We start from the raw sequence: 57,240 nt of genomic DNA, 5'->3' as shown, positions 1-57,240 counted from the left end.
CGCCGCAAGTTGTCCCCAAAAAGCCGCGAGACAATATTGGGCACAATCAGCCCGACAAAGGGGATGATCCCAACAGTCGTAACCGTCAAAGCGGAAATTGCAGAAATTGCGATCAGCCCGACAAGGACAATCTGTTTGTAATCAAGTCCGAGAGAGGTCGTGATTGTCTGGCCCATGCCCACGATCGCAAATTGATCCGCCGCAAAATAGGTCAGCACAGCGCCGCCAGCCGCAAGCCAAAGCAGTTCGTAGCGCCCGCGCAAAACGCCGGAAAATGCGCCATTCAGCCAGACCGAGATATATTGCAGCAGGTCCGCCTGATAGGCTACGAAAACCACTGCGGCGCCGATGATCCCGCCGTAGATCAACCCGACCAAAGGGACCAGCAGCGGCTGCGTCGGCGGCAGGCGGCGTACAATCACCAGAAAGCCAAGACTTGCGACAAGCGCGGTAACTGTCGCAATGGCCATTTTTACAAAAATCGAGGCCGCCGGAAAAAACAGGGTCACGATCAGAATGCCAAGCGCGGCACCCTGTCCCGTGCCAGCAGTCATGGGTTCGACAAAACGGTTGCGCACAAGCATTTGCATGACGCTGCCAGAAACCGCCATGGCCGCGCCCGCAATAATGGCGGCCATCGTGCGGGGGAACCGGCTGATGCCAAGCACGCGCAACGCCTCTTTGTCGTGCAACAGATCACTGGCAGACAGGTCAATCACGCCGACAAAAAGCGAACAAATCGAAATAAGGGCGAGCCCGATCAGGCCCGCCCAGTACCATGCAGTCACGCGCATCTAGTCATTCGCAAATGTCGTTGCGAATTGGTCCACAATTTGAGTCAGGGACTGGATCCCGCCGCTTGCGATATAGACGTTGGCAGAATTCAGATAGATGACCTTGTTATTCGACCAAGCCGCCGTCTGATGCACAAGCGCGTTGTCCAATGTGGCGGCCGCAGCGGCAGCATCCTGTCCGATTGCGGCAGCGCGGTCGATCACGATCAGGACATCGGGATTGGCGTCACGGATAAATTCAAAGCTGATCGCCTCGCCGTGGGTTGCATCTTCGACGGCTTCAACGGCTTCTGGTATTTCCAGCGCAGTATGCAGCCACCCGAAACGACCCGCCGCACCATAGGCCGAAACGCTTGGCCCGTTGGTCATCACGATCAGGGCGCTGCCTTCGTCGGCCACGGCTTCTTTTGCGGCTGCAAGTGCGGCTTCGAATTGCGTTTGTAGGGCGGTGGCTTCTGCTTGCTTGCCAAAAATAGCGCCATAGGCATTCAGGCGGGCAAGACCCTGCCCGATTGTGTCTTCCCAGATTGTCATGTCGATTGTCGGAGCGATTTTTGCAAGATCAGGTGCGACAGCCGATGACCGGCCACCCGCGATCAAAAGATCATAGCCGCCCGCTGCAATGGTTTCGTAATCCGGCTCGTGCAATGTCCCGATTACTTCGGCGCCAGCCGCGCTTTGCGCGAGGTAGTCAACGTAATAGGGCGCCACGACACCCGCAACAGAAACGCCAAGCGCGTCCAAAGTGTCTAGCGCGGCAATATCGAAAACCGCGATTTTGGTCGGCATCGTTTCAACGTCGGCAGCGCCGGTGTAGGTATCAATCGACACGGTTTCAGCAAAGGCAGGGCCCGCAAGCACACAGGCGGTAACCGCAACAGCACGTAACATCATCAGTATCCTTTCAAGTGAAAGCATGGCTGACCGTACTGGCTGGCTTTGCATAGTGAGGTCTGAATATGGCGCGAATACAGCGCTGTCCAGCATGCAACGCAGGGATAAAGCGCTTTTTTGACTATTTTTGTCGGATTAAGGGCATGTGGGCTGCCTGATCCATCAGGTGGCATCCCGGACAGGCCGGGATGCCGTTCAACTAAACGTCGGGTCGGGTGAGCGTTTAGAGAATTTGCAAAAGCAGCGCGCGGGTGTTTTCGGCTGTCATCTCGATGGGGTTGCCGCCGGTGCTTGGGTCGATCAGCGCGCCCGCAACGATGCGGTCCACGTCCGGGTTTTCGATGCCAAGCGCTGCCAGAGATTTCGGGATGCCCATCGACGCGTTCAATTCGTCGACATAGGCGCAAAACCCGTCGAACCCGCCTGCAATCCCCAGATAGGCTGCGGCATTGGCCATTCTGTCGGCGATTGCCGATTTGTTGAATTGCAGTACCGCAGGCATGCACACGGCGTTGGTTGTGCCGTGGTGCGTGTGATAGATCGCGCCGATCGGGTGTGAAAGCGCGTGAATTGCACCCAGCCCCTTTTGGAACGCGGTCGCGCCCATTGCTGCGGCGGACATCATGTTCGCGCGTGCTTCGATATCGGTGCCATCGGCATAGGCGCGCGGCAGATAGTCCTTGACCAGCCGCATCCCTTCAAGCGCGATACCTTGGGACATCGGATGGTAATGCGGCGAACAGAACGCTTCGACACAATGGGCAAACGCATCAAGCCCTGTACCTGCGGTGATGAACTTGGGCATGCCCACGGTCAGTTCAGGGTCGCAGATCACCACCGAAGGCAACATTTTAGGGTGGAAAATGATCTTTTTCTCGGCGGTGACCGAATTGGTGATCACGGATGCGCGGCCGACTTCGGAGCCTGTGCCGGCGGTAGTTGGGACCGCAACGATTGGCGCAATCGCGGCAGGGTCGGCGCGGGTCCACCAATCGCCAATATCCTCAAAGTCCCAAAGTGGGCGGGATTGGCCTGCATGGAACGCCACAACCTTGCCTAGATCAAGCCCCGACCCGCCGCCAAAGGCGATCACGCCGTCATGCCCGCCAGCGCGGTATGCGGCAACGCCTGCTTCGGCGTTTTTCTCGTTCGGGTTCGGATCGACATCGGCAAAAATCGCACGGCCAAGCCCCGCGGCTTCGAGCAGATCAAGCGTCGCGATGGTGATCGGAAGGCCGGCAAGACCCTTGTCCGTCACCAAAAGCGGATTTTTGATTCCGGCAGCGGCACAGGCGGCGGCGATTTCGGAAATACGCCCTGCCCCAAAGCGAATTGCTGTGGGGTAGGACCAGTTGGCAGTGATCGACATTAGCTTGTGACCTTTTTCATGTGGTAGGATTTCGGGCGGGTCAGATTGTGGAAGCCAATGACAGACAGACCGCCACCGCGACCGGTGTCTTTGCACCCAGTCCAGCACAGCGCCGGATCAAGGTAATCGGCGCGGTTCATGAACACGGTGCCGGATTCAAGCTGGTCGGCGATGGCTTCGGCGCGGTCGGTGTCGGGCGTCCAAAGCGATGCGGTCAGCCCGTAGTCGCAATCATTCATCAAGGCGATGGCTTCGGCGTCGGATTTGACCGGCATAATACCGACAACAGGGCCAAAGCTTTCTTCGCGCATGACCCGCATGTCATGGGTCACATTGGTCAGAATTTGCGGCATTAGATAGGCACCACCATCCTGCGGGAACAATGCAGGGTCGATGTGGGTTTTGGCACCTGCGGCCACGGCCTCGGCGATTTGGGCGCGCACGCCCTCAGCAAAACGCGCCTGCGCCATCGGCCCGATCGTTGTTTCGGCATCAAGCGGGTTGCCCAGTTTATAGGTGCTGACCAGCGCTACGGCTTTTTCAACAAAGGCGCCGAAAAGACTTTCGTGCACGTAAATCCGTTCAATCCCGCAGCAACATTGCCCCGAATTGAACATCGCGCCATCCATCAACGTCGCTACTGCCGCATCCAGATCGGCGTTTTCCATTACATAGCCCGGATCCTTGCCGCCCAGTTCCAGCCCCATGCCGGTAAACGTGCCTGCACCCGCCTGTTCCATCGCAGCACCGCCAGCGACAGAGCCGGTGAAGTTCACGAACCCGAAGGCGCGCGCGGCAATCAGATCGGATGTTGTGCTGTGATCAAGGAACACGTTCTGGAACACATCCGCAGGGATGCCGGCAGCGTGGAAAGCCTCGGCCAGACGTTCACCGACAACGGGGGTTTGTGATGCGTGTTTAAGAACGACAACGTTACCTGCGATCAGCGCAGGCGCAATCGTGTTGATCGCGGTCATGAAAGGATAGTTCCACGGGGCAACCACCAGCACGACGCCATGCGGCACATATTTGATCATCCGGCGGAACGTGTCGCTTTCTTCCACGACCATCGGAGAAAGCGCGTCATGGGCGATACCTGCCATATACTGCGCGCGTTCGTTAAAGCCGCCAAATTCGCCGCCGTAACGGACAGGACGACCCATTTGCCACGCCAGTTCCGGCACGATCTGGTCGTTCATTTCGCCGATCTTGGCGACGCCTGCCAGCACCAGTGCGATACGTTCATCCAAGGGGCGCGCAGCCCATGCGACCTGCGCTGATTTTGCCGCCGCAACGGCGGCATCCGCCTCGGCGCGGGTCAGGGTTGGACGTTCGGCATAGACCGATCCGTCAATGGGGGAGATACATTTGATGGTGTTAGTCATAGCTGCTGACCTCTATCAGGTTGCCGTCAGGATCGTTGAAATAGATGGAAGTGATGGGGCCGCGCGCGCCGGTTTTCGCAACGGGGCCTTCGGTTATCGATACGCCGCGAAGGGCCAGATGTTCAAGCAAATCTTGCGGCGTCATATCAGTTATCAGGCAAAGATCACCCGACCCGATACATGCGTGGTTGCGTGTCTCTTGGCCAAGGGTTTGCAAGTTGATTTTTTGCGTCCCGAAGTGCAGCGCCTTGCGGCCACCGGCAAAGGTTTCGACCTGCATCCCAAGAACCGCGCTGTAAAAACCCGCCGCGCGGTCGATGTCGCGCACGGTCAGGACAATATGATCAATCCGGCTGATCACGGCCTCACGCCCTTTCGAATCCGCGCGCGATTTCCCAATCGGTCACGACACGGTCAAATTCTTCTTGTTCCCATTCCGCAGCCCGAGAGTAATGGTCGATCACATCGTCACCCATGACCTCGCGCAGGAATGCCGAATTGCGCAGTGTTTCGGTCGCTTTGCGCAGGGTTTGTGGAATGTCGCCTGCTTTGGCGTCCTCGTAGACATCACCCGTTGTCGCAGGCGCCAGCGTCATTTTATCTTCGATCCCCTTGATCCCTGCGGCCAGCATCGCGGCCTGCGCCAGATAGGGGTTCAGATCCGACCCGCCGATGCGGCATTCAACCCGCACGCCTTTGCTGGCCTCGCCGCACAGCCGGAAACCCGCAGTGCGGTTATCGACAGACCAGACGGTTTTTGTGGGGGCAAACGTGCCTTTGGCAAAGCGTTTGTAGCTGTTCACATAGGGTGCCAGAAAATAGGTATAATCGGGCGCATAGGCGATCAATCCGGCCATGTAATGTGACATCAGCTCGGACATGCCATGTTTGGCGTCCGGATCAAAAAATGCAGGTTTTCCATCGACCCAAAGCGATTGATGCACATGCGACGATGACCCGACGCGGTCCTTGTTCCATTTGGGCAGGAAACTGGCGGCATGGCCCTGCTGCCACGATATTTCCTTGATCGCGTGTTTGGCAATCGTGTGGTAATCGGCGCAATCTAACGCGGCGGAATAGCGGATGTTCAGCTCTTCCTGACCTGCTTCGGCCTCGCCTTTGGAATTTTCAATCGGGATACCTGCCGCATAAAGATGGTTGCGGATCGGACGCATCACGCCTTCTTCTTTGGTGGTTTGGAAGATATTGTAATCTTCATTATAGCCGCTGACCGGTTCCAGATCGCGGTACCCCGATTTGCGGATATCGTCATAGCTTTTGGCGAAAAGGAAGAATTCAAGTTCTGTCGCCATCATCGCGTCAAAGCCGAGCGCCTTGAGCCGTGCAATCTGCTTTTTCAGCACCGCGCGGGGCGAATGTGGCACAGGTTCATGCGTGTGGTGATCGAGCACATCACACAGCACCATCGCCGTGCCTTCCAGCCAAGGCACCATGCGAATGGTGGTCAGGTCAGGTTTCATCACATAATCGCCATAACCCGCCTGCCAGCTTGTCGATGCGTAGCCTTCAGGCGTTGCCATCTCAAGATCGGTGGCCAGCAGGTAATTGCAGCAATGTGTTTCGTTATAGGACGTTTCCACGAAATTCGCAGCGTGGAACCGTTTGCCCATCAGGCGGCCTTGCATATCGACAAGGCAGGTCAGAACCGTATCAACCGTGCCGTCAACGACGCGGGATTTCAGGTCATCAAAACTTAATGTGCCGGGCATTTTTGGTATCCTTTAGGGCGTGTAGCCCCGGAAAAATCCGGGGCCATCGTTGTGGTATGTGGTTGCGGGCTGACCCCGCAACAAGCCTAGCCGTAGCGGTAGGGGCGGCCAGCTTTTTCCATGTCAGCGTTATACTGCTTGAAGATATCGACAACACGGCGTTTGACGTCGCTTTCCGCTGCGATTTCTTCCCAGAAGTCGCGTGCTTTGGCTTCGACTGTCGTCCATTCCTCGTCTGGGATGGATGTGAGCTCCATCTTTGGACCGTTGACGCGCAGATCGGCTTCGCCGCCCCAATACCACCACTGACGGTAGTAGTGTGACTGGTCACAGCAGACGCGGAACAGCGTTTGCAGGTCTTCTGGCAGTTCATTCCAGCGATCCATATTCGCAAAGAATGACCCAGCCCAAGCACCAGAGATGTTGTTGGTCAGGAAGTAGTTGGTCACGTCAGCCCAGCCGACAGTGTAATCTTCGGTGATGCCAGACCATGCGATGCCGTCCAGTTCGCCGGTTTGTACGGCGACTTCAATGTCTTCCCACGGCAGGTTCACAGGGATCACGCCAAACTGCGACATAAAGCGGCCCGCAGTTGGGAAGGTAAAGATGCGTTTGCCTTCAAGATCAGCAAGGCTGCGGATCGGGTCTTTGGTCGCAAAGTGGCATGGGTCCCATGCGCCAGCGCTGATGTGTTTCACACCAACGGCGGAATATTCTTCGTCCCAGATTTCGTTCAGGCCATATTGGTTAAACAATACAGGCACATCCAGCGAATAGCGTGACCCGAACGGGAAATAGCCGCCGAAAACGGTGACTTCGGTCGGGGATGCCATTGAATCGTCGTCGGATTGCACCGCGTCGATTGTGCCGCGCTGCATGGCTTGGAACAATTCGCCTGTTGGCACCAGTTGGTCCGCGTAGAACAGTTCGATCTGCATGCGGTCGCCCGCGATCTGGTTGAACATTTTGATCGCGGGATCAATCACGTGTTCTGCGAGGGCAGCACCCGCATAGGTCTGCATCCGCCATTTGATTGTTGATTGCGCCAGTGCTGGGGTTGCCAGCGCGGCTGGGGCGGCAATTGCGGCCCCTTGGATAAACTTACGTCTTGTTGTCATTGTTTCGTCTCCTTGGTTGGGGTGGGATGGCCCGCTTGGACGGGCTCTTATTTAGGGGGTCGTGTTGTAAACATAATCGGGCAGCCATGTCGCAAGGCCTGGAAAGACCATCACAAGTGCCAGCGCGCCTACCATGATCATCACAAACGGTGTGATCGATGCATAGATGTCGCGCAGCGTGATTTCAGGCGGGGCCATCGCGCGCATCAAGAACAGGTTATACCCAAACGGCGGCGTCATATAGGCAATCTGCGTGGTGATCGTATAAAGGATACCATACCATATCAGATCAAAGCCCAATTCACCGACCAGCGGCACATAAAGCGGGGCGACGATTACCAGCATCGCCGTGTCATCCAAGAACGTTCCCATCAGGATAAAGCTAAGCTGCATCAGGATCAGGATCGTCCAAGGCGACAGGTTCAGCGTTTCGGTGAACAGGCTTTCAATCGCCTTTACCGCGCCCAGCCCGTCAAACACCGCGCCAAATGCCAGTGCCGCCAGAATGATCCACATGAACATGCAAGTGATGCCCAATGTGTTACGCACCGAGTTTTCGAAAACTTCACGGTTCATCCGCCCCTTAAGCACAGCTGCGACAAAGGCGGCGATTGCCCCAATGGCCGAGCTTTCGACAAGCGATGTGTAGCCTTTGACAAAAGGGAACATCATCACAAAGAAAATCCCCAATGGCAGCAGGCCCGCCCGCAACAGCCGCAGTTTTTCGGCGCGCGGTATATCGCGGTCCTCGGCAGGGAGTACCGGCCCCAGCGCGGGGTTCATCCGGCAGCGGATTGCGATATAGCCGATAAACAGCCCCGCCATCATCAACCCCGGAATAATCCCTGCAAGCCAAAGCTGGCTAACAGGTTGGCGCGCGATCATTGCGTAAAGCACCAGCACGACAGAGGGCGGCACAAGAATGCCAAGGCTTGATCCCGCTTGGATCACGCCGGTGACCATGCGTTTATCATAGCCACGTTTCAACAGTTCGGGCAGCGCAATTGTCGACCCGATCGCCATGCCCGCAACTGACAACCCGTTCATTGCGGAAATTAGCACCATCAGCCCGATTGTCCCGATCGCCAGCCCGCCGCGCAGGCCGCCCATCCAGACATGGAACATCTTGTATAGATCATCGGCAATTTTGGATTCGGACAGCACGTAACCCATGAAAATAAACATCGGCAGGGTCAGCAGCGGATACCATTTCATCAGCTTCATCGCAGCGGCAAAGCCAAGGTCAAAACCGCCCTTGTCGCCCCACAGCAGCAGCGACGCGACAACAGCGACAAAACCAATCGCGCCGAACACGCGCTGGCCTGTCAGCAGCATCAGCATCATCGACGAAAACATCAAAGTGGCGATTAATTCATATGACATCAGATGGTTTCGCCTTTGATCCGCAGAATGTCTTTGCACAGCTCGGATGTGCATTGCAGCAGCATCAGGAAAAATCCGATGACCATCACGCCTTTGATGGGCCAAAGGTAAGGGCGCCACGAAGTCGATGCGCGTTCCATGCGGCCGATTTCTTCGGTGCCGATGACAACGCCACCAAGATATGAAAACGGCTCGGTCCCCCAATAGCCCAGCGAATAGGCGGTGGATGACACAGCACCATAAAGCAGCACGCAAAGATAAAAGATCAGCATCAGCACAGTGAACAGATCAAACCACGCCTTCTTGCGTATCGACCATTCGCCATAAAGCAGGTCCATCCGCACATTCGACCCAAGCTGAAGCGAATAAGGTCCGCCCAAAATGTAATAGCCAACCATCACAAATTGCGCCATTTCCAGCGTCCAGAGCGACGGCAGAAAGAAAGCCTTAGAGATCGACGACCACAGCAGAATTCCCATCAGCACAAAGATACCATACATCGCAATGCGCCCGATCCGGTAGTTCACGGCATCAACCGCGCGGATATAGCCGTGCATTACGCGACGCATTGCACGGCCCCCTGATCGGTGATTTGAGAAACGGAATCGGCAACCCATGCGGCGATCATATCGCCCATTGCGGTTTGGGTCGCGGGCGTTGCGATCAGATCATTGCGCACCTCAAGCATCACGTTCAGATGCCCGCCAGGAAGCGCGTGTTCGCGCAACGTATGGGTCACGCCATTTTCCGGCCCGTAGGGGTCGTTGCGCAAAACCAGCGCAGATGTATGCGCCGCCGCAGTCTCCAGCATCGCATCGGCAAGCCGCGTGTCATCATCATGCAACACGCCGATTTCAACAGCGCGGGCTTGCCCGTGATAGACGGGCGTAAAGCTATGGATCGTCACGATAATGGGCGCATGCATTTTGGCGATCTGCGCGGCCAGCGCAGTTTGGAACGGCAGGTAATAGGCATTTGTGCGCGCATCGCGGGCTGCTTGGGTCAGGCCCACATTGCCGGGCACGTCGAAGACTTCGCTTTTGGCGGGCATCGCGTCGGGCGCGCTGGGCGGGCGGTTGCAGTCGTAAACCAGACGCGACACGGTGCTGGATACCAATACCGCGTCTAGCCGCTGCGACATACGCTGCGCGACAGCCAATGCGCCCGGATCCCACGCCGCGTGGCTTTGGCGGGCGTCTTGCGACAGGCCCAGCCCCGCAAGAGCGGCCGGAATATTGCAAGACGCGTGTTCACAGACCAATACGGCAGCCGAACGCCCGGTCGGGTTGTCAATTTGCACTGGGTCCGCAGGGGTGATTTGTGTCATAGTTGCTCCGTTGTAGATAAACTGCTTGCACCGCAGGCGTTCTGTCAACACAATTCTGATATATTTGTATCAGCGCGATATGCTTTGGTAATTAATTGATCAAACGGGGGGCGGATGGCTGACCAAGTTCTTACGATCGCAGATCGGATCAACACGAAACTGGATGAACTGACGCGCGCCGAACGGCAGCTTGCGCATTCGATTCTGGAAAACTATCCGGCCTCGGGATTGGGGCCGTTGGCGGCACTGGCCAAAGGGGCTCAGGTTTCCGTGCCAACGGTCGCGCGTATGGTGCAAAAGCTGGGGTTTAACGGCTATCCTGAATTTCAGGCCGAACTGCGCGAAGAGCTAAAGGCCAAAGTGCAAAACCCCATCGCCAAACACGACACATGGGCCGAAGGTGCGCCGTCAGGCCATGTGCTGAACCAATTCACCGACGCGGTGATCGACAATATCCGGCACACGCTGGCGCAGATTGACCCCGACAAGTTTGACGAGGCCTGTGCGATGGTCGCCGATCAATCCAAGGCATTGTTCATTGTTGGCGGGCGCGTTTCACATACATTGGCTGAATACCTGTTTTTGCACACGCAGGTGATCCGCCCCGATGTAACACATATCCAGTCGACCTCGAACACATGGCCGCACTATCTGTTGGATGTAAAAGCGGGCGACGTCTTTGTGATATTCGACGTGCGGCGTTATGAAAACAACACGCTGAAACTGGCCGAAATGGCCCATGCGCGCGGCGCTAAAATTATCCTTTTCACCGATCAATGGCGGTCGCCCGTGCACCAGCTTGCCGATATCAGCTTTAGCGGCAGAATCGTTGTGCCATCGGCGTGGGATAGCGTTGCGACATTGATGCTGCTGGTTGAATCGATGATCGCTGCGGTGCAGAACGCGGATTGGGCGCATACCAAAAACCGTATGGAGCAGCTCGAAGATATGTTCGACCAGACCAAATTATTCCGCAAATTCACTTGAATTCAGCCCCTGATTGTTCAAGCTGCAGGTGGTAAAGTGGAGTGAGTAAAAGCACATGGTTGAGTTGTTTTACAAGTATTGGATCGCACTAGGGGTGACTATTGGGGCGATCGTTGTGATCTACGGGAACTTTCGTAGCCTTGGTGCGATGATCTCCGAACTGCGCGACTGGTTGATCGTGAAGATTTCTCCCGAGGATTTTGACACGGGCTGGCCGCAAGCTTTGTCAGCGCGATATTGTAATGAGCGCTGGGAAATCGACGAGGTTCTCAGGCTCAGGCGGCAATACTTCGAGGAAGTTCTTAAGGGGGATGTCATCAGTAGCGATGATTCATACTGGGATGCATTTGAAAAGAACCCATACGCATTTCGCATTGTATCCGAGTTAGAGCAGCCATTCGGTTATTGGGGAATTATTCCGGTCTCAAAGGAAAGTTTCGACCAGTTCTTGCTTGGAGACTTGTCTCATGCGGAAATGCTATCGGAAGCTTGTATCAGTTGGGCCGATGCGGACCCTGCAAACCTTTATCTCTATCATATCGGCGTAGTTACAATTCCAAAGTCGATTGACGGCGGGAGCAGTAATTCCCTTCCTATTCGCGAAGCCAAAGTTGAACTTGATAATATCGCGACGATTTATGAATTGTCTAAGTGGGCCACGATAAAAGGCGTCGCTGTCTATGCATCTACGGCAAAAGGCGAAAAGGCAATTATCAAGAATTTACTTGCGTTGGGGTTCGAACGCACGGGAAAATTCGCTGCTTCTGATCGGTTGTCCGAAATTGCGGTACTGCGCGGAGATGCCGTAGCGGGCTTTTTTGACGCGATTTATAAGCATCGCATATTGCGTCTGTTGGCGCGCCATAAGGGCGGCCGTGTTGCCGGTGCTTGGACTTGGTTGTCCAACATCATTTGGGGGCCTGATTACGTTAAGCGCGTTCCAGATGCTGATCGCCGAGAGCTTGTCAGAGTCCGGTCTGAGTTGCGTAAAAGACCACCCGTAAAAGACTAGGCCGACCACGGGCGACTGTACCGGCGGTCAAGCAGTAACGAAACGGTGCACAACGCGCCCCGACCTCACCGCCAAAATTGCTGCGTTGCGGCGTTGAAAGTTGTCCGTAAGTCGATATTCCCCTTGCCGAAACCGGTTTCGGAAACGAACTATGATTCGTGGAGGACATCGGGCGATTATGAATTCGGTTGGAAAGGATATCCCGCGCAAAGCGGCACGCGTCAAAATTTCTGACGTCTCGGATGCTTTAGGGCTGACGAAATCAACCGTCTCGCGCGCGCTCAACCACTATCCCGACATTTCCGAAGCCACCCGCCTGCGGGTGCAGGCGATGGCCGACAAAATGGGCTATCGCCCGCTTAGCCATGCGCAGGCGATCCGCACCGGATTGGTCAAATCGCTGGGGTTGGTCGTCCAGATGGCCGACCATGATGCACAACGCCCGTTCCTGTCGACCTTTCTTGCCGGACTTTCCGAAGGGGCCAGCGCCGAAGGGTTTACATTGACCATTGCAACGTCAAACAGCGAACAAGCCACGCTGGACACGTTCAAAAGCATGATCCGCGATCACAAGGCGGACGGGTTTATCTTGCCGCGCACAATGATCGATGATCCGCGGATCGCCTTGTTGCAGGCAGCGGATGTGCCTTTTGTGCTTTTCGGGCGGGTGGCCGCTACGCCCGAACTGGCGTCATTTGACGTCAAGGGCGGGGCCGCAATGCAAGACGCGGTGCAGCATCTCGCAGCGCTTGGGCACCGCCGGATCGGGTTCATCAATGGCGGCATGCAGTATAGCTATGCACCGACGCGCGCGAATGGCTTTGCGCGCGGTATGCAGGCAGCGGGGCTTGCCGTTGATCCGGCGCTTATGGCGCAAGGTGCGGTTACTTTGGGGCAAGGGCGCGCTGCCGCTGAAGCCATCCTTGCGGTGCCAAACCCGCCCACTGCGATCGTTTGTGCGGTCGATATGGCCGCGCTGGGCGTTTATGAAATTGCCGCCGCGCGCGGGCTCGAAATCGGGCGAGACCTGTCGGTCATCGGCTATGACGGCGTGCCAGAGGGCGCTTATGTTACCCCGCCGCTTGCGACATTTGCGGTTGATTTCAAACAGGCGGGCCAGCGGTTGGCTGATCTGCTGATCCGCCAAATTCGCGGCGAAAATCCAAACGGGTTGCAAGAAACCGCCGCCGCACAGTTTTTGCGTCGCGGGTCCACGGGGCCAGCCCCCACTACCGACAATAATTCCAAGGGAGGAAACTATGAAAATGAACCATAAATCCACATTGCTGACAGGCGCGGCCACCGCGCTGGCCCTGTCCACAGTTGCCGCCAGCGCCGACACGCTGCGGTTCTGGACAACCGAAGAACAGCCAGAGCGGCTGGAGCGCCAAGAACAGATGGCTGCAGATTTTGCCGCCGCATCAGGTCACACCGTCGAAGTGATCCCTGTTACCGAAAGCGATCTGGGCACACGCGCGACAGCGGCTTTCGCAGCAGGCGATTTGCCTGATGTGATCTATCACCCGCTGCAGTATGCGCTGCCTTGGGCGGAAGCGGGTATTCTGGACACTGACGCCGCGACCGATGTGATCGAAAACCTCGGGGCTGATACATTTGCCCCCGGCGCACTTGCCATGGCTGCCAGCAATGACGGTTATGCCTCTGTGCCTGTTGACGGCTGGACGCAGATGATCGTCTACCGTGCGGATAAATTCGACGAAGCTGGCCTTGAGGCGCCGACATCCTACGCCAATGTGCTGGCCGCTGTTGAAGCCCTGCACAACCCGCCGGAAATGTACGGGTTTGTGGCAGCGACCAAGATTGACGAAAACTTCATGAGCCAAGTGCTCGAGCATGTTTTCTTGGCCAATGGCGTGTCACCCGTCGGGCCAGATGGGATCCAGGACCTTGACGAAGCCGCCACAATCGAAGTGCTGGAATTCTACAAAGCCATCGCCGAAGCATCCCCGCCCGGTGATCTGTATTGGGATCAGTCGCGGTCGCTTTATTTCTCGGGCAATGCGGCGATGATCATCTGGTCACCGTTCATTCTTGACGAATTGGCCGGCCTGCGCGACAGCGCCCCGCCCACCATCAACGACGATCCGACCAGCTCTGCGCTGGCGGCAGCGACAGGGATTGTGACCAACTTCTCGGGCCCGTCTAATCCTGATGGCGCGGCATGGGGTGACATCCGTTACTTTGGCATCACCTCTGATGCGGCCACGGATGCGGCTATGGAATTTGTCGAATATTCGATGAACGACGGCTATGGCCAGACGCTTGCCATTGCGCCCGAAGGCAAGTTCCCCGTGCGTCGCGGCACCGCTGAAAACCCGACCCAGTTTGCCGATCTTTGGGCGACATTGGATGTGGGTGTGGACCGCAAAGCGCCGCTTGGTGATCTGTACGAGGCTGACATGATTGCCGAAATCGTGGGTGGTCTGGATGTGGCCCAGCGTTGGGGCGTGGCTGACGGCCAGCTGGCAACCGCGTCCAAGATTATCAACAGCCAAGTGATCAACCGTCTTGTGCGCGAATTTATCGATGGCGAACGTGACGCAGCGGCAACTGTTGCCGCCCTGAACGAAGCCATCGCCGGCGTCGAGTAAACCAATCCTGCAGGGCGGCCCGTTCGCCTTGCAGCCCCTTTTCGGAGCAGCCCCCATGTCAGACCTATCCCCCCCCAAAGGCACCGGACCGCTCGCGCGGTTAGAGGCGCGTTTGGCTTGGGGTCTGCTTGCCCCGACGATCACCGCCGTTGCGCTTGTTGTGATCTTGCCGCTGCTAGCGATTTTCTGGATTAGCGTAAAACCTGTATCGCTGTCGGACCTGCGTGCCCCCGAGGTCGTCATCCGCGAAGACATCCGCGGCGACACCGAGGCCGTCGGCGATGCCGCATCCATCCGTTACCGGCTGCGCAATTCCTCGCAAGACCAGCCCATTCGCGGGGTGACGATAACGGATACTATTCCGGCAGGGCTGGCCGTGTCAGAATTGGACCCGCGCTGCACGCTGTCCGACCGCAATCTTTCCTGCGATTTGGGCGATTGGGAAGGCGGTTTTCGCGAAAACCTGATGATCCCTGTCACCCTTGAACAGGCCTATCTAGATAATGGCCTGCGCCCCCAAGACAGCCCTGCTGCCACCACGGGCCGCGCGTCAAGCATGCTGACCAACGGGACCTTTACGCTTGATAACTTTAAACGGGTGTTCGATGGCGATGAATTCTGGTCGGTGCTTTGGGTAACGCTATTCTACACGGTCTTTGGTACCATCGGCGCGTTGCTGTTCGGGTTGTTTGCCGCGCTTTTGCTCAACAAATCGTTCAGGGGGCAGGGGATTTTGCGCGGGCTTTACCTGTTTCCCTATGTGTCACCCGTGATCGCGGTAGCCTTTGCGTGGATTTTGCTGTTTGACCCGTTTTCGGGTTCTGCCAATGCGCTGCTAATCCAAATGGGTGTCACGCAAGAGGCGATCAATTTCTTTGGCCAGCGCCCGCTGGCACTGATCATGGTCACGCTGTTTGAAATCTGGCGCTATTTCCCGCTGTCGTTCCTGTTCATCCTTGCGCGAATGCAGTCGATTGATACGGACATGTATGAAGCCGCCGATATGGATGGCGCATCACCGTTCCAGCAATTTTGGTATCTCAGCGTGCCGCAGCTGCTAGGCATCCTTTCGGTCCTGTTCCTGCTTCGCTTCATTTGGACGTTTAACAAATTCGACGATATTTTCCTGCTGACGGGGGGCAACGCGGGCACGCGGACGCTGACGGTGAATGTTTATGAACAAGCCTTTGCAGTGTCGAATATCGGCGCAGGTGCCGCGGTGGCTGTGGTGATTTTTGGCTGCTTGCTGGCGTTTTCATTCTTTTTCTTCCGGTTTATCTCGCAGGAGGAAGGGCTATGAAATATCTGCGTTTTGGATATGTGACCGCGCCGCTTTTGGGTTTCTTATGGACCTTTGTGATCGCCCTGACCGTCGCCATCACCATGAGTTTCGCAACTGGGTCCGCGTTTCGGCCATCGGGGCTTGGTGCTTTGATTTGGGGCGCAGGGCTTGGGTTGGCTTGCTTGCCGGGCCCCGTATGGAAACCAATCATTGCCGCGATCGTCGTAACCGCCGCCGCATTGTTCGGCTTTGGGCCAATTGTGATCGGGCAAGGCGTTTCAGGATTTTCATCGATCCTTGGCGCAGGCGCGACCGCAGGGTTTGCGGCGCTGGGCCTAAAGATCATTCTGGACGGCGTCGCATTCGGGCCGATCAACCGCCATGTGTCCGAGGCGTCGCTGATCAAATTCCTGACCGGTTTCGGCTATATCTTTTTCACGGCCATCGTGTTGATCCCGTTCTATGTGATGGTTCTGACAAGCCTGAAGAACCAAGCGGAGCTGATCCAGAACCCGCTCGATTTCTCGGTTGATCTGTCTAAGGGGTGGGATCTGTTCCGGTCATACGATGAATTGTTCCGCCAGTTTGATTTCGGCATCTACCTGTTCAATTCATTCGTGATTTCGGTGCTGACCGTGTTGATCACGCTGCTGTTCGCGGTGCCGGGTGCCTATGCAGTGGCGCGGTTGCGGTTTCGCGGGCGGGCGGCGTTTTCGCGGTCGATCCTGCTGATCTATATGGTGCCGATGATCGTGCTGGCGCTGCCGATCTACATCGCGTTTTCGATGGCAGGCCTGCGCAATTCCTTGGGCGGTATTGTAATGATCTATCCGGTCACGACGATCCCTGTCGCGCTTTATATGCTGCAAGGCTATTTTCGTGGGCTTCCCGCCGAGATCGAAGAAGCGGGGCTAATGGACGGGCTCAGCCGTTTGCGGGTGATCTGGAAGATCACCTTGCCGCTGTCATTGCCTGCGATGGCCTCTGTTTCGCTTTATGTTTTCATGATCGCGTGGAATGAATTCCTGCTTGCGTTCATGCTGCTGGACGACCCGTCGAAATTCACGCTCACACGTGGGATCGCCAGCCTCAATTCTTCCGAAATTCCGCGCCAACACCTGATGGCCGGTTCCGTGATCGCGACTGTGCCGATCATGGCGCTGTTCTTGGGTTTGGAGCGGTTCATGACAAAAGGTCTGACCGCTGGGTCGGTCAAAGGATAAGACGATGAACTATGATAAACTGGACAAACGCGCGCGCAAAATTTTGCAGGTTAATGATCGCGGGCTTTATACCGTGCCGACCAAGGGGCTGTACCCATACCAGTGGAACTGGGACAGCGCGTTTTGCGCTTGGGGGATCGCCACTTATGACGTGCGCCGCGCTTGGGCTGAAATAGAGACGCTTTTCACCGGCCAGTGGGATAACGGCATGGTGCCGCATATTGTGTTCCACAAACAGGCTATCGGGTATTTTCCGGGGCCTGACGTGTGGAATGTGCCGCGTGTGCCGCATACATCGGGGATCACCCAGCCCCCGATTGCCGCCACAATGGCGCGCAGCGTTTACGAGCAGGACAAGCATTATGGCCGCGTCCATATGGAGCTACTCTACGGGCGGCTGGTGTCATGGCACCGCTGGTTCGTGAAATACCGCCTGCATGACGGTATGGTCGCGATCACCCACCCGTGGGAATCTGGGCGCGACAACGCGATTGACTGGGATGGCGCGATGGCCAATGTCGACGGGTCCAATGTGGGCGAATATACGCGCCGCGATACCGCCCATGTCGACCCAGAAATGCGCCCCAAAAAAGAAGACTATGACCGCTATCTTGCGATGCTTTACTTTTCGCGCGATTGCGGTTGGGACGAGGTTGAAATCGCCAAAAATTCACCGCTGCGCATGGCTGATGTGGGCATGACATTCCTGTTCTTGCGCGCATGCCGCGACCTGTTGCATCTTGCCTTGGAACTGGACCATGAAACCGATGAAATCCAAGGCTGGATTACAACGCTGAAAGGCGGGGTCGACCGCCATTGGAACGCAGAACGCGGCCATTACGACAGTATCGATCTGCGCACAGGCGAATTCGCGAATTCGCTTAGCTCTGGTTCGTTTTTGTGCTGGTACGCTGGTGTCGATCACCCGCAAATGCTGGCGCATTATGAACGGATTATGGGCATGGTGCCATTTGGGGTGCCGTCGAATGATCCGGCGGCGGATACGTTTAACCCCAAACGCTATTGGCGCGGGCCGACATGGTCGAATGTGAACGCCTTGATCGCCATCGGGCTGGCTGAAATGCATCATATCACCAAGGCCGAAGAGCTGCGCAAAGCCACCCAAAGCCTGATCGCGGAACATGGGTTCTTTGAATACTTCGACCCCTATATCGGCACCCCCGAAGGCGGCGACAACTTTAGCTGGACCGCAGCAATCTGGCTGACATGGGCATCACCGCACGCCAAGGGGAGGTTCTAGAATGGGGTCCATCACGCTTAACGCAGTCGAAAAATGGTTCGGCAATGTGCAGGTGATCAAGGGTATTGATCTTGATATCGCCGAGGGAGAATTCATCATTTTTGTAGGCCCGTCAGGATGCGGGAAATCGACCCTGTTGCGGATGATTGCGGGGCTAGAGGAAACCAGCCGTGGGCAGATCATGATTGATGATCGCGATGCGACAGCTGAACCACCCGCCAAACGCGGGCTGGCGATGGTGTTTCAGTCTTATGCGCTTTATCCGCATATGTCGGTGCGCGATAACGTTGGGTTTCCGCTGAAATCTGCGGGCATGGCCGCCGATGCCGTCGCCGCCAAAGTAGACGAGGCCGCGCGCGTGCTCAAGCTTGACGCCTATATGGACCGCCGCCCCAAAGACCTGTCAGGCGGACAACGCCAGCGTGTCGCAATCGGGCGGTCAATCGTGCGCGATCCGACCGCGTTTTTGTTTGACGAACCGCTGTCCAATCTGGATGCATCCTTGCGCGTAGAAATGCGCTATGAAATCGCCAAGCTGCACCAAACGCTGAAATCCACCATGATCTATGTGACCCATGATCAGGTTGAAGCAATGACATTGGCCGACCGGATCGTAGTGCTTGATGGCGGTTATATTGCGCAGGTGGGCACCCCGCGCGAATTGTATGAAAAACCCGCCAATCTGTTTGTGGCGCAGTTCATCGGATCGCCAAAAATGAACGTCATGCCCGCAGATACGGTGTCAGGCCTCAGGTTACCCACAGGGGCGACGCAGGTCGGATTACGCCCCGAACATGCGACCCTTGTCAAACCGGGGGCAGGGCAGTTGGAAGGCACGGTTGACGTGCTCGAATATCTTGGCGCGGATACATTCGTGGTGCTTGATTGTGCTGCTGCGGGGCAGGTCACTGTGCGTGTGCTGGGCGATTCCACCCTTGCACCAGGTGAAAATGTTTCGGTCCTGTTCGATGCCGACCGGACGCATTTCTTTGACAGTCACGGCACCGCGCTAAGATGATCGTTCAGGCGCGCTAACCCAGGACCAGCCCTTGGTTCGGGATCATGCGCGCATAGAATTGCAGGCCCGATCGGGCAGTTCACCGCGATGCGTCACTCTATCACCGAGCGGTCCTTTTGGGGGATCACAGGCGCTGCGTGCGGGTCGATCCCGTGGTGTTTCAGCCGCTCATCCAGAAAGCTGTTCGCGGGTGGTACACCGCCAAAACGTTTTGCGCAGAAATTCTTGATCGGCGCCCAAATGTGCAGGCAGCGTGTTTCATCCGTAAAATGCCGCCGCGTTAGCATTGGACGCTTTGTGAAAATCCGGCGGTTCGCAAAATGAACCGGATAATAGACATCCGTTGTGCGCGCATGTTTGATTTCGCCGCTTTTGTTCAGGAAAGCCGTGACACCCAGCGGTCCCCAAATTCCCCATTTCATTTCGGATACATGCATCGGGTCCCCTGCGGCAGCGCGCGCCAGGATCGGTTTCAGATGAAGGCGCGGTAACCAATCGGGAATCGCGTATTCGTCTGCCGTAAATTCAAGCAAGCCGTTCAGCGCAGGACTATCCTGAGGCATCCGCAGGATAGCACCGTTAACCTGCCCTCTTTGACGTGCTTCGCTATAGACTTCGTAGCCAAAAATATGGCTTTCGCCCCCAGGGAAGGGGCGCACGGAATAAACATCCGTGTCGACATAGATGATTTCAGGGTCCTTGGCGATCAGGTGAAACCGGAACAGATCCGAAAACAGCGCGACCGACCCAGTCCGTTCATGCGTCACAAACCGGTCTGTCGCCAGAATATCGTTGCCATCGCGGATTTCGACGCCTTCGGGCACGCCTTTGACTTCGCCATAGGTATACAGGATCATCTGATGCCCCTGATCGACAAAGGATTTCAGGCAAAGCTGTTCTAGCCAAGTCAACGACCCGCCAATCCATAGTGCACCAATCGGGGGAAGCTTTGCCATCGTAAACACCTGAATATTGGGTAATCTTAGCGCGGTTTTCTAACGTACCGTAGGCTGCATCGCAATAAGGTTTCTCAAGCGCAATTGCCTGCACCGATGTGATACAAAGAATGCGCGCTGGGTCGTTGATACATTTATTGATATATGTGAAAGTAAGTTCCTGACATATCGAGCAGGTGACAAGTGAATAAAGAACGCTTTCTCATTGTAACGACAATGAAAAACGAAGCCCCGTTCATGCTGGAATGGATCGCGTTTAATCGTGCCATCGGCTTTGACGATTTTCTGATTTATACGAATGATTGCGCGGATGGCACCGATGCAATTGCAATGCGTCTTCAAGAACTGGGACTGGCCGGTCACGTTGACAACAACGACCGCAAAATCGGCCGCAAAGGGCGCGAACTGTCGCCCCAGCGTGCGGCATTGCGGCTTGCGCCCAAGACAGAGCATTTCAAAGCCGCGAACTGGGTTATCTGCGCGGACGCGGACGAGTTTTTGAACCTGCGCTGCGGCATGGCGCTGCCCGATCTTATTGAAAAAAGCGGCCCTGCGGACGCGATATCGATTTGCTGGAAACTGTTTGGAAATGGCACGCGCCGCCATTACGACGATCTGCCGCTGACCGAGCAGTTTTTCCAATGCGCCGACGAAGGTTCATTTTCCAATTTTCGCGGCGCCGGCGTTAAGACGATTTTTCGCAACAACGGAACGTTTGACCGCATGGGCGTGCATCGCCCGAAAATCAATGTCCCCAAAGATCTGCCTGAGGACGCGCCTTCGCCATATGATGATGTGGTTTGGCGCGATGCAGGTGGCAACACCGTTGACGCAAAAACCATAACATGGCGCACCTGGTCAGGGTTCCGCCACGATTTCGCGCGGCTTCACCATTATGCGATCCGCAGTTCTGACAGTTTTCTGGTCAAGCGCGACCGCGGCCGCACCAACCATGTGAATATGGATCAGGGCCAAGAGTATTTCGACGCGATGAACACGAATTACACACGTGATTATTCAATCTTGCGACACGTGCCCGGGATGTTGGAAGAGCTGGAAAAGCTTCATTCGGATAAGGTTTTGACAGAACTGCACGCGCAAGCCGTCGCATGGCACCGCGCCAAAATCGCAGATATCAAAGATCGCGCGGATTGGGCCGAATTTATTGATATGGTCTATCGGCATTCGGGTCTTCCGGGATCAGTTTCGCAACGCAAAGCCGAAGCGCAGCCCGCGCAAGAAGGCTAACGCATATGCAAACATAATGGATTCATATCGGATTGCCCAAAACCGGTTCGACTGCAATCCAGCGTTTTGCGCGCGACAATGCCGATTACTTGCGGCGGCGCGGATTTGATTTTCTGCCGCGCAATCGCAACGGATCCTACAATGATCTAAGCGTCGCAATGCGCAGCGGTGACCGCGCCCGCGCCGCAAAGCTGGCGACTATGGTGCGAGGGATGATCGACAAAAGCCCGGCGCAGACCCTTGTGCTGAGTTCAGAGATGCTCTCGGAAGTGGATCCGGCAAAACTGCGCGAATTGCTTGCGCTGCAAGAGCAGACAAGCGTCATGATTGTCGGCTATTTCCGTCGGCAGAGTAAATATCTGGCAAGCTCGTATAAGCAAAAACTGAAAACGGCAAAAACCAAGATCGGATTTGAAAATTTCATTGCCAAATTTGGCACAGGTGCCGGAAATTATGGCCACCTTGTCGCCCGTTGGCAGGCGGCCTAGCCTGAAGCCGATTTTGTCTTTCGACGGTTTGATCCAAATGCATTTCCGCAAGGCGATGTCGTGCGCGATTTCATGCAGCTAATTGGCATTGATATCACTGAAGAGGGGTTTCCAGCGTCACAGGTTTCGGCAAATGCCACCCCGTCGATCGAAGTGTTGGAACTGATGCAACTGGTGCGCAGCGTCCCCGAGGTGCATGTAAGGAAAGTCTTCCGGTCTTTGCCAATGCAAGAACTGCCACGGTTTTCGGGCGCAGTGATGGAAAACGCCGCTGCCAAAGCACTGCTCGCAAACTTTGCCGAAGAAAACGAAGCGCTGCGGCAGGCGTTCTTTCCGGATGATGCACAACTGTTCGACACGGCTGATCAGGATGGACCGGAACCGGCGCTTGCACAGTCGGCCTTTACCGATAAGCAGCGCGCGATCGTTGGTGCGCTTTTGCGCGCGGCCGCAAAACGGGCGGCGCAACCCTAGCGCGGTCTGCGGGACGCATCAAATAGTTGACACAAAACGCCGGTAAATCTGGGAGTTGTGCAAAAAAGTCAGATAGTGGCAACATAGCAAACACAGACCCAAAGGTCGTTTGTACAAAGGAGCCATGCCAATGCGTTATCTGTCCGATATCGAAATTGCCCGCGCAGCAAAGAAACAGCCCATCCAGGTGATCGGTGCCAAGCTGGGGATCGACGCGACGCATTTGCTTCCCTATGGCCACGACAAGGCCAAGGTCAGTCAGGATTTCATCAATTCCGTGCAGGGCAACAAGTCCGGCAAGCTGATCCTTGTGACCGCCATCAACCCGACGCCTGCCGGCGAGGGCAAGACGACAACCACAGTCGGGCTGGGTGACGGTTTGAACCGGATCGGCAAGAAAACGGCGATTTGTATCCGCGAGGCATCGCTTGGTCCGTGTTTCGGCATGAAGGGCGGGGCGGCTGGCGGTGGCAATGCGCAAGTCGTGCCGATGGAAGAAATGAACCTGCATTTCACCGGCGATTTCCATGCGATCACCAGCGCGCATAACCTGCTAAGCGCAATGATTGATAACCATATCTATTGGGGCAACGAGCTTGAGATCGACGAACGGCGGATTGTCTGGCGCCGCGTTATGGATATGAACGACAGGGCGCTACGCGATACCGTGGTATCGCTAGGCGGTGTCAGTAACGGCTTTCCGCGTCAAACCGGATTTGACATTACCGTAGCAAGCGAAGTCATGGCGATCTTGTGCCTTTCAACAAGCCTGCAGGATTTGCAAAAGCGGCTGGGCGATATCATCGTCGCCTATACCCGCGCGCGCACGCCAATCTATGCCCGCGATATCGGGGCGGATGGCGCAATGACCGTGCTGCTCAAGGATGCGATGCAGCCCAATTTGGTGCAGACCTTGGAAAATAACCCTGCATTTGTGCATGGCGGCCCGTTTGCCAATATCGCACACGGGTGCAACAGCGTCATTGCGACCAATACGGCGCTGAAATTGGCCGATTACGTGGTAACCGAGGCCGGATTTGGCGCTGATCTGGGTGCTGAAAAGTTCATGAACATCAAATGCCGCAAGGCCGGGTTGGCCCCCGATTGTGTTGTGCTGGTCGCGACCGTGCGCGCGATGAAGATGAATGGTGGCGTGGCCAAGCCCGACCTAGGGGCCGAAAATGTGCAAGCAGTTAAGGACGGTTGCCCGAACCTTGGTCGCCATATTAGCAACCTCAAGGCTTTTGGGGTGCCTGTTGTGGTCGCGATCAACCATTTTGTGACCGACACAGATGCCGAAGTCGACGCGATCAAAGCATATGCCAAAAGCCAGGGGTCAGAGGCAATCTTGTGCCGCCATTGGGAACTGGGCAGTGCGGGAACAGTTGATCTTGCTACCCGCGTGGCCGCGATCGCTGATGCAGGTGTCGCGCAATTTGCGCCGCTCTATCCGGATGAGATGCGCCTGTTCGATAAGATCAAGACGATTGCCACCCGCATCTATAACGCCGACGAAGTCTTGGCCGACAAGAAAATCCGCGATCAGCTGCGCCAGTGGGAAGACGCGGGATATGGGCATTTTCCCGTATGTATGGCCAAGACGCAATATTCGTTTTCAACCGATCCCAATCTGCGCGGCGCGCCCAGCGGACATTCGGTGCCGATCCGCGAGGTCCGGCTAAGTGCGGGCGCGGGGTTTATCGTGGTGATCTGCGGGGAAATCATGACGATGCCCGGACTGCCCCGCAATCCGGCCGCGCTTGAAATCGGACTGAATGCGGCGGGTGAAATCGAAGGCCTGTTCTGATCCCTCCAGCGCTAAAGCGCCAGTTCTTCCAGCATTTGCGCGGGCGTAACATTGGCCTTATCGGCGCGGCGTTTGACTTCGCCGCGCGTCATCACGACAAACCGGTCCGCAAGCCCGTATGCAAAGTCAAAGTTCTGTTCGACCAACACGATTGCCATATTGCCCTGTTCGCGGAGCAAATCAATTGTACGACCGATTTGCTGGATGATATTGGGCTGGATGCCTTCGGTCGGCTCGTCCAGCAACAACACTTTGGGCCTTGTGATCAGCGCGCGGGCGATGGCAAGCTGCTGTTGCTGCCCGCCGGACAGATCGCCGCCGCGCCTTGCTTTCATGTCCAATAGCACCGGAAACAAGCGAAAAATTTCGTCAGGGATCTGGCGGTCTTCGCTGGGCAGGCAAGCAAAGGCGGTTTCAAGGTTTTCTTGCACCGTCATCAGCGGGAAAATCTCGCGGCCTTGCGGCACATAGGCAATGCCCGCACGCGCCGCTGCAAATGCAGACGGGTGGTCAAGAATTTGATCACCGACCGAAAGCGTGCCATCCGTATAGGGATGACGCCCCGAAATCGCCTTGAGCAGGCTGGTCTTGCCAACGCCATTGGTGCCCATCACCGCAGTGACCTCGCCAACTGGCGCATTCAACGAAATACCATTCAGAATCTGGCTTTGCCCATAATGTAGGGTCAGATCTTGGACATTCAACATTATGCGCGCCCCAAATATACGTCGATCACGGTTTTATCGGCGGTGACGTGGTCCAATGACCCTTCCGCCAGAACCGACCCTTCGTGCAGCACGGTGACCTTGCAATCAAGGCGGCGTACGAATTCCATATCATGTTCAACCACGACCACGGCGCGGGTTTTCGCCGCGCGTTTCAGCAGATCGGTGGTCAATTCGCGTTCGGCTGTGGTCATCCCCGCTGCAGGTTCATCGACCAGCAACAGGCGCGGATCTTGCGCCAGCAACATCCCGATTTCGAGCCATTGTTTTTGCCCGTGGCTGAGTTCACCCGATTTACGGGTCAGGCTGTCTGACAGACCGATTTCTTCGGCAATCTCTTCGATACGCGCGGCCCCTTCGAGGGTTTTCTTGTAGAACAGCACGGCAAACGGCCCACGAGGATTGCGCAGCGCCATAGCAAGGTTTTCGCGCACGGTCTGGTCTTCAAATACGGTGGGTTTCTGGAACTTGCGCCCGATCCCTTCCATTGCGATTTCGCTTTCGGACATGCCAAGCAGGGAAATATTGCGATCCCCCCATGTAACACGGCCCGAGTCAGGCTTTGTCTTGCCGGTGATGATATCCATAAACGTGGTTTTGCCTGCGCCATTCGGCCCAATCACTGCGCGCAATTCTGGTTCGCCGATTTGGATCGATAGGTTGTTGATCGCGCGAAAGCCGTCAAAACTGACCGAGACGCCATCGACTTCGAGAAGGGTGCTCATGATGGTTTCCTCACCAGATAATCAAACAGCCCGCCGATGCCTTTGGGTGCGTAAAGTGTGACGGCAACAAACGACAGGCCAAGCAGCACTAGCCACCAGTCTGTCCATTGGATCGTATAAAACCCAAGTGGGATGGCAGGGGCGCCACCGCCGGTGAACCAGCTTGAAAGCAGCGACACGAACGCCGCGCCAATGACCGCGCCATACAGCCGCCCACGCCCGCCGATGGCCACCCAAACCGCAAGATAAATCGACGCAATCGGTGCGATTTCGGCGGGGTTGATGATGCCCGCCTGCGGGTAATAGAGCGCGCCCGCGATGGCTGCGACAACGGCAGTGATGGTAAAGACGAACAGTTTGTAGCTTTCGACGTGATAACCCAAGAAACGCACGCGCGATTCATTATCGCGGATCGCCTTGATCACGCTGCCCATCTTGCCCGATGTGATCCACGCAAACAGCACATAGCCCAAGGCAACAGCCAGCGCCGAAGCATAGAAGAACGCGAGCGAGATCGTGGATTGTGGCGTGTTTTCATAGCCGGGGATATTTTGGAGGCCGGACAGCCCGTTATTGCCGCGCAAGCCGCTATCGTTTTGAAACAGATAAAGCGCAAGCGCGAGCGTCATTGCTTGGGTCAAGATCGACAGGTAAACGCCCGTGACACGGCTGCGGAATGCCAACCAGCCGAACAAAAGCGCAAGCAGACCGGGCACCAGCACGACAAGCATTAGCTGCATGAACAAGCTGTCGGAAAACGCCCAAATCATTGGAAATTCAGAACTGCCTACAACACCGAAAATCTGGTTGCCGATGGCGTCGGTGATTTCTTGGGCCGTTGGCGGGATTGTCTGCGCGGCGAAGCCTTCAAGAACGATCCCTTCGGTGCGCGCATACATCAGCCACATGCCAACGGCATAGCCGCCGATCCCGAAGAATGCGAAATGCCCAAGGCTTAAGATTCCGCAGTAGCCCCAGACCACATCCATCGCGACGGCGATCAGGCAAAGGCAAAGCGTTTTACCCAAGGTTTTGACAAAGGACGTGGACATAATGCCAAGCCCTGCCTCGGACAAGATCGTCACGCCGATTGTGAACAGGCTAAGCGCCAGCAAGAACCAAAGCGTTGACGGATTGCGAATGAGAAAGCTGTTTTTCATGGGATTAGTCCGCCGCCGCCCGGCCTTTGAGGGCAACAATGCCTTTGGGCCGGAACTGAATAAAGAGAATGATGAACAGGATCATATAGGTCTGCGCCGCCAGCGTATTGGACGGGTTCAGCCATTCGATGCCCTTTTGCAGGAAACCAATCAGCGACGCACCCGCAAGCGTGCCCCAAACGTTGCCGACGCCGCCGACAACCACGGTCATAAACGATTGCACAATATAATCGGCGCCCATTTCTGACGTGACCTTGGCGTAAAGCCCAATCGCAACACCCGCGATCCCCGCGATCCCCGACCCAAGCCCGAAGGTCAGCATATTGATCCGGTCGGGATTGATCCCCATGGATGCGGCCATGCCGGGGTTTTGGGTGACTGCGCGGACTTCTAGCCCCAGACGGGTGCGTTTGAGAACGAAAAGGATCAAGAACAAGAAGATCACCGCCAGAACAAAAATCGCAATGCGGATATAGCTGATCTGCACGACATCGTTGAATACCAGCGCCCCATCAAGCCACGCAGGCGATGTCAGCGGGCGGGCTTGGGTGCCGAAAATATTCTTGGCCAGTTGTTGCAGCGCGATCGAAATCCCGAAGGTCGCAAGCAGTGTCTCTAGCGGGCGGTGGTACAGATGCCGGATCACCAGCCGTTCCATCGCGACACCTGCTGCGAATGTCACGGCAAACGCCAGTGGCAGCGCGATGATGATCGACGCGGTGTAATTGGGGATGAACAATTGCACGACATAGCCCGTATAGGCACCCATCATGATAAATTCGCCATGTGCCATGTTGATCACGCCCATGACGCCGAATGTGATGGCCAGTCCAATCGCTGCAAGGAAATAGATCGACGCCAGCGACAGCGCGTCCAAGGTCAAATCGGCAGCTTGGCCAACGGCAACGCGCGTTTCTACCGAGGCAAGCGCCGCTTGCGCCGCATCTGTGATGGCGCTGTCGGCCTCATCATAGGTTTCAAAGAAGACATAGCCCGCAAGCGCGGCATCGCGGTCACCGGTGGTGACAAGCGGGGGTACGGTGCCAGCATCGGCAAGCTGCGCATAGGCGCGGGCACGGTTTTCCAATGTGTGCAATTGCACAAGCGGCATGTCCCCGACGCGGCCGCCGGTAATGTTTTCAGACAGCGCAGATTTGATTGCCTCTTGCGATGTAACTGGCGCGGCCAAACCGGCATCGACCAGCAACGCATAGGCGGCATCAAGCGACATATCGGCGCCCGGTGTCAGGACGCGCGCGATGTTCGCATCGGTGGGTAGCTCGGCGGCCATGTCTGGGCTAGTCGTCAGGATCTGGTTCAGCACAGCGCGGGCTTCAACGCTGACATCGGTCGCCAGACTGTCAATCGCGGCGATCCGGTCGGCGGCTTCATCCGCAAAACTGGCAGATAGGAAATTGGCGAGCTGGATTTTGCGGGCTTTCAGCGTCGCATCGACCTCGCCTGCAATTGATCCAAGCAATGGCGCAAGCTGGTCCGGCTCGGGGCGGCGCGCGATGGATGCAACGGCGGTGGTGCGGCGGGTCAGGTCGGGGTCCATCAGCTGGAACTGGACCAGCGCCGTGCCAATCACGCGGCGCACGCCGCCGTTCGGTTTCAGCTGGGTAAATCCTGCGGCTGGGGCGGTCGATTGTTCGCCGCTATCAATGTCGGTCAGCGTAAGTGTGTCGCCATCCTCTGTGGCGATAAAGAACAGGCCTTCGGGGCCTTGCCACACGTTCTTTTCCTGCCACTGTTCGAGGAATGTCGCGACTTGCGGGATGCCAGAGCCTGCCAGATCATCCAGCACGATACCGACGCTTTGACGACCGGGGTCCGCGACCTCTTGGGCGTGCGATTGTAGCAGATTCTGGAGATCTTGGGCCTGCGCGGCGGGCGAAAACCCCAACAGCATGGCAAGCAGAACAAAAACGCGGGTCATGGAGAGGCTTTCGGAAACTGGACAAAGGACAGGCGCGGAATTTCTCCCGCGCCTGAAACATTCAGATTAGTAGTTTGAAGTCAGCTGAACGCATGTCTGGGTTTCGGTGTTGTACATACCGCAACCAAGTGTCTGCCAATCAGAAGTCAGTACGGCTGATTCTGGCAGATAGTCTGTCCATGCATCGCCGGGAACTTCGGTAGTCTGGCTGATGATGTCGAACTGACCGTCAGCTTGGATTTCGCCGATCAGAACAGGCTTCGCCAAGTGGTGGTTTGGCAGCATTACCGCTGTACCGCCTGTCAGGTTCGGGAATTCCTGACCGTACATTGCTTCGCGTACTGCGTCGACGTCAGTTGTGCCTGCAGCTTCGACCGCGTTAACCCACATGTTGAAACCGATATAATGGGCTTCCATCGGGTCGTTGGTCACACGGTCTTCGCCTGCAAAGGCTTTCCATGCGGCGATGAATTCGTCGTTTGCTTCGCTTTCAGCTGACTGGAAATAGTTCCATGCAGCCAAGTGACCAACAAGGTTGGACGTGTCCAGACCGGACAGCTCTTCTTCACCAACCGAGAAGGCAACAACAGGGATGTCGTCGGCAGAAACGCCAGCCGCAGCCAGTTCTTTGTAGAAGCCGATGTTCGCATCACCGTTGATGGTTGAAATCACGCCGACCTGTTTGCCATCTTCGCCAAGCGCCACAACGTCGGCAACAATTGTTGCCCAGTCAGAATGACCGAAAGGTGTGTAGTTCACAAAGATATCTTCGGGCGCAATACCGTTGTCGATCAGGTAAGCCTCAAGAATATTGTTGGTTGTACGTGGGTAAACGTAGTCAGTGCCCAGCAGCGCGAATTTCTCGACGCCCAGCTCTTCAAGGAAGTAATCCGTCGCAGGGATCGCTTGCTGGTTCGGGGCGGCACCTGTGTAGAACACGTTACGCGAAGATTCTTCGCCTTCGTATTGCACAGGGTAGAACAGCAGGCCGTTCAGTTCTTCGATCACAGGCAGCACGGATTTACGTGAAACCGATGTCCAGTTGCCGAAAATCACGTCGACCTCGGAAACGGTCAGCAGTTCGCGGGCTTTTTCAGCAAACAGTGGCCAGTCAGATGCAGGGTCAACGACCACAGCTTCGATTTCACAGCCCAACAGGCCGCCAGCGGCGTTTTGCTGTTCGATCAGCATCAGCATCGCGTCTTTGAGCGTGGTTTCGGAAATGGCCATAGAGCCGGAAAGCGAATGCAGAACGCCAACTTTGATCGGATCGGCGCAATCAGCGGCGGCGATGGATGTGCTTGCCAGCAGTGCGGCCAATGCGGATGCGCCAAGTTTTTTAGAATAGGTCATCGAAACAATTTCCCCGTTTCGTTGTTGTGTCTGCCGTTCACAAGGCAACAGCCAAATGGTAAGCAGATCCCACAACAGTGTTGTTGTAGTCGCGCGGCGGGTGGTTTCTGCCAGGAAGGCCCACTGCGCGGCGATGAATGTCAGTAACCGACGTCCATTTGAGTAGGTCGTGTTGCGGCAAGAGTCCCCGTTGCAGCGGGTGCAAGCGCAGCAATTTTGGGTAAACGCCAGAATATGCGACACACCTTCGCGCAAATGCATATTAATTAGGCGATTGGGGAATTGATCGCAAAATGATTCCGAAACGGCATAGCGTTTCGCGGCAACAGGCAAGGCGCAACAGCGTTAAGCTTTAGGTTGAAGTCGACGTCCGCGTGTCACCCAAAGGTTGCAGTCCAAGCAGAAACAAGGCGCGGCATCTGGCTGCGCTTGTAGCTGAACAACCCGACATCATTGCCATCAATTGCAATCGCAAACGTGCTGCCTTCGCCCATGGGTTCATCCAGACAGGTCAATCGCGGGCTGTCTTGTTTGGGCAAAAGCGCGCGGTGGCGTTTGCGGAATTCAACGACCTGTGTGCTCCAAAGCGCGTCAAGCGTAGCAACGTCGCCGACAGTTTTCACCACATCGCCGTTTGAAACATAGATATAGGCGGTCAGATCGGCGGCGTTCGCAGCTAGATACCGTTCGATAAGAGCGACAGGTTTTTCATCAAGATCAATATGCCACAAGGATGCCAGACCACTGGCCGGCAGGCCGGCATCTGCGCTGGTACCAAAGGGCTGCGCAGGAAGGCTGCGCACTGTCACGCGGTTCGCCGAGGCACAAAGCAAAAGCATCAGGTCGCCCGCGGCCTGCAATGTTTCCGCATCATCGCGCGAAAGCACCTTGCCAATGACGCTGGCCGCTTCTGGCAGGTTGCCCGACACATCAATAAACCCGCGCAAACGGCGCCCGGCGACGATCATGCTGACATTCACGTCATCAATGCTGAACACCAAGGTACGTTCCAGAACCGTCGCATCAATTTCGGTCAATACCGCAGCAAGCGGGGCAGGCGCCCCACCTTGCGCAATGACACGTGTACCGCCGACATAGGCGTCATCGTCGGACAAAAGCGCGGCAAGCTTGGTGGTGATTGTAGACGTGTCGCTCACGGTTGCGGCCTATGTTCGTTTTGAAAGGGTTGCATTATCATACGCCCGTGCTCAGCTTTTCAAGAAGCGGTTGCGCCTCTGCCAGAAACGCATTGATATCCAGATCATTGCTGCTCACGCAGCACAAAACGTCGTTTGGTTCGGCTTTGGCGCGCAAGAAAATGCGGATTTGGCCACGGCTGGCGACAACCGCGCTCGCACTCGGGACGGTGCCAAGAAACTGACGGCGCTTTGTGCCCATGGTTAGCGCCGCCTCGGCGCATAGGTTATCCAGCCCTTCGCGCGGTAGCGAAGTCGCAGAGTTAGTCACAAGAATCATCTGAGTCGATAGATCAGCAAAGGCGATCGTATCGCAGGCCGCGAATTTTTCTTGCAATACATCTAGATCGTCAACAACCATGAATTCTGGCCCAATATTTTTGCGTTGATAACATGCTGACTACGCCAAAGAGGCCATGTGTGAAAGCCCATCCCGCAGTTACGGTCGTATTACGTGATCGGTCCCGGCGTCGCAGGCATTGTGCCAGCGGGTGCCGCTTTTGGGCGCTCACGCTTGGGGGCGTCCTTGTTTAGCGGGCGATCAACGCGACGCGGCGTGACAGCGGCAAGCTTTAGCGCGGGCACTTCGGTTCCGTTGGGAATGTTGTAAAGCGGAACTTCAGAACGCGCGGCGAGTTTGCTGAGCGTTTCGATTGCGCCAATCAGATGTTCAACAAACGGACCTGCGCCGCTGGCATCCCAGCGATCAAAATCTTCGCCAGCATCAAGCGCTTGCAACAGCGAGATCGGAAAGGTCGCTGCAAACTGGCCAGCGGTTTCACGGCGCACACGCTTAAACACGCGAAGCCGGTCTTTTTCGGTGGTCAATTTGTCAAAGCGGGTGATCAGAAGAATGGAATTCTTGCGCACCGCATCTGGCATCGCGTCCCAAACCGACGCCTCTGACTGCCGCCATGCTTGGGTTGCATGCGTCAGCCAGATCACCGCGTCCACTTCGGGCAGCATCCGTTCCCAAATGTCTGACGACATATTGGGGTCGGAAATGCCGGGAAAGTCGATCAAATCGCAGGCGTCAAGAATATCGCATTCCAGTTCGATCCGGATGCACATTGTTTCCTCGACGGGGATGCCGACCAACCGGTCAAGCGAAACAGGTTCGGTGCTGCCATCAACATCAACCCGGTAAGGCGCGCCGTTGCCATAGGTCATCCAGACCGGCGACAGCCGCGTTGCGGTGACTTTCTCTGGCAGTGGCCGTGACCCCATCAACAGGTTTGACAGGGTACTTTTGCCCGCAGAAAATTCCCCCATCAGGGCGATGCGCGGTTTTCGGCTTTGCGTTTTTTCGGACATCAGGCATCTCCTTTGGCATGGGCGGCGGTGCTATCGCTTAGCTCTTCAAAGATATAGTCAAAGATTTCTTCGCGTTCTTGCTGGGCCGTAATACCAAAGATTTCCTTAAGATCTTCTTTGTTGAGATTTGATTTTTCACTGATATCCGTCAGGAAACCACGCTGTTCTGCCAGAAAATCGCGCAATTCCGTTTCGGCCAGATTGCGGATCTCGGCGGCTTGCCGCACTTTGAGTTCGTCAACAATCGGGGCGGTTTCGGCTTCGATCAGGTCATAAAAACCGCTGGCAAATGCGCGGTAACCCTTGCGCCGGCTCCACCAGCCTTTCCACCATGATGTCTGCAGATCAAGCGCGATCGTCTGGCCCAATTGCACGGGGGCAGGGATTTCAGGTGCGGCGGGCGGTGTGATCGAAAAGTTATCGACCGAAACACCAAATGCCGTGCGATATGTATCGGCCAGATCGGCGGAGGCGGCGGCAAAGACCTGATCGCAGGTCGACGACACATTGCGGCGCATCACCTGATAGCTGGTACGCAACAACATCCGAAGCCCATCGGGGCTATACTGCCAGACCTCTTGTTCGCCTTTGCTTTCAAGGTGTTGCAGCAGTGATTCAAGCGCGCGGTCGAGGAACCGTTTGTGCGACTGGTCAATCCGCGATGAAAATTGCTGGAACACAATATCCATCCGGTCACTCAGGAATTTCTGGTTGTCGGCCTCAAGCTTGTCGAGATGCGCAATAAGCTGGTCATGCGGCATGACATCAACAGAATCGCCATCAAGACGCATTGACACCATCGCCGAAGAGGCGCGCACGCCGCCTACAAGGTTCAACGCGCGTTTGCGTGAGGCGGCAAGAATTTCGGTGCCGGGCCCTTCGGAAATGCGGTCGGACAGGGCGCGGTAAAGCTGCGGAACGCCCGACAGATGCCAGACCAGTTCGTTGATCTCCATGCCCGCGGTTTCCGCGCTAAGCGATGCTTCGGCCCAGTTGAACATGGCTTCGGCGCTTTCGGCGACAATATCATCAAGCGTTTCACCCAAGGCGATATTGGCCCAATAGGCACTCCCGAAAATCAGTTCAGGGTTTTCGGGGCCGTTATTATCCTTGAGCGTCTGCAGAATGCTGTCGCGGATTTCAGGGACCTGTTCGGCGGGGTTCGACAATTCGTCGATACGGTTCACAAAGATGATTACTTCACGCGATTTGACGTTGGCGATCAGGCGGATCAGCCCCATATCCATCGAACTCAACGCCTGATGCGCCGACAAGACCACGACACAAATCCGGCTTTCGCGCAGCGCGTTGATGGTGATCTGTTCACGCATCATAAATGTGTCGTTCACGCCAGGCGTGTCACGGATGCACAGCGGCATCGGGATCGATTTTGCGCTAAGGTACAGGTCAGCGGATTTTGTAATATCGGCAAACCGGCCCTGCTGGTCTTCCTCGTCGAGATCTTCGAAATCGTCGCCCATACAAACGTATCGCTGCACAAGATCGTCGGTCAATTCGGCGTAGCTGTGTTTTTGGCCCAGCAACAATTCAAACTTGCGGCCCAAACGCGCTTTGGTTTTGTCGCGCATTTCAGAAATCTGGGCGCGCACCTTTTCAAGTTCCTCATCGGCACCAGCGCGGCTGGACAATTCACCGATTCGGCCACCGTTTTCAATCAGATGGTCCCATTCGCCTTGGCTAAAGAACTGGAAAGAGGCGGTCGGCGCGTCGTTTGCCATCGGCGCATTGAGGTGCAAAGAGGTCACAACAGAGGTCCAAGGGTTCACATCGGCGGGCAACAAATTGGGGCGCCCCACCATCGCATTTACCAGCGATGTCTTGCCCGATTTGATCTGGCCAATCATCGTAATGCTGGGTTCAAATGCACGTAACTGTTTGATTAGCCTTGTAGATTTCTTTTCGGCGTCTGCGCCGCCCAGTTTGACAACGTCAGCAAGTGTCGCTTCCAGATCGACAACTTCGTCATGAAACTCTTCGAGTTTTTCTAGCCCAAGTCGCATGAAAGGGTGGTGCGCTGCCGGGACTTTGTAACCATCCCCTTTTGTCAGCTCTTCCATCTTCATTCTCGTTTGTCCTCAATAGTCGTCTTGGCTACCACCCATATCAGTTGATACCCTCTTCGCCAAATCACGAGGCTATCACTGGTTTATTGCGATAATGGAAACAGAGCGGTGCAAACCAAATAAGGCACTTATCTTAACGCTTTGACAAGGGTCGCACCACGTCAGGCAGCTAAATCGGCCTGCAACTCGTGCTTGATTTGCAACAATAGGCTCAACGCGTCTATTGCGGCACCATCATTTTTTTCCATTTGCATGAGCTGGACAAGGTCGGCTGCATCAAAGGACATGTCGCGTGTCTGCTGAAGCGCCTTGTCTGACGCGTCACCGTTTTCGTTCAGGTAATCGCATACCCACATGACCTGATCCGAAGCGTGCGCGATGATTTCACCCGGTGCACCATCGTCCGCATTTGCGACAATCTGAGCAAGGATTTTGCTTTGCTCGGCAATGTAGGCAAGCGCGGTTTCATATGCGCTGCGTGTGTCGGGGTGAAGCGTCACAACCGAAGCAGCAGCGTTCGCGGACGAAGCGGCGGTGCTTTGTGCAACGGACAATTCGACCGAATGATTTGTCGCAACCGGCGCGGCGGCTTCTTTTTCGGCGGGTTGGCTGGCGGCGGTTTTGTCATTGCCCGCAAGGATTTCCGCATTTTGAACCAGCAAGATGTCGCCCATATCGACGAAAGATTGCCGACCCTGATCAACTACCTTCAACACCGCACCAATCAGCGCGGTACCGCCGCTGCTGCGCATTTTTTCCTTGTCAACGGTGCCATCGGCCCCGCGCGAGGCAAGCGCATCCAGCGTCGCAATGGGCAATACATGATTGAATTCATCGCCGGCGGCCTTGCGCACGGCGGTCATTGCGATGTCCAGCTTGCCGGCTGCCGCAATCTGGTCGGCATGGGTGAGCATCAAGAACGCATGGTCTTTGATAATGTCGGGCATTTGCGCCCAGATCGCCTGTTCGCTGGGCACATAGCCTTTGGTGCACCACATTGCGACTTCACACCGTTTGGCAGCCCATTGGCTGGACGCGCTAAGCGCCTCGGGGTCGGCGGGGGATGCCACATCAAGCACCGAAATTTTCTTGAGCGCCGGCAGCGGGATGCGCAGTTCAACAAATGTTGGCTTTACCGCGATGATCTTGAGAACATCGACCGTCTCGAATGTTGTCTTATCCCCAAAGTGATCAAGCGTTTTCTTGGTGCCGTCTTCTAGCGTGCAGATCGCTTGGGTCGTGTCGCCATAGGTAAGCTGCACGGTGGGCAAATTCACGTTTTCAGGGATGACTTTGCTACCGACTAACAGATTCAGAATCCGCGATTTTCCGGAATTTTGCATACCCATAAGGGCAATCCGAACCGGCTGGTCAAGACGTCCGGCAAGCTGCATCGCGCGCTTGTGGGCCGCATCAGGAAGCAGGCCGCTTGCGACAGCCTGCTTGAGTTCTTCGTGCACGCGCATAGCGAGAGATTGATTCGACATTATTTGCCTCCGGCGGCTATCTTAGCCTGAGGCGCAGCCTCTTCAACCTCCTGTTTGGTTGTATCATCCAGTTGGGCGATTGGTTTCACCTCTTTGATGATTGGTTTCGCGTCTTTCTGAACCGGTTTTGCGTCGCCAGTTTCAGCTGCGTTTTCGGGCAGGACGTCTGCATTTGCGGCTTCTTCGTGCTTTGATTCCACGCTCACAACGCGGGTCACGGACGATGCGTGGGTTTCCACATGGCCGGCCGGTTTTGCGCGGATTGCGCGGATGACCGGTTTGTTGTGGTTCAGCTTGATCACTGCAAACGACACGTTGTCCTGATCCGGATCTGCAAGTGTCTCAATCGCTTCCAAAAGATAGCCTGCGATCTCGGCGCTTTTGCGGCGACGGTAGCGGTGCAGAATTTTTTGGATATGTGCTTCTTCAAGGTACTGAAGCCCGTCGCTCGAGACGACAACAATATCACCGACCTGAAGCTCAAACGGTTTCTTGGGGCAGTCGGATTTTGCAACGCGGTCGCCAAGGATAACAGAGGTCAGACAGTTGCGGTCCGGATGGTTCTTGCCCGACTCGGGGTCCAAAAGGCCCGATTTCACCATAAAGTCGATCTGCGGCGCCATCGAATGGTCTTCGTTGAGCTGCTTAATCTTGCCGCCACGCATGTGATAAAGCGGTGAATCCCCGATCGACATCCAGAACATCCGGTTTTCGATCAGCACCAATGACACAAGCGTCGCGCCCATACCGCGTGTTTCAGGGTGGGCTTTGACATGTTCGCGCACGACATTGTTGGCGTTTACCGCGGCAGATGTCAGATATTGCGGAATTTCACTTTCGAAATCGGTGAAATTCGCGCTTTGAAACTTAAGCTCACTAAAGACTTCGGTAACAACGATTTTGCTGGCGACATCGCCCGCAGCATGTCCGCCCATACCATCAGCAAGAACCACAACGCCTGTATCCGCCCCAAAGGGAAAATCACTGACAATTGCGTCCTCTTGATAGTCGCGGCCGCCTTGCACAATTGCCGAAGCAACGTCAAAGCGTGGTTCAGGCGATCGCCACATCTTCGTCCTCCCCGGATGCGCCGTTAGTCCAGTTGAAATTCTTGTCACACAGGCTAACAAAGCGAAGCACAGTTTCGCCCAGGCGAATAACATCGCCGGATTTCAGTACTTCATTACTAATAAGCGGCTTGTCGTTTAGGCGAACGATATTTGATTTCCCCCCATGACCAAGCAAGAATTCGCTGGTCTCGGTATCAAATACGATCGCTGCGTGGTTCGACCGCGAAATGGAATTATCGCCAAAATCAAGCTTGACGGCCTGATCTTCGCCGCGCCCGATTTGTGACATGCCTGACGCAAGCGAGAAACATTCGCCACGACCCGGGCCATCGGCAACAACAACCCAGCCAACAGGGAATTTAGCGCGCATGGCGGGCGGTGCTTTGGGGGCATCGGGTGTCGGGGCGTCGTCAAACAGGCCAACGACATCACCGTCGGATTTTTCGAACCCGATCAGACGGGTTTTTGTGCGGCGCGCCCGTGCAGGCGAACGTGAAGCAGCGGCAGATGCCTCTGCGGGGGCCGGTGAAGGCAGATCAGGTGCGGTTTCGGGCAGGGCGCTCGATCCGCCGGTGTCTTCTACGTCCCAGATGTTTGTCGCTTCGGGCTTTGGGGCCGCAACTTTGTTGTTTACTGAGGACAAGATATCGGTGACCGCCTGTTCGTCGGCATCACTGTGAATTGAACCGACGGTATCGCGGTACGATTGTTCAAGTGAATCGACTCCAGCGGGGCGGCGGGAGGAATCATCGCGCCGTTTTTTGCCAATGAGATTACGAAGAAATTTCATTTCATCTACCTTCCAATTTAGTGCCCGGCAGCGCGCGGCTGCCAGGTTGATTAGTCATTAGCGCCAGAATAAATCAGCGAGGCAACCCACATGCTGCCTTCGCGCTGGACGGCAAACATGAACTGCTCAACGTCGTTATCCAGCTCTCGGTTAAAGATATCCGTTAGTGATTCACGCTCGGTGACGGTTTCTGATGTGGGAATATATGACACCACAACATCGCCCGGCTGCAAGCCACCTGAAAGTTCGGACGGCATTTCGGCCACGACTGTCCGCCAGGCGTCATCTGCAAATGTGGTTTTGAAACGCACACCGTTCGACAGTGTCAGCTCTTGCGCGACGGGCAGGGCCCATTGATGTGACGCTGTCGCACCATCAGCGCTGCGTGTGCCGAATGTCGCGTTGACCGAACCAGGGATGTCCTGCCCGTCCATTGATGCGCGCAGCGCGGCAGGAATGCCGGCAATCGCATCGACTTCAACGCCGTTCACGCTGGTGATTTCCAGACCGGGTTCAACCCAGATCGGCGAAATAAGGCCAATTTCGGAAATCACGTTCGACGTCGCATCGGCCGCAGCGAATGGCAGGCTGACGGTCCATTCGGAATCAACATAGGACGGCTTCAGCTCGTTGCCGGGCACAATCGCGTCAATCGCACCGTCAAGCACCGCGCCGACCGCGTCGATTGCTTCGGGTGAATCGGGCAGCGCAACATCTGCAATTTCGCTGTCACCCACCGGACGCGGGTCGGTTTGACCGGCGAGTTCGGCGCTGACTTCGGGGTCTGTCGCAGTTGGCTGCGGCGTTTCGACCGGCTCGGGGAGCAGCTCTTCGATTGCTGCAAGTTCAACGCTTTCAGGGCGTGTAGTCGGGCGCAATACAGGAGCGTCAACAATGACCGGACCGTCAACGATGACAGGGGCCACGGCTTCTGGCGTCTCTTCATCGGCGACAGATGCCGTTTCGACTGCAGGTGCCGTTTCTTCGACGATAACCGGACCTGTTTCGGTACTTGCAGCTTCTTCGACGACGGGCGCTTCTTCAACTGCGGGTGCCGTTTCTTCGGCTACAACAGCGGTTTCTTCGGCGGGTGCCGTTTCTTCGACGATCACCGGCGCAGGTTCTGCGACTGCCGGTTGCGCGTCTGGCGTGACGCTTTCGGTGGCAGGTGCGGGGGTTTCAACCACAGGATCGGTTGCGACCTCGGTTGTTTCTGTCGTGGCTGCGATTTCTGTGACCGGGGCATCGTCGCCGCCCGTCATTGTCATCACACCGACGCCAGCCAAAATCGCAACAACCGCTGCAGAACCCAGCAGGATTGGCAGCTTTGATTTTGCAGCAGTTTCGCCTGCTGTTGCCGCAGGTGCAGCTGTTGACGCAGCTGCGACGTTCAGCGGCGTCACATTGCCCTGTTTGCCATCAATGATATCAAGCCAGTCCTGCGCGGATTGCAGGCGGTCTTTTGGCAAAACGGCCAAAGCCGTGTCGAGCGCTTCAAGGAAGCGGTCTTCGTAATCGGGGAACCGGCCAGCGAGTTTGACATATGGATCAGCATCGCCCGATGCGATTGCGGCAAGCCGTGCCTGACTGTTTGGCGGCACTTCACCGTTAATCAGGTGATAGAAGCTCGCGGCAAGCGCATATAGGTCGCTGCTTGGGCTTTGTTCGGAGCCGGCAATATAGAATTCTTGTGGCGAATAGCCGTCTTTGACCACGCGCAACGCAGAAAGCACGCGGCTTTGCTTTGTTGCTTCTTCGCGTGCGGCACCAAAGTCGATCAAGACCGGATGGAATGACTTGTTGATCAAGATATTGTCCGGCGAAATGTCGCGGTGCAGGATGCCTTGATCGTGGATAAAGCCAACCGCGCTTAGCACTTCTTTCAAGATGACCTTGATTTGCGCCGGTGTCAGATTGTCGTTGGGGTCTTCGATCGTATCAAGCAGATCGCGACCCTCGACAAAATCAAGCGCCATATAGGCAGTGTCATTGTCTTCGAATACCTGATGCACGCCGACGATATTGGGGTGGCTCAGCTTGGCTAGACTGCGTGCTTCTTGCACAAACAGCCGCACAATTGATTTCAGCTCGTTTTGGTGGGCGCGCGAACGGGCCTGCACGACATAACGGCTGCGGCGGCAAAATGCGCCGGGGAAACATTCTTTGATCACGATCTTACGATCGAGGCTGTCCTTGGCGAGATACGTGATCCCAAAGCCGCCTGCATTCAGGAAGCTTTCGATCGTGTATTGGCCGTGCATCAGTTTTGTGCCCGGCTTTAGCTCGTCCACAAAGCTGTCTTTTTCGTCCAAGGTTTCTGTCTCTTGCGCCTTCGCCATCTTACTTCCAGCTTTCAAACTTCACTGCCCACACGGATTTCCCGTTGGCTCATCTCGTCTTTCTCATTCAAATTAGGCCAAAAAGTGACGCTAACCTGTTGTTTACCGATTCTTAATCTTTGCGAAATCCTCAGATTGTCGCCAAATCAGTCTATAGCTTCAGCGGTTTTCCGCCTAACACCACCTGCTTACACTGATAAAAGGTGCTTTTCGTCCAGATTTGTGAGCGATGCCAGTGGGCTGCTAAAAAAATAGTCAAATTCTTTTCGACAGTGACGTATTTCCACCAATGTGATGCCGGGAAGCGTCACTTTGGCGCGGTGACTTTCGCGAATTCAGAGAATCACCTGCTGATTCTTGGTTAACAAGTACTTGGAAACTCTGTGACACCGCGCAAGAATCGCTCTTGCTGCCAAATGCGCAGCGGTGCACGATCCCGCGACGACCTTGGGGGCAGAAATATGGCGCGTGTTTTCATCAATGGATTTGGGCGAATCGGTCGTACTTTGTTGCGAGCTTGGACCGCCGGAAAATGGCCGGAAATCGAGATCGTCGGCATAAACGATATCGCCGCGGGCGACCTATGCGCCCATCTGTTCGCTTATGACAGTGTATTTGGCCCCTACCAAGGGCAAGCCGCATATGTGGACGGTGCATTGGTTCTGGATGGCCGGTCGATTCCCCTAGCGCGCACCGATGATGTCAGCACATTGGACCTGTCGGGGGTTGATATCTTGCTGGAATGTACGGGCAAGGCCGACCAGCCAGATATAGCCAGCCGCGGCTTGCGCGCAGGCGCTGGGCGGGTGTTGATCTCGGGGCCGTCGGCTGCTGCTGCGTTAACCTTGGTGCTGGGTGCGAACGACCATCTGCTGGCTGACCAGAAAATTGTATCCAACGCGTCATGCACGACCAATGCGCTCGCGCCATTGGTGCGGCTATTGGATGATACATGGGGGCTGAAAACGGGGTGGATGACGACGATCCACTGTTACACCGGAAGCCAGCCGACAATTGATGCGCCGCGCGGTGATATGTTGCGCAGCCGGGCGGCGGGGCTGTCGATGGTGCCAACCACAACTTCGGCACAGCATCTTTTGAACGCGGTGCTGCCCGACATTGCAGGCAGGATCGAAGCGGCGGCCGTGCGCGTGCCTGTGGCATCTGTTTCGGCGGTGGATTTGACCGTGACACTGGGCAAACACGTCACGCTGGATGAGGTGCATGCATTGTTCCGCGCGCAGACGGGCGTGATCGGATGCACCGATAAACCGCTGGTGTCTTCCGATTTGCGTGCGCGCCCCGAAAGCCTGATTGTGGCACTGCCCGAAACCCGCGTGACGGCAGGCGGGTTGGTGCGCGTGTTTGGCTGGTACGATAACGAATGGGGATTTTCGTGCCGGATGCTTGATGTTGCGCAGATCATGACTACCTAGCGACGACAACATGCCGCGCGCCGTGCTGCATGGGCCTTCCCCTTTGCGCGCGTTCACGTTAAGTTCCATGAATCCGGCAAAGGGCGCCTCATGACATCAATTATATCCATCAAGAACCTGCGCAAAGCTTACCCTGGCGGTTTTGAGGCGCTCAAAGGCGTTAACCTTGAAATCGAACAGGGTGAAATTCTTGCGCTGCTTGGCCCGAACGGGGCGGGGAAAACGACGCTGATTTCCACGGTCTGCGGTATTACTGTGCCGACAGGCGGATCGATCACGGTTGGCGGGTTTGATACGATCACCCAATACCGCGCCACGCGCGATCTGATCGGGCTTGTCCCGCAAGAGATCAACCTTGAGCCGTTCGAAACCGTGTTCAACTCGGTCAGCTTTTCGCGCGGGCTATTCGGCAAGCCGCGCAATGACGCATATATCAACCGTATTCTGGATCAGCTGTCGCTGGGCGATAAGAAAAACAGCAAGATCATGGCGCTGTCAGGCGGGATGAAACGCCGCGTGCTGATCGCCAAGGCATTGGCGCATGAACCGCGTGTGCTATTCCTTGACGAACCCACCGCCGGTGTGGATGTCGAATTGCGCAAGGATATGTGGGAAATTGTTGCGGGGCTGAAGGCGGACGGCGTCACCATCATTCTGACGACACATTACATAGAAGAGGCCGAAGCCATCGCCGACCGTGTTGGCGTGATCAATGGCGGTGAAATTCTGCTGGTGCAGGATAAATCAGAATTGATGGCGCAGATGGGGCAAAAACAGCTGCAGATTGCGATCAGCGATCCGGTGGCTGAAATCCCTGCCGCGCTGTCAGCCTATGCGCTGGAACGTTCCGATGACGGGCTGCGCCTGACCTATACCTATGAAACGACGGGCGAACGCACCGGAATCACGACGCTGCTGAATGATCTGGCCGCTGCGGGGCTGGTCATGACCGATCTGCAAACTAAGCAAAGCAGCCTTGAAGACATCTTTGTTGGGCTCGTAAAGGAAAAATCATGAATATTTACGCAGTCCAGACAATCTATAAGACCGAGATGAAGCGGTTTTTCCGCACGATCACCCAAAGCCTGATTTCGCCGGTACTTTCGACATCGCTCTATTTCATCGTTTTCGGCGCCGCCATTGGCAGCCGCATTGATGAGGTCGAGGGCGTCAGCTATGGCGCGTTTATCGTGCCGGGGCTGATTATGCTGTCGGTGATGACGCAGGCCACATCCAACGCCAGTTTCGGGATATATTTCCCCAAATTCATCGGCACAATCTATGAATTGCTGTCAGCCCCAGTGAATTTCTTGGAAATTGTGCTGGGCTATGTGGGGGCGGCCGCGACCAAGGCGATGTTTATCGGGGTGATCATCCTGATTACGGCATTCTTCTTTGTGGACCTGCATATCGCGCATCCGGTTGCGATGGTCGCCTTTCTGGTGCTGACCTGCCTAAGCTTTTCATTGCTGGGGTTTATCATCGGTATCTGGGCCGGCAATTTTGAGCAGTTGCAACTCATCCCGCTTCTGGTGATCACGCCGCTCGTGTTTTTGGGGGGATCGTTTTATTCGATCTCGATGCTACCGGGCATCTGGCAGACCATCGCCATGTTTAACCCTGTCGTTTATCTGATCTCGGGGTTCCGTTGGGCGTTCTTTGGCACCGCAGATGTGAGCATTGGCATCTCACTTGCCGCAATTGCGCTGTTTACCGGAGGCTGCATGGCGGTGATCTGGTGGATATTCCGCACGGGCTGGCGCATTCGCCAATAGTCTTTGTGAAATCCTGTAATCAGCCTAAGGTCACCCAATGAAACGCTTTATCCCTTTTGTGAAATCTCCGCCCTTTGTTGCCGTGATCCGGCTGCAAGGGGTGATCACCAATAACGGGCGGGGGCTGGACAATCCTGGCCTTGCGCCGCTGATCGAAAAAGCATTTCGTAAAGGCAAACCAGCAGCGGTCGCGCTGGAAATCAACTGCCCAGGCGGATCGCCTGTGCAATCGTCGCTGATCGCGGCGCGTATCCGGCGGCTGGCGGACGAAAAGAAAGTGCCGGTTTTCGCCTTTGTCGAAGATGTCGCCGCATCGGGTGGTTATTGGCTGGCCTGTGCCGCGGATGAAATTTTCGTCGATACATGTTCCATGACCGGATCAATCGGGGTGATCAGCGCGGGCTTTGGCGCGCATGAAGCGATTGCAAATTACGGGGTGGAACGCCGTGTGCACACGGCCGGAAAATCCAAATCCATGATGGACCCGTTCAAGCCCGAAAAAACTGCTGACGTGAAAAAGCTCAAGGGTTGGCTGGATGATATCCACGCAACCTTTATCGCTTATGTCCAATCGCGGCGCGGGCCCAAGCTGTCGGGCAATCCCGACCTGTTCACCGGTGAGGTGTTTATCGGCCAAAAGGGTATCGACGCAGGGCTTGCCGACGGGATCGGGCATCTTGCACCGGTGATGAAACAGCGTTTTGGCGATAAGGTGCAGTTCCGCCGCTATGGGCAAAGGAAATCGCTTTTGTCACGTTTCGGGGCGCAGATTGTCGGTGATACAGTCGGCAGCATCGAAGAACGCGCCGCATTTGCGAGGTTCGGCCTGTGATTATCAAAGGCATCTTTCTATTCCTCGCCTTTATAGGCGTGCTGGGTATTTTCGGGAAATGGCGGTTTCCGGGGCAGCAAAAACTATCTGACGCGAAATGCCCCAATTGCCAACGTTACCGGATCGGTAAAGGCCCGTGCCAATGCCAAAAGTGCCGGCCATGAAGGCGCTGGTGACAGGGGCGGGCGCGCGGCTTGGTCAGGCGATGGCGCTGTATTTGGGGCAGCGTGGCTATGACGTTGCGGTGCATTATGCGCAGTCCAAAGACGGGGCCGCGGAAACGGTTGCGCAGTTGCAGGCAATGGGCCGCAAGGCTGTCGCGTTGCAGGCGGATCTGCTGGATGAGGACGCCGCACAGGCGCTTGTCGGGCGCGCGGTGGATGCGCTGGGCGGGACGCTCACCTGTTTGGTGAACAATGCATCTGTATTTGAATATGACAATCTGACATCTGCCACCCGTGAAAACTGGGACCGGCATATGGGGTCCAATTTGCGCGCGCCATTTGTGTTGACCCAATGTTTTGCCGCCCAAGCCCCGCAAGCGATGCCAGATGCACATGGCGAACCCGTCGCGCAAGCGCTGATTGTGAATATGCTGGACCAGCGGGTGCATAAATTGACGCCCGAATTCATGACCTACACCATCGCGAAAATGGGGCTTTGGGCGATGACCCAAACCACAGCGCAGGCGCTGGCGCCCGATATCCGTGTTAACGGGATTGGGCCTGGGCCAACATTGCGCGGGCAACGCCAGACCCAAGATCACTTTAGCGCGCAGCGCGCGGCGACTATTTTGGGGCGCGGGGCGCATCCTGCGGATATCACCGCGGCGCTTGGTTATTTTCTGGATGCGCCGGCTGTAACAGGGCAAATGATTGCCGTGGACGGGGGGCAGCACCTTGGCTGGCGGACGCCGGATGTGCTGGGCGTTGAGTAGCCTCTGCGTCAAGTTGTGCACTTGGGGCGCAGGGCTGTCACGCAAACGTCATAAAGGGCCTGTCTTACAGGGGGTTAATCAGGAGTAAATAATAATATAGTTAAAAATCAATAACTTGCTGACGCGCCTAATTTTTAGGCAAACCGACGAAGTCTGCTAAATTCAAGGGAAATTTCCACCTCTCTTGGAAATACCCACGGGGTTATCCACAGAAACGGTGGATGCCTTTGCTCTTGTCCCTCCTGCGTTCCCATTGCAGCCGGGGCAGAATCACAGATCAGGGCCCGACATGGATCAAACCACACCGCAACAGACCACAGGCTACGCGCTGATCCACGACTATTTGCGCACGCTGGATTCCTCGCCCGGAGTTTACCGGATGCTCGATGCCGAAAGCCGTGTGCTATATGTCGGCAAGGCACGCAACCTGCGCAACCGTGTCAGCAGCTATGCCCGCCCTGGCAATCATTCGCCGCGGATCGCGCGGATGATCAGCGAAACAGCGTCGATGATGTTTCTGACCACACGCACCGAAACCGAAGCGCTGCTGCTGGAACAAAACCTGATCAAGCAGCTCAAGCCGCGCTATAATGTGCTGCTGCGCGACGATAAATCATTCCCCAATATTCTGGTCACCAATAAACACGCCTATCCGCAGATCAAAAAACATCGCGGCGCTAAAAAGGAAAAGGGTGCCTATTTTGGCCCTTTCGCAAGTGCGGGCGCGGTGAACAGGACGTTGAACCAGTTGCAGCGGGTGTTTTTGCTGCGCAATTGCACCGACACGGAATTCGAAAACCGCACGCGCCCTTGCCTGCAATATCAGATCAAACGCTGTAGCGGCCCCTGTTGTGGCAAGGTGTCAGACGCGGACTATGCGCAAACCGTGCGCGACGCCCAAGAATTCCTGCAAGGTCGCACAAAGCGGATTCAAGAAACCCTTGCCGCCCAGATGCAAGCGGCCTCTGACGCGCTGGAATTTGAGCGCGCCGCCGCCCTTCGCGACCGTATTCAAGCGCTGACCCAAGTGCAATCGGCCCAAGGCATCAACCCGCAAGCAACGCCAGAGGCCGATGTGATCGCCTTGCACACCGATGGCGGGCAGGCCTGCGTGCAGGTGTTTTTCTATCGCGCCAACCAGAACTGGGGAAACCACGATTATTACCCCCGCATCAGCGGCGACGAAGACCTGTCAGAAGTCATGGAAGCCTTTGTCGGCCAGTTCTACGCCAACCGCGAACCTGCAAAGCTTGTGATCTTGTCGCATGGTTTGGACAATGACGAACTGATGGCCGATGCGCTGGCCGAAAAGGCGGGCCGTAAAGTTGAGGTCATCATCCCGCAGCGCGGCGAAAAGGCCGAACTTGTGCATAATGCGCTGCGCAATGCCCGCGAAAGCCTTGCGCGCAAAATGTCGGAAACCGCGACGCAGGCGCGTCTGCTTAAGGGGCTGACAGAGGCCTTTGATCTGGCGAAAATCCCGCAGCGGATCGAGGTCTACGACAACTCGCATATCCAAGGTGCGCATGCCGTCGGCGCGATGGTGGTTGCGGGGCCGGATGGGTTTGAAAAGAACCAGTACCGCAAGTTCAATATTCGCGGTGATACGCTCACCCCTGGTGATGATTTTGGCATGATGAAAGAAGTCATGACCCGCCGCTTTCAACGCCTTCTGAAAGAAGACCCCGACCGTACATCCGGCGCTTGGCCCGATCTGTTGCTGATTGATGGCGGCGCGGGGCAGGTCAGCGCCGTGCGCGAAATTATGGAAACGCTGGGGGTCGGCGATATCGCGATGGTTGGCGTGGCCAAAGGCGAGGACCGCGACGCCGGCAAAGAGGAATTCTACCGCACTGGCCGCCCCGTGATGGCGCTGCGCCACAATGATCCGGTGCTTTATTTCATTCAGCGCATGCGTGACGAGGTCCACCGTTTTGCCATCGGCACCCACCGCGCGAAACGCAGCAAGGCAATCGGGGCCACGCCGCTTGATGATGTGCCAGGCGTCGGGGCGACACGTAAACGCGCGCTCTTGGCGCATTTCGGATCGGCCAAAGCCGTGGCACGCGCCAATCTTGCGGATCTCAAGGCTGTCGTTGGTGTATCGGACGCGCTGGCGCAGGTGATCTATGACTATTTCCACGAAAAGGGCTGATCGCATCTGGGATATGGCCAGCGGCAGAATCGCGGGTTAGATAGAGACATGACAATGAATTTACCCAATATCCTCACCATCCTGCGGCTGGCCGCAGCGCCCGGCGTTGCGATCATGTTTCTTTATTTCAACCGCCCTTGGGCCGATTGGTTTGCGCTGGTTCTATTTGTGAGCGCCGCATTAACCGATTTTCTGGACGGCTATCTTGCGCGGTTGTGGAAACAGGAAAGCAAACTGGGCGCGATGCTGGACCCTATCGCCGATAAGGTGATGGTGATTATCGCGCTTGTGGTGATCACCGGATTTTCGGGCATGAACCCCTATATTCTGCTGCCCGCGACACTGATCATTTTCCGCGAAGTGTTTGTTTCGGGCCTGCGCGAATTTCTGGGCGATACGGCGGGGACGCTGAAGGTCACAAAGCTCGCAAAGTGGAAGACCACCGCGCAAATGGTCGGGATCGCGCTGTTGTTCGCGGCAGGGGCGTTTGAGCATTACTTCGGGATGCAGTCGCTTGCGATGACGTCCGATATGGTGACCGACGCGATTTCAGGCCGCGGACCCGATGAAATGGGGCTGTGGTGGAAATATCAGGGCATGATTGTCAGCAGCTGGGCTGGGATCATCGTGCTATGGGTTGCCGCAGCACTTACGGTTATCACCGGCTGGGATTATTTTAACAAATCGCGCCCCTATCTGCGGGACGATGCGCAATGAATGTCATGTATTTTGCATGGGTGCGCGAACGGATTGGCATGCCGCAAGAACAGATTGAAACGCAAGCCGCGACCGTCGCGGAACTGGTTGCAGAATTGACCGCGCGCGAAGAACGCTATGCCGCTGCCTTTGCGGATATATCGGCGCTGCGTGTGGCCTTGGATCAGGAATTGGCAGAATTTGACGCGCCGCTTTCCGGCGTGCAAGAGGTCGCGTTTTTCCCGCCAATGACAGGTGGTTAGATGATCATCCGCGTCCAGTCAGACCCGTTTGACGTCGGCGCCACGCTGAACAGTTTCGCCCAAGACAGACGTGATATCGGCGCGGTGGTCAGCTTTACCGGTGTGGTGCGCGACACGCAGGACGATCTGCACGAAATGCAGATCGAACATTACCCCGGCATGACCGAATCCGCGATCAAGACCATCGCCCAAGACGCGGTAAGCCGCTGGAGACTGGCGGATATCCTTGTGATCCACCGCTATGGCAACCTGAAACCGGGCGCACCGATCATGATGGTCGCGACCGCAGCGGCGCACCGCGTTGCCGCATTTGAGGCGGCGGATTTCATGATGGACTACCTGAAATCGCGCGCGCCATTCTGGAAAAAGGAAATCACACAGGCCGGCGCAAGCTGGGTTGCGTCAAAAGATGCGGACGAGGACGCGTTAAAACGCTGGTGATGCGACCTTCTTAATCGGATGTTAGGGCCGTCGGGTGCAGTTTGGCGGTGTCTCAACGGAATCGCACCATGCACACTGCCAGTAATGAATTGGATGACCTCGCGCTACGGGATCCACTGAACTATGCAATCGCCAGCCGCGATGCAGATGTCATGGATCTGGTGCGCGATGCGCTTGCCAACGGGCGGGCGCGGCTGGCATTCCAGCCGATCATGACCCGCGAAGACAACCCGAAAATCGCCTTTTACGAAGGGTTGGTGCGGCTTTTGGATGATGCCGGACGGATCATTCCCGCGGCGCATTTTATGCCCTTGATCGAAGAAACGGTCATGGGCCGCCAGATCGACTGTGTGACGCTAGACCTTGCGATCAAGATGTTGATTGCGCAGCCGCAATTGCGGCTTTCGGTCAACCTGTCTGCGCGGTCGATCGGGGATGGGGAATGGCGGCGTATTCTGGATGGCGGGCTGACGCATCGGGCCAACCCCGGGGATCGGCTGATCTTTGAAATCAGCGAAACCTCGGCGATGCTGCTGCCCGAAAACGTGATCCGTTTTATGACCGAAATGCAGCCCAAAGGGGTCGCCTTTGCACTTGACGGGTTTGGTGCAGGCTTCACTGCGTTCCGGCACCTGAAAGACTTCTTTTTTGACCTCGTGAAGATCGACAAAAGCTTTATCCGCGGCATCGACAAGAACGTCGATAATCAGGTTCTGGCAGAGGCGCTGATCACTGTCGCCCGGCAGTTTGAAATGTTCACAATCGCCGACGGGGTTGAAACAGCGCAAGAGGCGGCGTTCTTGGGCGGGCTTGGCGTTGATTGCCTGCAAGGGTACTACTACGGCGTCCCAAAATTCGATCTGTGACCCCAAGTCACCTTGCGCGTCTTGCGTGTAAGTGGCACCGTTGTGGTGACTGACGAAAACCAAGGGGACAGTTTATGACTAATGTTGTTATCGCATCCGCCGCACGTACCGCCGTGGGCAGTTTTGGCGGGGCTTTTGCCAACACGCCAGCACATGATTTGGGCGCCGCCATCCTTGAAGAGGTCGTCGCTCGTGCCGGCATCGACAAGGCCGAAGTGAGCGAAACAATTCTTGGTCAGGTGCTGACCGCTGCGCAGGGGCAAAACCCGGCGCGTCAGGCGCATATCAAAGCGGGGCTGCCAATTGAATCAGCAGCATGGGGCATCAACCAGGTTTGTGGGTCGGGCCTGCGAGCGGTTGCGCTTGGGGCCCAGCACATCCAGCTTGGCGATGCATCAATTGTTGCCGCAGGCGGGCAGGAAAACATGACGCTCAGCGCGCATGCCGCAAATCTGCGCGCCGGACAAAAAATGGGTGACATGCAGTTCATCGACACGATGATCCGCGACGGCCTGTGGGATGCATTCAACAACTACCACATGGGTCAAACTGCTGAAAACGTGGCTGACCAGTGGGGCATCACCCGAGACATGCAGGACACATTCGCTGTTGCCTCGCAAAACAAGGCAGAAGCTGCGCAAAAGGCTGGCAAATTCGCGGATGAAATCGCGGCATTTATCGTAAAAACCCGCAAGGGCGACATCACTGTCGATCAGGACGAATATATCCGTCACGGCGCCACGATGGAAGCCATGCAAAAACTGCGCCCCGCCTTTACACGCGATGGATCTGTGACGGCTGCCAACGCATCCGGCCTGAACGACGGTGCCGCAGCAACTTTGCTGATGTCTGCCGATAACGCAGAAAAACGCGGGATCGAACCGCTTGCCCGTATTGCATCATACGCAACCGCCGGTCTTGACCCGTCGATCATGGGTGTCGGTCCGGTCATGGCCAGCCGCAAGGCGCTTGAAAAGGCGGGCTGGTCCGTCGGTGATCTGGATCTTGTTGAAGCCAACGAAGCATTTGCCGCGCAGGCCTGCGCCGTCAACAAGGACATGGGCTGGGATCCGGCGATTGTAAACGTCAACGGTGGTGCCATTGCGATTGGCCACCCGATTGGTGCGTCCGGTTGCCGTGTGCTGAACACATTGTTGTTCGAAATGAAGCGGCGTGGCGCGAAAAAAGGTCTTGCGACCTTGTGTATTGGTGGCGGTATGGGTGTTGCAATGTGCGTTGAGCGCCCGTAACAATATGTCTGTAACCAATCTGATTGAGCAACAAGATTGCTTCGACAATCTCTGGGAGGAGAACACATGACACGAGTAGCTCTCGTTACAGGCGGATCGCGCGGTATCGGCGCAGCAATTTCAACAGCGTTGAAAGATGCTGGATACACCGTCGCGGCGACCTATGCCGGCAACGATGAAAAAGCCGCAGCCTTTACCGCCGAGACAGGCATCAAGACCTACAAGTGGGATGTCGGCAATTACGAGGCTTGCGCCGCCGGAATTGCACAGGTCGAGGCAGATCTTGGCCCCGTTGATATTCTTGTCAACAACGCGGGCATCACCCGCGACGCCCCGTTCCACAAAATCACGCCAGAGCAGTGGAACGAGGTCATCGACACCAACCTTTCCGGCGTCTTTAACATGACCCACCCTGTGTGGCCGGGCATGCGGGCGCGCAAATTTGGCCGGATCATTACGATCAGTTCGATCAACGGCCAAAAAGGGCAATTTGCACAGGCAAACTATGCTGCGGCAAAGGCGGGTGACATTGGTTTCACCAAAGCATTGGCGCAAGAAGGCGCACGCGCCGGAATTACGGTCAACGTAGTCGCTCCGGGCTATATCAACACCGAAATGATGAGCACCATCCCCGAAAAAGTGATGAACGAGGTGATCCTGCCGCAAATTCCCGTGGGCCGTCTGGGCGAAGCGTCAGAAATTGCGCGCGCGGTTTTGTTCCTTGCATCTGATGACGCAGGGTTTGTGACCGGCTCTACGATTTCGGCGAATGGCGGCCAATATATGGTCTAAGACCGGGAACAGCCAAAAAAAGGGGCCACGTCATTACGGCGTGGCCTTTTTGCGTGTCGGGTGCCGGGTTTCATCTACGCATTCGCGGGGGTGACATCACGTGTCTATTTCCCGGACCTGTGGCGCGTCAAAACGCGCGGCACGCGCCGACAATGGCGAATCTACTTCACCTGCAAGTTCATTAATGTGCGCTTAGCTTTTCGATTTCTTCTTTCAGCAAAAGCTTCTTTTTCTTTAGATGCGCAATTTCAAGATCGTCGGTTGCCGGGCTGCGTTGCATGACCGCGACATGGTCAGAGAGGTTTTGGTGCTTCTTCTTCAGTTCCTGCAGGTGTGAAACCAAGCTCATGATCGTCCTCCTCTATGGGTTGGTAGTATAAATAGTTCAGCACATTTATGACGCCCTGTCACGCTGCAACCGCGCAATAAGATGTGACATTAGGTTGCTTGAAATACCTTGCCAGAAGATTAAGAGCCGATGTTCAAATACGCGCCGCTGCGCAAAATTGCGCGCACTTGCGGCGTGTATGTTTCCTTGTCCGCGCTATGTGCGCTGCCCGCATGCATAATTAGCGTCGGGGCCATGCGGAATGCAGCGCGTCCTTCTTGGCGTGCTTGGAGCAAAAACAGCTCTGGCGCGCGTTCGGCCCGTCCGGCGATGGGGCGCAAAATAAATGCGCCCAACCGCCCCTCAAGGGCCGCTATGACCTCGGGGAGCCGTTCCATCCGCTGGATGATGGTCAGATAGCCGCGCGGTCCGACTCGTCTTGCGCCGATATCCAGCCAATCGGCAAGCGGCGTGTCGCCGGCCAATGCCACGTCACGCCCCGCGTCCTTGGCGGCAACGCTGCTGGCGCGGTCAAAATAGGGCGGATTCATGATCACATGGTCAAACCGCTTTTGCCGCAAATCAGCGGGAAGCTGGCGCAAATCGGATTGGACTACGGTAAAATCCGCATTGTTTACCAAGGCGTTTTCCCTCGCGAGCGCGGCATATTCTTCTTGCAATTCGACACCTGTGACCATGACGCCAGGCACGCGCGCCCAAAGGCATAGCGACGCCACCCCAACCCCGCAGCCAAGTTCAAGCACCGTCTGACCGGATCGCGCGGCGATACTGGCCGCGAGCAAAACAGGGTCAACGCCCGCGCGATATCCTTTGCGCGGCTGAAATATCCGCAGCTTACCGCCCAGAAAATCATCGCATGTGGTGTCCTTATTCACGGCCCAAATCCACCTCTGCATCACGCATGATGGCTTCTGCCATGAACAGATCGCGGTCCAGAACCATCAGCCGCCGTGGCATTATGCCCAAGCTGCCTTCGAGGACGCTCATATTTACGTCAAAGGTGAAGCAGTCTATACCCGCGCTATCCAATAGGGCGGTTGCAAAGGCGATGACTGTGATGTCGTTGGTGCGCAAAAGCTCTTTCATATCTATGACCTAAGACGGGGCAGGGCCTTTGTCTATCACATCACGGAAATGCGCATGAGCCTTGATCAAGCAGCCACCAAACCTCACGAACAGCTGGCCGCAGCTTTGGCCGATGATTTGGCGGCGGTCAATGATATGATCCGCGCGCGGATGGCGTCAAAACATGCGCCGCGCATCCCCGAGGTCACAGCACATTTGGTTGAGGCGGGCGGCAAACGCCTGCGCCCGATGCTGACGCTCGCTGCGGCGCGGATGTGTGGCTATGACGGGCCCTATCATATCCATCTGGCGGCGACCGTTGAATTCATTCACACTGCGACCCTGCTACATGATGATGTCGTTGACGAAAGCAGCCAGCGCCGTGGCCGCCCCACGGCGAACCTGCTGTGGGATAACACATCAAGCGTGCTGGTCGGTGATTACCTGTTCGCGCGGTCATTTCAATTGATGGTCGAAACCGGTTCCTTGCGCGTGCTTGATATTCTGGCGAACGCATCGGCAACCATTGCCGAGGGCGAGGTTTTGCAACTGACCGCCGCGAGCGATCTGGCCACGACCGAAGACATTTATATCCAAGTTGTGCGCGGCAAAACCGCCGCGCTGTTTTCAGCCGCAATGGAAGTCGGCGGCGAAATTGCAGGGCAGGATGCGGCGACGAAACAGGCGCTTTACGATTACGGCGATGCGCTGGGCGTGTCGTTCCAGATTGTCGATGACCTGCTTGATTACGGCGGTACAACGGCGACCGGCAAAAATATCGGCGATGATTTCCGCGAACGCAAACTGACCCTGCCGGTGATCCGCGCTATCGCGGCTGCGGACGATGAAGAACGTGCATTCTGGGAGCGGACGATCCAGAAAGGCCGTCAGGAAGACGACGATCTGGACCACGCGATCAGCCTTTTGGCGAAACACGGCACAATGGAAGCCACGCGGATTGACGCCATCGCTTGGGCAGACAAGGCAAAATCAGCGCTGTCCGTGATCCCCGATCATCCGCTAAAAGTAATGCTGATCGATCTGGCTGATTATGTGGTCGCACGGATTACCTAGCGGTGAAATGCGCGTTTGATATCTGCAATCGCGGAAACCTGGTTTGTCGATAGTTCACCTTCGATCAACCCGCCCAAGACGTCTTGCAGTAGATCCCACGACGCTTCACCGTCGATTTTGCGTAAGCGACGTGCCAGACGGGTAATTGCAGATTGCGTGTCTTGGCACTGGGCCTGAAGCCAGCGGCCCAAGACTTCCATTTCTTCGGCTTCTGCCGCCGTGCAGCGCAATTTTGTGCGCAGCATAATGTGCAAGCTGTCGCGTTGATCTTTGGTTGGCAGATCATCCAATTCGATGAACGCCTGCGCAATTGCGCAGATAGCGATGCGCGGGTCATCAATACCTTCGACCGGGTGCGCGTTGGTTTGCTTGCGGAATGCAAGCTTGCGTGGCGCATTGCGTACTGTTGTTGCTACATCAACAGCTGTATCAATCGCATCGCCAGGGTTCTGTCTGACCCACCACCAAATAGCCGCGCCAACCGAAGTAAGAAAAAGGATAATGAGGGGCAAAGAAGTAAACCTTAAGTATGTAGCTAACCTACGGGTAATGGTCAGGTAATACGCAGCGGTTTGCAAGGTAAACGTGTAAAAGTCTGCGCGGGGCAATGATTACATCGCCCCGCCTGCGAAATGCTATTGCATCAGATTGTCCGCAACCGCGGCCTGTGCTGCTGCAACCAGTGCTGCGCCGTCAAAGCCTTTGTCATTCATCTCGGCGATCCATGCTTGTGTGACCTCGGCGCCAACTGCGGCGATCCGTGCGGTTTCGGCTTCGGACAATGTTGCGATTTCATTGCCTGCTGCAGCCATCAGGTCGCGCCCGACGGCGTCACCGGTATCATGCGCGCGCCCCGCCCACATGCTGGCCATCATGCCGGAATTGGCGTCGATGATTGCGCGCAGATCGTCGGGCATGCCTTCATAGACGTCCTTGTTCATCGCCCAGATGAAATAGAGATTATAAAGCGCCTGATCGCCCGCAACATCGGTGTGGCTGTCTGTCAATTCATCCAGTTTCAGCGATGGGGACATTTCCCATGTGATCACGCCGCCATCAACCACGCCCTTTGACAGGGCTTCGGGGAATTGCGGGACGGGCATGCCGATGGGCGTTGCGCCAAGCGCCTCGAGTAGCATCGTCGCGGGGCGTGACGGGCCACGCAGTTTCAAGCCTTCGAAATCTTCGAGAGTTTCAATCGCGGGCCCGCGTTTATGCACGATGCCAGGCCCGTGCATATGTGCGGCAATCACGTGGACGTCGGCGAAATCATCCATCAGATAGGTTTGGGTGTAGTCCCAAGCTGCGGCGCTGGCCTCTTCGCCTGATTTGGACGTCATGAACGGCAGTTCAAGCGCTTCGGCCTCGGGGAAACGGTTGGGCTGATAGGCTGGAATCACCCAGCCGCCATCAATCGCGCCGTCGCGGATCAGGTCGAACTGGTTCGGGGCAGAGCCGCCCAACTGCATGAACGGGTACAGTTCTACCTTGATCCGTCCATTTGATTGTTCTTCGATCGCATCAGCCCAAGGCTGCATGAAATAGGTGGGGTTTGCGCTTGCCGGAGAGACAAAATGCTGGAACCGCAGCGTGACTTCTTGGGCAAAGCCCGCGGTTGCGAACATCGAGATTGCGGCCGCGCATGCGGCGTATTCTTTCAGGTGCATGAAGCATCCTTTCGTTAGTTATGTAGGGGGGATGCCACCGCTAGCGACACCACCCATATAGAGGTGGCGCGCGCCAGTTGCAAGTCATTCGCAAAAAAGCACCTAGTAATCCGAAGTGGGGTGATACCGCCCGCCGGGTGAAAGGGTAAAAATCTCGCAGCCGTTTTCAGTTACCCCGACTGAATGTTCGAATTGCGCTGACAGGGATTTATCCGCCGTTACAGCGGTCCAGTCGTCGCGCAAGACTTCGACATAAGGACGGCCAAGGTTGATCATCGGTTCAATGGTAAAAAACATCCCCGCTTCGAGCTTCGGCCCTGTGCCAGGGCGGCCGAAATGCACGACATTGGGCGGCGCATGAAACACGCGGCCAAGCCCGTGACCGCAAAAATCGCGGACGACAGACATGCCTTGGCCTTCGGCATAGGATTGAATTGCATGGCCGATATCGCCGAATGTATTGCCCGGTTTCACCGCAGCGATCCCCAGCATCAGCGCGTCATGGGTCACATCGATCAGTTTGCGCGCGATGGGTTTTGGTTTGCCTGCAACATACATCCGGCTGCAATCGCCAAACCAGCCGTCCACGATCACGGTCACGTCGATATTCAGAATATCGCCCGCCTTTAGCGCGTCATTGCCCCGCCGCTTTTCAAGGTCCTTTGACACGGTTTCAGATGCACCTTTGGGAATGGGCGCGCCGGGGATGCCGTGGCAAACCACGTGGTTTACCGAAATACAGCTGGCATGCTTGTAGCCTTTGTAGCCGATCGTCGCGGACACGGCGCCCGCGTCATTGACCCAACTGGTAATCAGGCGGTCCAGTTCGCCTGTGGTTTGCCCCACGCGCACATGGTCGGCAATATCATCAAGAATTTTGGCGGCCAAAGCGCCAGCCTTGGCCATCCCTGCAAAATCGCTGGGGTCGTAAATCCGGATGCCATCCTTGGTGATGCGGCTTTTGTTCGTGTCCACGCGTGTCTTCCTTTATCGCTTATGGGCGATATAGGGGATTTGCGACCAAAGTTCTAGGCAAGTCGCACGTGTTAAGCGCGCGCCAAGGTCACATCAAATTCGACCGACAGGAACGGC

The 57,240-nt window shown here is 56.1% G+C and carries 56 protein-coding genes (2 of these 56 cut by a window edge); 25 read left to right on the top strand and 31 right to left on the bottom strand.

What is annotated here, in order from left to right:
- From BM320_RS15995 to BM320_RS15950, 10 genes are all read right to left on the bottom strand, one after another.
- Positions 1–794: the 5' portion of an ABC transporter permease gene (locus BM320_RS15995; RefSeq protein WP_090201802.1), read on the bottom strand. 166 nt of this gene lie to the left of the window's left edge; 794 of the gene's 960 nt are visible here — the first part of the coding sequence; its start codon is at positions 792–794; its stop codon lies beyond the left edge, outside the window.
- Entirely contained in the window at positions 795–1,688 is an 894-nt protein-coding gene (locus BM320_RS15990; RefSeq protein WP_311135507.1) for a siderophore ABC transporter substrate-binding protein, read from the bottom strand.
- Positions 1,689–1,911: 223 nt separating this feature from the next.
- Complete coding sequence (locus BM320_RS15985) at positions 1,912–3,057, bottom strand: iron-containing alcohol dehydrogenase (RefSeq protein ID WP_090201801.1); 1,146 nt, start codon at positions 3,055–3,057, stop codon at positions 1,912–1,914.
- A complete protein-coding gene (locus tag BM320_RS15980) occupies positions 3,057–4,442 on the bottom strand; it encodes an aldehyde dehydrogenase family protein (protein WP_090201800.1) in 1,386 nt (461 codons plus the stop codon). Before BM320_RS15980 ends, BM320_RS15985 begins: the two co-directional genes overlap by 1 nt.
- Complete coding sequence (locus BM320_RS15975; protein ID WP_090201799.1) at positions 4,435–4,803, bottom strand: VOC family protein; 369 nt, start codon at positions 4,801–4,803, stop codon at positions 4,435–4,437. Before BM320_RS15975 ends, BM320_RS15980 begins: the two co-directional genes overlap by 8 nt.
- Before the next feature lie 4 nt (positions 4,804–4,807).
- Complete coding sequence (locus tag BM320_RS15970) at positions 4,808–6,172, bottom strand: glutamine synthetase family protein (protein ID WP_090201798.1); 1,365 nt, start codon at positions 6,170–6,172, stop codon at positions 4,808–4,810.
- Between the two features lie 86 nt (positions 6,173–6,258).
- Positions 6,259–7,290 (bottom strand): TRAP transporter substrate-binding protein, encoded by a 1,032-nt coding sequence (locus BM320_RS15965; RefSeq protein ID WP_090201797.1) that lies wholly within the window; start codon positions 7,288–7,290, stop codon positions 6,259–6,261.
- 51 nt (positions 7,291–7,341) lie between these two features.
- Complete coding sequence (locus tag BM320_RS15960; protein WP_090201796.1) at positions 7,342–8,673, bottom strand: TRAP transporter large permease; 1,332 nt, start codon at positions 8,671–8,673, stop codon at positions 7,342–7,344.
- Positions 8,673–9,242: a TRAP transporter small permease subunit gene (locus BM320_RS15955; protein ID WP_165615076.1), complete on the bottom strand. Its 570-nt coding sequence runs from the start codon at positions 9,240–9,242 to the stop codon at positions 8,673–8,675. The genes BM320_RS15960 and BM320_RS15955 overlap by 1 nt, the downstream gene beginning before the upstream one ends.
- Complete coding sequence (locus tag BM320_RS15950; protein WP_090201794.1) at positions 9,230–10,000, bottom strand: N-formylglutamate amidohydrolase; 771 nt, start codon at positions 9,998–10,000, stop codon at positions 9,230–9,232. The genes BM320_RS15955 and BM320_RS15950 overlap by 13 nt, the downstream gene beginning before the upstream one ends.
- A 114-nt stretch (positions 10,001–10,114) precedes the next feature.
- Here BM320_RS15950 and BM320_RS15945 point away from each other — a divergent pair, with 114 nt between their 5' ends.
- The 8 genes from BM320_RS15945 to BM320_RS15910 all read left to right on the top strand — a co-directional run bounded on the left by BM320_RS15945 (position 10,115) and on the right by BM320_RS15910 (position 19,395).
- Entirely contained in the window at positions 10,115–10,987 is an 873-nt protein-coding gene (locus BM320_RS15945) for a MurR/RpiR family transcriptional regulator (protein WP_090201793.1), read from the top strand.
- Positions 10,988–11,042: 55 nt separating this feature from the next.
- Positions 11,043–11,999, top strand: coding sequence for a hypothetical protein (locus tag BM320_RS15940; protein ID WP_090201792.1), 957 nt, complete (start codon positions 11,043–11,045; stop codon positions 11,997–11,999).
- Positions 12,000–12,150: 151 nt separating this feature from the next.
- Complete coding sequence (locus BM320_RS15935; RefSeq protein ID WP_242651084.1) at positions 12,151–13,275, top strand: LacI family DNA-binding transcriptional regulator; 1,125 nt, start codon at positions 12,151–12,153, stop codon at positions 13,273–13,275.
- The gene (locus tag BM320_RS15930; RefSeq protein ID WP_090201790.1) at positions 13,259–14,611 is read left to right on the top strand and encodes an ABC transporter substrate-binding protein; all 1,353 of its coding nucleotides are present in this window, start codon (positions 13,259–13,261) and stop codon (positions 14,609–14,611) included. Before BM320_RS15935 ends, BM320_RS15930 begins: the two co-directional genes overlap by 17 nt.
- Positions 14,612–14,666: 55 nt before the next feature.
- Complete coding sequence (locus BM320_RS15925; RefSeq protein ID WP_090201789.1) at positions 14,667–15,911, top strand: carbohydrate ABC transporter permease; 1,245 nt, start codon at positions 14,667–14,669, stop codon at positions 15,909–15,911.
- On the top strand, positions 15,908–17,116 hold the full coding sequence (locus tag BM320_RS15920; protein WP_090201788.1) for a carbohydrate ABC transporter permease: 1,209 nt from the start codon (positions 15,908–15,910) through the stop codon (positions 17,114–17,116). Before BM320_RS15925 ends, BM320_RS15920 begins: the two co-directional genes overlap by 4 nt.
- Positions 17,117–17,120: 4 nt before the next feature.
- Positions 17,121–18,377 carry an MGH1-like glycoside hydrolase domain-containing protein gene (locus tag BM320_RS15915; protein ID WP_090201787.1) on the top strand — a complete coding sequence of 419 codons (1,257 nt, stop codon included), beginning with the start codon at positions 17,121–17,123 and terminating at the stop codon, positions 18,375–18,377.
- 1 nt (position 18,378) lies between these two features.
- The gene (locus BM320_RS15910; RefSeq protein ID WP_090201786.1) at positions 18,379–19,395 is read left to right on the top strand and encodes an ABC transporter ATP-binding protein; all 1,017 of its coding nucleotides are present in this window, start codon (positions 18,379–18,381) and stop codon (positions 19,393–19,395) included.
- 92 nt (positions 19,396–19,487) lie between these two features.
- Here BM320_RS15910 and BM320_RS15905 read toward each other — a convergent pair whose 3' ends face one another.
- Positions 19,488–20,351 carry a hypothetical protein gene (locus tag BM320_RS15905; protein ID WP_090201785.1) on the bottom strand — a complete coding sequence of 288 codons (864 nt, stop codon included), beginning with the start codon at positions 20,349–20,351 and terminating at the stop codon, positions 19,488–19,490.
- A 216-nt stretch (positions 20,352–20,567) separates the two neighbouring features.
- Between BM320_RS15905 and BM320_RS15900 the strand changes: the two genes are divergently transcribed.
- The 4 genes from BM320_RS15900 to BM320_RS15885 all read left to right on the top strand — a co-directional run bounded on the left by BM320_RS15900 (position 20,568) and on the right by BM320_RS15885 (position 24,368).
- Positions 20,568–21,599: a glycosyltransferase family 2 protein gene (locus BM320_RS15900; RefSeq protein ID WP_090201784.1), complete on the top strand. Its 1,032-nt coding sequence runs from the start codon at positions 20,568–20,570 to the stop codon at positions 21,597–21,599.
- Between the two features lie 32 nt (positions 21,600–21,631).
- Entirely contained in the window at positions 21,632–22,087 is a 456-nt protein-coding gene (locus tag BM320_RS15895; protein WP_090201783.1) for a hypothetical protein, read from the top strand.
- A 60-nt stretch (positions 22,088–22,147) separates the two neighbouring features.
- Positions 22,148–22,561 (top strand): hypothetical protein, encoded by a 414-nt coding sequence (locus BM320_RS15890; RefSeq protein ID WP_131802441.1) that lies wholly within the window; start codon positions 22,148–22,150, stop codon positions 22,559–22,561.
- A 130-nt stretch (positions 22,562–22,691) separates the two neighbouring features.
- Positions 22,692–24,368, top strand: coding sequence for a formate--tetrahydrofolate ligase (locus BM320_RS15885; RefSeq protein WP_090201781.1), 1,677 nt, complete (start codon positions 22,692–22,694; stop codon positions 24,366–24,368).
- A gap of 11 nt (positions 24,369–24,379) precedes the next feature.
- On the opposite strand, the gene urtE is transcribed toward BM320_RS15885, so the two are convergent.
- The 13 genes from urtE to BM320_RS15820 form a co-directional block, all read right to left on the bottom strand.
- On the bottom strand, positions 24,380–25,075 hold the full coding sequence (gene urtE / locus BM320_RS15880; protein ID WP_090201780.1) for an urea ABC transporter ATP-binding subunit UrtE: 696 nt from the start codon (positions 25,073–25,075) through the stop codon (positions 24,380–24,382).
- A complete protein-coding gene (gene urtD, locus BM320_RS15875; RefSeq protein WP_090201779.1) occupies positions 25,075–25,818 on the bottom strand; it encodes an urea ABC transporter ATP-binding protein UrtD in 744 nt (247 codons plus the stop codon). The genes urtE and urtD overlap by 1 nt, the downstream gene beginning before the upstream one ends.
- Positions 25,815–26,978, bottom strand: coding sequence for an urea ABC transporter permease subunit UrtC (gene urtC, locus BM320_RS15870; protein ID WP_090201778.1), 1,164 nt, complete (start codon positions 26,976–26,978; stop codon positions 25,815–25,817). Before urtC ends, urtD begins: the two co-directional genes overlap by 4 nt.
- A gap of 4 nt (positions 26,979–26,982) precedes the next feature.
- The gene (gene urtB / locus BM320_RS15865) at positions 26,983–28,917 is read right to left on the bottom strand and encodes an urea ABC transporter permease subunit UrtB (RefSeq protein ID WP_090201777.1); all 1,935 of its coding nucleotides are present in this window, start codon (positions 28,915–28,917) and stop codon (positions 26,983–26,985) included.
- Positions 28,918–28,983: 66 nt separating this feature from the next.
- Entirely contained in the window at positions 28,984–30,270 is a 1,287-nt protein-coding gene (gene urtA, locus BM320_RS15860) for an urea ABC transporter substrate-binding protein (RefSeq protein ID WP_090201831.1), read from the bottom strand.
- 377 nt (positions 30,271–30,647) lie between these two features.
- Positions 30,648–31,427, bottom strand: a complete 780-nt coding sequence (locus BM320_RS15855; RefSeq protein WP_090201776.1) for a hypothetical protein — start codon at positions 31,425–31,427, stop codon at positions 30,648–30,650.
- A gap of 37 nt (positions 31,428–31,464) precedes the next feature.
- Positions 31,465–31,827 carry a hypothetical protein gene (locus BM320_RS15850; protein ID WP_090201775.1) on the bottom strand — a complete coding sequence of 121 codons (363 nt, stop codon included), beginning with the start codon at positions 31,825–31,827 and terminating at the stop codon, positions 31,465–31,467.
- An 89-nt stretch (positions 31,828–31,916) separates the two neighbouring features.
- On the bottom strand, positions 31,917–32,780 hold the full coding sequence (locus BM320_RS15845) for a dynamin family protein (RefSeq protein WP_090201774.1): 864 nt from the start codon (positions 32,778–32,780) through the stop codon (positions 31,917–31,919).
- Entirely contained in the window at positions 32,780–34,858 is a 2,079-nt protein-coding gene (locus BM320_RS15840) for a dynamin family protein (RefSeq protein WP_242651083.1), read from the bottom strand. The genes BM320_RS15845 and BM320_RS15840 overlap by 1 nt, the downstream gene beginning before the upstream one ends.
- Positions 34,859–35,025: 167 nt before the next feature.
- Positions 35,026–36,351, bottom strand: a complete 1,326-nt coding sequence (locus tag BM320_RS15835) for a GTPase (protein ID WP_090201772.1) — start codon at positions 36,349–36,351, stop codon at positions 35,026–35,028.
- A complete protein-coding gene (locus tag BM320_RS15830; RefSeq protein WP_090201771.1) occupies positions 36,351–37,421 on the bottom strand; it encodes a PP2C family protein-serine/threonine phosphatase in 1,071 nt (356 codons plus the stop codon). The genes BM320_RS15835 and BM320_RS15830 overlap by 1 nt, the downstream gene beginning before the upstream one ends.
- Positions 37,405–38,211 carry an FHA domain-containing protein gene (locus BM320_RS15825; RefSeq protein ID WP_090201770.1) on the bottom strand — a complete coding sequence of 269 codons (807 nt, stop codon included), beginning with the start codon at positions 38,209–38,211 and terminating at the stop codon, positions 37,405–37,407. Before BM320_RS15825 ends, BM320_RS15830 begins: the two co-directional genes overlap by 17 nt.
- A gap of 50 nt (positions 38,212–38,261) precedes the next feature.
- The gene (locus BM320_RS15820) at positions 38,262–40,550 is read right to left on the bottom strand and encodes a serine/threonine-protein kinase (RefSeq protein ID WP_090201769.1); all 2,289 of its coding nucleotides are present in this window, start codon (positions 40,548–40,550) and stop codon (positions 38,262–38,264) included.
- Positions 40,551–41,011: 461 nt separating this feature from the next.
- On the opposite strand from BM320_RS15820, the gene BM320_RS15815 reads away from it, so the two are divergent.
- The 12 genes from BM320_RS15815 to phbB all read left to right on the top strand — a co-directional run bounded on the left by BM320_RS15815 (position 41,012) and on the right by phbB (position 51,993).
- A complete protein-coding gene (locus tag BM320_RS15815; RefSeq protein ID WP_090201830.1) occupies positions 41,012–41,986 on the top strand; it encodes a type I glyceraldehyde-3-phosphate dehydrogenase in 975 nt (324 codons plus the stop codon).
- Positions 41,987–42,076: 90 nt separating this feature from the next.
- Positions 42,077–43,003, top strand: coding sequence for an ABC transporter ATP-binding protein (locus tag BM320_RS15810; protein WP_090201768.1), 927 nt, complete (start codon positions 42,077–42,079; stop codon positions 43,001–43,003).
- Positions 43,000–43,761: an ABC transporter permease gene (locus BM320_RS15805; RefSeq protein ID WP_090201767.1), complete on the top strand. Its 762-nt coding sequence runs from the start codon at positions 43,000–43,002 to the stop codon at positions 43,759–43,761. Before BM320_RS15810 ends, BM320_RS15805 begins: the two co-directional genes overlap by 4 nt.
- 37 nt (positions 43,762–43,798) lie before the next feature.
- Positions 43,799–44,593 carry a S49 family peptidase gene (locus BM320_RS15800; RefSeq protein WP_090201766.1) on the top strand — a complete coding sequence of 265 codons (795 nt, stop codon included), beginning with the start codon at positions 43,799–43,801 and terminating at the stop codon, positions 44,591–44,593.
- 160 nt (positions 44,594–44,753) lie between these two features.
- Positions 44,754–45,530 (top strand): SDR family oxidoreductase, encoded by a 777-nt coding sequence (locus BM320_RS15795; RefSeq protein ID WP_090201765.1) that lies wholly within the window; start codon positions 44,754–44,756, stop codon positions 45,528–45,530.
- 289 nt (positions 45,531–45,819) lie between these two features.
- Positions 45,820–47,685 (top strand): excinuclease ABC subunit UvrC, encoded by a 1,866-nt coding sequence (gene uvrC, locus BM320_RS15790; RefSeq protein WP_090201764.1) that lies wholly within the window; start codon positions 45,820–45,822, stop codon positions 47,683–47,685.
- A 48-nt stretch (positions 47,686–47,733) separates the two neighbouring features.
- Positions 47,734–48,402: a CDP-diacylglycerol--glycerol-3-phosphate 3-phosphatidyltransferase gene (gene pgsA, locus BM320_RS15785; RefSeq protein ID WP_090201763.1), complete on the top strand. Its 669-nt coding sequence runs from the start codon at positions 47,734–47,736 to the stop codon at positions 48,400–48,402.
- Positions 48,399–48,644 (top strand): molybdopterin converting factor subunit 1, encoded by a 246-nt coding sequence (moaD, locus tag BM320_RS15780; protein ID WP_090201762.1) that lies wholly within the window; start codon positions 48,399–48,401, stop codon positions 48,642–48,644. Before pgsA ends, moaD begins: the two co-directional genes overlap by 4 nt.
- The gene (locus BM320_RS15775) at positions 48,645–49,085 is read left to right on the top strand and encodes a molybdenum cofactor biosynthesis protein MoaE (protein WP_090201761.1); all 441 of its coding nucleotides are present in this window, start codon (positions 48,645–48,647) and stop codon (positions 49,083–49,085) included.
- 68 nt (positions 49,086–49,153) lie between these two features.
- Positions 49,154–49,951, top strand: coding sequence for an EAL domain-containing protein (locus BM320_RS15770; protein ID WP_090201760.1), 798 nt, complete (start codon positions 49,154–49,156; stop codon positions 49,949–49,951).
- A 74-nt stretch (positions 49,952–50,025) separates the two neighbouring features.
- The gene (locus BM320_RS15765) at positions 50,026–51,201 is read left to right on the top strand and encodes an acetyl-CoA C-acetyltransferase (protein ID WP_090201759.1); all 1,176 of its coding nucleotides are present in this window, start codon (positions 50,026–50,028) and stop codon (positions 51,199–51,201) included.
- A 66-nt stretch (positions 51,202–51,267) separates the two neighbouring features.
- Positions 51,268–51,993 carry an acetoacetyl-CoA reductase gene (phbB, locus tag BM320_RS15760; protein ID WP_090201758.1) on the top strand — a complete coding sequence of 242 codons (726 nt, stop codon included), beginning with the start codon at positions 51,268–51,270 and terminating at the stop codon, positions 51,991–51,993.
- A 181-nt stretch (positions 51,994–52,174) separates the two neighbouring features.
- On the opposite strand, the gene BM320_RS15755 is transcribed toward phbB, so the two are convergent.
- The 3 genes from BM320_RS15755 to BM320_RS15745 form a co-directional block, all read right to left on the bottom strand.
- Entirely contained in the window at positions 52,175–52,342 is a 168-nt protein-coding gene (locus tag BM320_RS15755; protein WP_090201757.1) for a DUF465 domain-containing protein, read from the bottom strand.
- Between the two features lie 119 nt (positions 52,343–52,461).
- Positions 52,462–53,217, bottom strand: a complete 756-nt coding sequence (locus tag BM320_RS15750; protein WP_242651082.1) for a tRNA1(Val) (adenine(37)-N6)-methyltransferase — start codon at positions 53,215–53,217, stop codon at positions 52,462–52,464.
- Complete coding sequence (locus BM320_RS15745) at positions 53,210–53,428, bottom strand: putative signal transducing protein (RefSeq protein WP_090201755.1); 219 nt, start codon at positions 53,426–53,428, stop codon at positions 53,210–53,212. The genes BM320_RS15750 and BM320_RS15745 overlap by 8 nt, the downstream gene beginning before the upstream one ends.
- Positions 53,429–53,482: 54 nt before the next feature.
- Between BM320_RS15745 and BM320_RS15740 the strand changes: the two genes are divergently transcribed.
- On the top strand, positions 53,483–54,481 hold the full coding sequence (locus tag BM320_RS15740; protein ID WP_090201754.1) for a polyprenyl synthetase family protein: 999 nt from the start codon (positions 53,483–53,485) through the stop codon (positions 54,479–54,481).
- Here BM320_RS15740 and BM320_RS15735 read toward each other — a convergent pair.
- The 4 genes from BM320_RS15735 to BM320_RS15720 all read right to left on the bottom strand — a co-directional run.
- Positions 54,478–54,993, bottom strand: a complete 516-nt coding sequence (locus tag BM320_RS15735) for a hypothetical protein (protein WP_090201753.1) — start codon at positions 54,991–54,993, stop codon at positions 54,478–54,480. The genes BM320_RS15740 and BM320_RS15735 overlap by 4 nt on opposite strands.
- 123 nt (positions 54,994–55,116) lie before the next feature.
- Positions 55,117–56,148 carry a TRAP transporter substrate-binding protein gene (locus BM320_RS15730; protein ID WP_090201752.1) on the bottom strand — a complete coding sequence of 344 codons (1,032 nt, stop codon included), beginning with the start codon at positions 56,146–56,148 and terminating at the stop codon, positions 55,117–55,119.
- Positions 56,149–56,250: 102 nt separating this feature from the next.
- Positions 56,251–57,123 carry a type I methionyl aminopeptidase gene (gene map, locus BM320_RS15725; RefSeq protein ID WP_090201751.1) on the bottom strand — a complete coding sequence of 291 codons (873 nt, stop codon included), beginning with the start codon at positions 57,121–57,123 and terminating at the stop codon, positions 56,251–56,253.
- Between the two features lie 71 nt (positions 57,124–57,194).
- Positions 57,195–57,240 carry the final stretch of a dioxygenase family protein gene (locus BM320_RS15720; RefSeq protein ID WP_090201750.1) on the bottom strand. It continues 821 nt past the right edge of the window, so 46 of the gene's 867 nt are visible here — the last part of the coding sequence; its start codon lies beyond the right edge, outside the window — the gene reads right to left on this strand; the stop codon is at positions 57,195–57,197.

The organism is Yoonia tamlensis (assembly GCF_900115105.1).
Lineage (GTDB): Bacteria > Pseudomonadota > Alphaproteobacteria > Rhodobacterales > Rhodobacteraceae > Yoonia > Yoonia tamlensis.
Note: the sequence above shows the minus strand (reverse complement) of the source record. Positions and strands in the feature narration are given on the sequence as shown.

What these genes read in the sequence shown, in the direction of transcription:
- BM320_RS15990 (WP_311135507.1), bottom strand. Translation starts at nt 1,688, where the DNA reads ATGATGTTACGTGCTGTTGCGGTTACCGCCTGTGTGCTTGCGGGCCCT.
- BM320_RS15985 (WP_090201801.1), bottom strand. Translation starts at nt 3,057, where the DNA reads ATGTCGATCACTGCCAACTGGTCCTACCCCACAGCAATTCGCTTTGGG.
- BM320_RS15980 (WP_090201800.1), bottom strand. Translation starts at nt 4,442, where the DNA reads ATGACTAACACCATCAAATGTATCTCCCCCATTGACGGATCGGTCTAT.
- BM320_RS15970 (WP_090201798.1), bottom strand. Translation starts at nt 6,172, where the DNA reads ATGCCCGGCACATTAAGTTTTGATGACCTGAAATCCCGCGTCGTTGAC.
- BM320_RS15965 (WP_090201797.1), bottom strand. Translation starts at nt 7,290, where the DNA reads ATGACAACAAGACGTAAGTTTATCCAAGGGGCCGCAATTGCCGCCCCA.
- BM320_RS15960 (WP_090201796.1), bottom strand. Translation starts at nt 8,673, where the DNA reads ATGTCATATGAATTAATCGCCACTTTGATGTTTTCGTCGATGATGCTG.
- BM320_RS15955 (WP_165615076.1), bottom strand. Translation starts at nt 9,242, where the DNA reads ATGCGTCGCGTAATGCACGGCTATATCCGCGCGGTTGATGCCGTGAAC.
- BM320_RS15950 (WP_090201794.1), bottom strand. Translation starts at nt 10,000, where the DNA reads ATGACACAAATCACCCCTGCGGACCCAGTGCAAATTGACAACCCGACC.
- BM320_RS15945 (WP_090201793.1), top strand. Translation starts at nt 10,115, where the DNA reads ATGGCTGACCAAGTTCTTACGATCGCAGATCGGATCAACACGAAACTG.
- BM320_RS15940 (WP_090201792.1), top strand. Translation starts at nt 11,043, where the DNA reads ATGGTTGAGTTGTTTTACAAGTATTGGATCGCACTAGGGGTGACTATT.
- BM320_RS15935 (WP_242651084.1), top strand. Translation starts at nt 12,151, where the DNA reads ATGATTCGTGGAGGACATCGGGCGATTATGAATTCGGTTGGAAAGGAT.
- BM320_RS15930 (WP_090201790.1), top strand. Translation starts at nt 13,259, where the DNA reads ATGAAAATGAACCATAAATCCACATTGCTGACAGGCGCGGCCACCGCG.
- BM320_RS15925 (WP_090201789.1), top strand. Translation starts at nt 14,667, where the DNA reads ATGTCAGACCTATCCCCCCCCAAAGGCACCGGACCGCTCGCGCGGTTA.
- BM320_RS15920 (WP_090201788.1), top strand. Translation starts at nt 15,908, where the DNA reads ATGAAATATCTGCGTTTTGGATATGTGACCGCGCCGCTTTTGGGTTTC.
- BM320_RS15915 (WP_090201787.1), top strand. Translation starts at nt 17,121, where the DNA reads ATGAACTATGATAAACTGGACAAACGCGCGCGCAAAATTTTGCAGGTT.
- BM320_RS15910 (WP_090201786.1), top strand. Translation starts at nt 18,379, where the DNA reads ATGGGGTCCATCACGCTTAACGCAGTCGAAAAATGGTTCGGCAATGTG.
- BM320_RS15905 (WP_090201785.1), bottom strand. Translation starts at nt 20,351, where the DNA reads ATGGCAAAGCTTCCCCCGATTGGTGCACTATGGATTGGCGGGTCGTTG.
- BM320_RS15900 (WP_090201784.1), top strand. Translation starts at nt 20,568, where the DNA reads ATGAAAAACGAAGCCCCGTTCATGCTGGAATGGATCGCGTTTAATCGT.
- BM320_RS15885 (WP_090201781.1), top strand. Translation starts at nt 22,692, where the DNA reads ATGCGTTATCTGTCCGATATCGAAATTGCCCGCGCAGCAAAGAAACAG.
- urtE (WP_090201780.1), bottom strand. Translation starts at nt 25,075, where the DNA reads ATGTTGAATGTCCAAGATCTGACCCTACATTATGGGCAAAGCCAGATT.
- urtD (WP_090201779.1), bottom strand. Translation starts at nt 25,818, where the DNA reads ATGAGCACCCTTCTCGAAGTCGATGGCGTCTCGGTCAGTTTTGACGGC.
- urtC (WP_090201778.1), bottom strand. Translation starts at nt 26,978, where the DNA reads ATGAAAAACAGCTTTCTCATTCGCAATCCGTCAACGCTTTGGTTCTTG.
- urtB (WP_090201777.1), bottom strand. Translation starts at nt 28,917, where the DNA reads ATGACCCGCGTTTTTGTTCTGCTTGCCATGCTGTTGGGGTTTTCGCCC.
- urtA (WP_090201831.1), bottom strand. Translation starts at nt 30,270, where the DNA reads ATGACCTATTCTAAAAAACTTGGCGCATCCGCATTGGCCGCACTGCTG.
- BM320_RS15850 (WP_090201775.1), bottom strand. Translation starts at nt 31,827, where the DNA reads ATGGTTGTTGACGATCTAGATGTATTGCAAGAAAAATTCGCGGCCTGC.
- BM320_RS15845 (WP_090201774.1), bottom strand. Translation starts at nt 32,780, where the DNA reads ATGTCCGAAAAAACGCAAAGCCGAAAACCGCGCATCGCCCTGATGGGG.
- BM320_RS15840 (WP_242651083.1), bottom strand. Translation starts at nt 34,858, where the DNA reads ATGGAAGAGCTGACAAAAGGGGATGGTTACAAAGTCCCGGCAGCGCAC.
- BM320_RS15835 (WP_090201772.1), bottom strand. Translation starts at nt 36,351, where the DNA reads ATGTCGAATCAATCTCTCGCTATGCGCGTGCACGAAGAACTCAAGCAG.
- BM320_RS15830 (WP_090201771.1), bottom strand. Translation starts at nt 37,421, where the DNA reads ATGTGGCGATCGCCTGAACCACGCTTTGACGTTGCTTCGGCAATTGTG.
- BM320_RS15825 (WP_090201770.1), bottom strand. Translation starts at nt 38,211, where the DNA reads ATGAAATTTCTTCGTAATCTCATTGGCAAAAAACGGCGCGATGATTCC.
- BM320_RS15820 (WP_090201769.1), bottom strand. Translation starts at nt 40,550, where the DNA reads ATGGCGAAGGCGCAAGAGACAGAAACCTTGGACGAAAAAGACAGCTTT.
- BM320_RS15815 (WP_090201830.1), top strand. Translation starts at nt 41,012, where the DNA reads ATGGCGCGTGTTTTCATCAATGGATTTGGGCGAATCGGTCGTACTTTG.
- BM320_RS15810 (WP_090201768.1), top strand. Translation starts at nt 42,077, where the DNA reads ATGACATCAATTATATCCATCAAGAACCTGCGCAAAGCTTACCCTGGC.
- BM320_RS15805 (WP_090201767.1), top strand. Translation starts at nt 43,000, where the DNA reads ATGAATATTTACGCAGTCCAGACAATCTATAAGACCGAGATGAAGCGG.
- BM320_RS15800 (WP_090201766.1), top strand. Translation starts at nt 43,799, where the DNA reads ATGAAACGCTTTATCCCTTTTGTGAAATCTCCGCCCTTTGTTGCCGTG.
- BM320_RS15795 (WP_090201765.1), top strand. Translation starts at nt 44,754, where the DNA reads ATGAAGGCGCTGGTGACAGGGGCGGGCGCGCGGCTTGGTCAGGCGATG.
- uvrC (WP_090201764.1), top strand. Translation starts at nt 45,820, where the DNA reads ATGGATCAAACCACACCGCAACAGACCACAGGCTACGCGCTGATCCAC.
- pgsA (WP_090201763.1), top strand. Translation starts at nt 47,734, where the DNA reads ATGACAATGAATTTACCCAATATCCTCACCATCCTGCGGCTGGCCGCA.
- moaD (WP_090201762.1), top strand. Translation starts at nt 48,399, where the DNA reads ATGAATGTCATGTATTTTGCATGGGTGCGCGAACGGATTGGCATGCCG.
- BM320_RS15775 (WP_090201761.1), top strand. Translation starts at nt 48,645, where the DNA reads ATGATCATCCGCGTCCAGTCAGACCCGTTTGACGTCGGCGCCACGCTG.
- BM320_RS15770 (WP_090201760.1), top strand. Translation starts at nt 49,154, where the DNA reads ATGCACACTGCCAGTAATGAATTGGATGACCTCGCGCTACGGGATCCA.
- BM320_RS15765 (WP_090201759.1), top strand. Translation starts at nt 50,026, where the DNA reads ATGACTAATGTTGTTATCGCATCCGCCGCACGTACCGCCGTGGGCAGT.
- phbB (WP_090201758.1), top strand. Translation starts at nt 51,268, where the DNA reads ATGACACGAGTAGCTCTCGTTACAGGCGGATCGCGCGGTATCGGCGCA.
- BM320_RS15755 (WP_090201757.1), bottom strand. Translation starts at nt 52,342, where the DNA reads ATGAGCTTGGTTTCACACCTGCAGGAACTGAAGAAGAAGCACCAAAAC.
- BM320_RS15745 (WP_090201755.1), bottom strand. Translation starts at nt 53,428, where the DNA reads ATGAAAGAGCTTTTGCGCACCAACGACATCACAGTCATCGCCTTTGCA.
- BM320_RS15740 (WP_090201754.1), top strand. Translation starts at nt 53,483, where the DNA reads ATGAGCCTTGATCAAGCAGCCACCAAACCTCACGAACAGCTGGCCGCA.
- BM320_RS15730 (WP_090201752.1), bottom strand. Translation starts at nt 56,148, where the DNA reads ATGCACCTGAAAGAATACGCCGCATGCGCGGCCGCAATCTCGATGTTC.